Here is a 55,859-nt window from a genome sequence, read left to right as displayed (position 1 = left end):
CGGCACCAGGGCACCCGGGCGATGATCCGGCTGATGATGGAGGAGACGCTGGCAATCGCGGCCGCGGTCGGTTCGACGCCGGACATCTCGGTGGACAAGCGGATCGACGGCGCCGAGCGGGTCGGCGACCACAAGACCTCGATGCTGCAGGACCTGGAGAAGGACAAGCCGCTGGAACTGGACGTGATCCTGGCCGCGGTGGTGGAGCTGGCCGACCTGACCGGCACGCAGGCGCCGACCCTGCGCGCGGTACACGCGGTGGCGGACCTGTTGTCGACGAAGATCGGCGCGGTCCCGGCCGGCACGAGATAGTCGCTCTGGAGCCTCAGAGAGCCAGAGTGAGGAAACGCATCTCCCGTCGGCCGGGACGCCGACCTACAGCTCCACCGGGCCGAGCGAAGGGCCGGCCGTAAAGTGCGCGGTCCGGTCGGCCATGGTGTCGAGTTCCAGCACCACCAGTTCGTTGTGCCCCGGCCGGACGACGGGCCCTGGAACGTACAGCGTGTGTTGCGGACCCCGATGCCAGTAGCGACCCAGGCAGAAGCCGTTCACCCAGGCGAAACCCTTGCCCCAGGCGTCCGTCCGGAGGAAGTGGTCGACCGGCCCGTCGGCCTCGAAGGTGGCTCGCCAGGCCGTCGGTCCCGGAGTGGGCCCAGCCTGCCCGGCACCGGACTCCCACAGGCCAGGAACGGTATCGAGCTCGACCACGCAGGTCGACCAGTCGGTGAGTGGGTGCGAGTCGAGCGTGACCTCGCCCACCAGCCCCTTGGCCTCGCCGATGCGCGGTCCGTAGTTGACCCGGCCCTGGTCCTCGACGACCAGTTCAAGCCGGCCACGTCCGGACGGCAACAGGATGGCCCGATCGTGGTTCTCACGTTCGAGTACGCCGACCGGATGCCCGTCGAGATAGACCTGGGCCCGGTCCCTGATCTCGCCGACGTCGAGCAGAGCAGGTCCGTCGACCGCGATCTCGGTCCGGTAGATCGCGAGCTGGGCGCCCAACTGGTCAAGGGTCGGAAGTGACGTGTGCCGGGTCCACTCGCCCTCGACGGGAACAGGATCGGTCAGTGGCACCGAGAACGCCGGAGCCGGGGTGACCGGCTCGACCGTCAGCGGTGGCACCGGCGCATAGCGCGAGATGACCTCCCGGAAGGCGTGGTACTTCGCGGTGAAGTTCCCCGCCTCGTCCAGCGGAGCGTCGTAGTCGTACGACGTGACCGTCGGCCGGTAGACCCCCTTGTCGTTGGCCCCGTTGGTCAGGCCGAAGTTCGTGCCACCGTGGAACATGTAGACGTTCACCGAAGCGCCCGCCGCCAGCAACGCGTCCAGCTCCGCCGCCGCGTCGTCGACCGACGTGGTGTGGTGCGGACCGCCCCAGTGGTCGAACCAGCCGTCCCAGAACTCCATGCACATCAGCGGTCCCGACGGCTGATGAGCGCGCAGGGTCTGCAGTCGCTCCGCACTCCGCGACCCGAACGACGCGGTCCGCAGTACGCCGTCCAGCCCGCCGGCCGCGAGCATGTCGTCCACCGGCTGGTCCACGGTCACCAGGGGCACCGTGATCCCCGCCCTGCCGATCAGGTCGGCCAGCGCCTTCAGATACACCTGGTCGTCGCCGAAGGCGCCGTACTCGTTCTCCACCTGAACGAGCAGCACTGGTCCGCCCTGGTGGATCTGCAGCGGCGCCACGATTCGCAGTACCTGCTGGAGGTACTCCTCGATCGCCGCCATGAACCGCTTCTCGTGCCGGCGGACCCCCGCGCCCGGCTCCCGGAAGAGCCAGGCGGGGAGGCCGCCGTTGTCCCACTCCGCGCAGATGTAGGGCCCCGGCCGGACGATCGCGTGCAGGCCGGCGTCGGCCACCAGCCGCAGGAACCGCTCGAGATCGAGGATCCCCTCGGTGTCGAAGACGCCGGGCCGGGGACTGTGGGCGTTCCACGGCACGTACGTCTCGATGGTGTTGAGCCCCATCAGGCGAGCCTTCTCGATCCGGTCCGCCCAGCTGTCCGGGTGGACCCGGAAGTAGTGCAGGGCACCGGACAGGATCCGGTACGGCGCGCCGTCGAGGAGGAAATCGGCCTCACCGAGCGTGAAGTCGGACATGTATCCCTTTCTGGATCACACAGTCGCGGCGAACCGGTCAGCCGTTGGTCTGGAAGCCCTGCTGGTTGCCGTAGCCGACCAGCGCGTCCTGCCAGGCCTTCAGACCCGGTTCGAGCTCGGACTTCGCCTGGTACTGCTTGCCCACCGTGTCGCCGAAGATGCTGTTGGCGTACAGCTGGAACGGCAGGTAGCTCCAGTCCTTGACGACGTTGCCGGCCGCGCCGGTGAGCACCTGGTTGATCTGCTGACCACCGAAGTACGCGCTCGGCTTGTCGACGAAGGTGGGGTCCTTGAGGTCGGCCGTGGTCGACGGGAACCCGCCGCTGGCCAGGAACGGCTTGACGCCGTTGCCGTGGTTGAGCCACTGGACGAAACCGGCCGCCAGCGCGGGATTCGCGCTCTGCTTGAGGACCGACTGGGTGCCGCCGCCGTTCTCCGCGGTAGCGGGCTGTCCGTCGTACGTCGGCAGCGGGGCGACCCGCCACTTGCCCGCGCCGGGCTTGACCGACGACTCGAGCACACCGGGCATCCACGCACCGACCGCGAGCGTCGCGATGGTGCCGTCGCCGAGTGCCTTGAACCACTCGTCCGACCAGCCCGGGATGCCGGCCACCAGGCCACCGGTGACGAGCTGGTCCCAGACCCCGGTCCACTTCTTCGCCCCGGCGTCGTCGGCCAGGTTGATGGTGACGTTCTTGCCGTCGGTCCTGAACGGCTTGCCACCGGCCTGCCAGATCATGCTGGTGGCGAACCCGGCGTCACCGGTGTCGTTGGTGATGAACTTCTTCGGGTCGGCGGCGTGCAGCTTCTTGCCGGCCGCGACGTACTCGTCCCAGGTCTTCGGTACGGTCAGCGCGTACTTGTCGAAGACCTCCTTGTTGTAGAACAACGCCATCGGGCCGGAGTCCTGGGGAAGACCGTAGAGGCCCTCGCCGGCGTGCACGGCAGTCCAGGTCGACGGGGTGTAGGCGGACTCGAAGCTGTCGAAGCCGTACTGCCGCAGGTCCACCAGCGAACCCGGCAGTGCGAACTGCGGCAGCGCCTGGTACTCGATCTGCGCGACGTCCGGTGCGCCCGAGCCGGCCTTGATGGCGTTCTGCAGCTTGGTGTAGTGGTCGTTGCCGGTCCCGGCGTTGACGTAGTTCACCTTGACGTTCGGGTACTCCTTCTCGAACGCCTTCACCTGGGCCTCGGCCGACGGCGTCCAGCTCCAGTAGGTGAGGGTGCCGCCCTTCTCGAGCGCCGCCTTGACGGCGTCCGGCGAGGCGGCCGGCTGGGTGCCGCCGTCCGAGGTGTCCGATCCGCCGCAGGCGGCGAGCAGGGCCGAGGCGGTCGCGATGGCCGCGGTGGTGACGACGACGCGACGCAGGCCGCGCCGATGACTGGTCTTCATGGTGTTTCCCTTCACTGTTCCCACTGCTGGTTGCTTTGGCCGTTGCAGGCCGAGACGGTGACCGCACTGCCGTTTGCGGTACCGGCCGCTGCGAGACAGAAGCCGGGCCGGGCGACGCTGGTGATGGAGCGATCCGGCTGGAGCTCCCAGGCCTGGCCGGTGGACCCGGTACAGGTCTCGATGGTCGCCGGGCTGCCATCGGTCAGACACTTGTTGCCGTAGACCCGTAGTTCCTTCGCCGCCGTGTGGTTCCACGACTGGTTGCCACCGCCGTTGCAGTCCCACAGGTCGAGGGCGGTGCCGTCGGTGGTCGAGAAGCCCGGTACGTCGACGCAGCGGCCGCTCTCGACTCCTCGCAGTACGTCGCCCGGAGGTGCGGGCGGCAGGTCGTTGACCGGCTCCTTCTCGAGCAGGCCCCAGCCCCACTGCAGTTGGGCCAGACCGCTGGCGCTGTTGACCTCCAGATCACCTTCGCCGACCCGGGTGGTCAGCGAGTAGGCGTCGCCGTCGCGCAGACCCGGCCAGTAGACGATGCCCATCTTCTGCTCACGGGCGACCTGGGTCAGCGCACCGAAGTACGACGTGTAGACGTTGCCCTCGTGGTTGCCGTAGTTCAGGCCGGTCGTCATCGGCGAGCCGGCCTCGTCGATGATCGTGCGCCGGCCGTACTGGCCGATCCGCGGTCGCAGGTTGGCGAGCCACTCCGCCTCGGTGGTGGCGTCGTCCCAGAAGCCGTAGAAGTGCAACGACAGCAGCGTTCCCCTGAGTGCTGGTACGGCGCCGACGCCGGTCACGTTGTCGTTGTAGCCGGTGCCGGAGATGACCACCCGGCCACGCGGAACCCGATGGTGCCTGGCCAGCCAGGAGGTCGTGACGCCGACCCACTCGTCGAGCGAGTAGCCGAACGGCTCGTTCATCGGCTCGAAGTACACCTTGGGGTTCTTGCCGTACTTCTGCACCACCGTGTCCCACATGGCGGCGTAGGCAGCAGGGTCGTCGACGCGGCCGTCCTTGGCGTCGTCGGCCTCCCAGTAGCTGAGGATCACCTTGAAACCGTTGGCGGTGGAGGCGTCGATCGCGGCTTGGTACGAGCGCCACCAGGTGGTGCCGACGCTCGACGGGTTGATCGGCAGCCGAATGGTGTTGGCCTTCAGTTCCTTGCGGAACTCCCGCACGATGCCGGTCGACTTGCGGTAGGTGACGGCGTAGCTGTCCGCGGTACTGAGGCCGGACGGGACCACCTCGTCGGATGCGTAGTTGTCCCGGGGATCGGCCCAGTTCACCCCGCGGTACTCGCTCGTGTTCGAAGACGACGACTGCGGCGGCGACGGCGGCGAACTTGGCGGTGGTACTGCGGTGGCGGGGAGGGCGGCCACCAGGCCGGTCACCAGGACCAGCGTGGCAGCGGCGTTGCGCCGCGCCGCAGGTTTCGTCCACGTCTTCTTCATCGACTCTGCCCTTTCACTGTTTGACGCCACCCGCGGTCAGGCCGGACTGCCAGAACCGCTGGAGCAGGAGGAAGGCGACGACCAGCGGCACGATGGTCAGCAGTGAGCCGGTGATCACCAGGTTGTAGATCGGCCGCGCGCCCACTCCGGTCGCCTGGTTGCTCCACTGGGTGAGGCCGACGGTGAGCGGATAGAGATCCGGCTTGCTGAGCATGATCAGCGGCAGGAAGTAGTTGTTCCAGGTCGAGACCACCGCGAACAGCAACGTGGTCACGATGCCCGGAGCGAGCAGCCGCAGGGCGACGGTGAAGAAGATCCGGATCTCCCCGGCGCCGTCGATCCGGGCCGCTTCGAGCAGGTCGTAGGGCACCGCGTCGGAGGCGTAGACCCACATCAGGTAGAGGCCGAACGGGCTGACCAGCGACGGGATGATGATCGCCCAGACGGTGTTGGTCAGGCCGAGGTTGGAGAACATCAGGAACGTCGGTACGGCGAGCGCGGTACCGGGCACCGCGACGGCGCCCAGCAGGACGGCGAAGACCGCGCGCCGGCCGGCGAACTTGTACTTCGCCAGGCCGTAGCCGGCCGCCGTCGCGAGCAGTGTCGCGCCACCCGCGCCGACCACGACGTACAGCATCGTGTTGCCGAGCCAGCGCAGGAAGATGCCGCCGTCGTAGGTCAGCGTGTCCCGGATGTTGGCGAACAGCGCGAACCGGTCACCGAACCACAGACCGGGGCTGGCCAGCAGGTCCTCCTGGGTTTTGGTTGCGCTGAGCAACAACCAGACCAGCGGCACCAGCGTGTAGACCAGGTAGAGCACCATCAGGACGGTCAGCAGCGGTGACCGCCGCGGCCGCAGTGGCGACGTCGCCGTACTCACAGTGCCTCCCGGGAGCCGCGCAGCTGGACGACGTACGCGATGATCGCGGTGAGCACGCCCATCACGATCGCCACCGTCGCGGCGTAGTTGAACTGCTGACCCGCGAAGGACAGGTTGTAGGCGTACATGTTGGGTGTGTAGTAGGTGGTGATCACGTTGGGGGCGAGCGTGCGCAGGATGTTCGGCTCGTTGAAGAGCTGGAAGCTGCCGATGATCGAGAAGATGGTCGCGATCACGATCGCGCCGCGTAGGGCCGGCAGCTTCACCGCGCGGATCGTCCGCAGCGGTCCGGCGCCGTCGATCGCGGCCGCCTCGTAGAGCTCCTCGGGCACCGTGCGCAGGGCCGAGTAGAAGATCAGCATGTTGTAGCCGACGAACTCCCAGGTGACGATGTTCGCGATCGACGGGAGCATCCAGCGGCCGCTCAGCGGCTGGATCGCGGTGGTCCCGAGCAGCTCGTTGAGATCGGCGGCCAGACCGAAGTTGTTGCCGTAGATGAAGCCCCACATCAGCACGGCGACCACGCCCGGTACGGCGTACGGCAGGAAGATGACGATCCGGAAGAACCCCGCGGCGTGCAGCCGGGCGCTGTCGATCGCGAGCGCGGCCAGCAGGGCCAGGATCAGCATCACCGGCACCTGGACGGCGAGGAACAGCAGGACCCGCAGGAACGACTCCCACAGCTTCGAGTCCTGGATCGCCGCGGCGTAGTTGTCCAACCCGACGAAGACCGTGCCGCCGAAGAACGCCTGGTCGCGGAACAGGCTCAGGTAGATCGCGTAGCCGATCGGCGCCAGGAAGGTGAGCGCGAACACGACGAGGAACGGCCCGACGAAAAGCCATCCCTTGGTATCTCGGTGCATCGTCTCGAAGCCTCCGATGTTTACGTCAACATTTCTGGCGAGGAAGCTAACGTGTTTACGTCAACATGTCTATAGTTCAGCGGAGAGAGCCGAGGGGGGCACCGATGAGAGCGGACGAAACGCCGGTCCAGGCGCCGGTACGCCGACGCCGTGGGCCGTCGATGGCCGACGTCGCGCAACTGGCCGGCGTCTCCGGTCAGACGGTGTCGCGGGTCGCGAACGGCCGGGTCAACGTCGACGCGGACACCCGGGAGCGGGTGCTGGCCGCGATGCGCCAGGTCGGCTACCGGCCGAACAGCGCGGCCCGCGCGCTGCGCAACGGCCGGTTCCGCGGGATCGGCGTGATCGTCTTCGGCCTGTCGAGCTTCGGCAACACCCGTACCCTCGACGCGGTCGCGACCGCCGCGACGGCCAGCGGGTACGCCGTGAACCTGATCCCGGTGCCGGACGCCACCCAGAGCGCGTTGTCGGGCGCCTTCGACCGGCTCGGCGAGCAGGCGGTGGACGGGGTCATCATCCTGATCGAGGCGCACCGGCTCGACGAGGCTGACGTCCGGATGCCCGAGGGGATGCCGGTCGTGGTGATCGACTCGAACGCCGACCTGGACTACCCGGTGGTCGACACCGACCAGGCGCAGGGTGCCCGGCTGGCCGTCGAGCACCTGCTCGACCTCGGGCACCGGACGGTCTGGCACCTCGGCGGCCCCGAGGACTCGTACGCCGCCTCCCGCCGGCTGCGCTCGTGGCGCCAGACCCTGACCGACCGCGGCTGCACGGTGCCGCCGGTGTTGACCGGTGACTGGTCGGCCGGCTCCGGCTACGAGGCCGGCCGTGAGCTTGCCGCCAACCCGGACGTCACCGCGGTCTTCGCGGCCAACGACCAGATGGCACTCGGTCTGCTGCGCGCTCTGCACGAACGCGGCCGGGCGGTCCCCGGCGACGTCAGCGTGGTGGGCTTCGACGACATGGAGGAAGCCGCCCAGTTCTGGCCGCCGCTGACCACGATCCGGCAGTCCTTCGCCGAGGTCGCCCGTCGCAGTGTCGACGCCCTGATCGACGAGATCCAGGCGGGTGAGCACCACCACCAGCCCGTTGCCGTCGGCACCGAGCTGGTGGTGCGCGCCAGTACGGCGCCGCCGCGCGGGACGACGGCGGCGCGGCCGGGCTCCTAGGGCAGGTCTCCCGAGTGGACGAGAAGCTGGTCGAGCGCGTCCCGCATCAGCCGGGCCGCCTCGCTCGGCGTCCGGCCGACCTTCACGCCGACGGCCTCGAGCGCCTGCTGCTTGGCGACCGCCGTCCCGGATGAGCCGGAGACGATGGCGCCGGCATGACCCATCGTCTTGCCCTCGGGAGCGGTGAAGCCGGCGACGTACCCGATCACGGGCTTGGTGACGTACTGCGCGATGAAGGCCGCCGCGCGTTCCTCGGCGTCGCCGCCGATCTCGCCGATCAGCACGATCGCCTCGGTGTCCGGGTCGTCCTGGAACTCCCGCAACGCGTCGATGTGCGTCGTCCCGATGATCGGGTCGCCACCGATCCCGATCGCGGTGGTGAAGCCGTAGTCACGCAGCTCGTGCATCATCTGGTAGGTCAGCGTGCCGGACTTCGACACCAGCCCGATCCGGCCCGGACCGGCGATGTCGGCCGGAATGATGCCCGCGTTCGCCTGGCCGGGACTGATCAGGCCGGGGGAGTTGGGTCCGATGATCCGGGTGGTGCCGGACGCCCGCGCGTGCGCGAAGAACGCGGCGGTGTCGTGCACCGGCACGCCTTCGGTGATCACCACCACCAGCGCGATGCCGGCGTCGATCGCCTCGATCACCGCGGCCCTGGTGAACCGCGGCGGCACGAAGACGATCGACACGTCGGCTCCGGTCGCCCGCACCGCGTCCGCGCACGAGCCGTGGACCGGGATCGACCGCTTGGCGAAGTCGACCGACTGCCCGCCCTTGCCCGGCGTCACGCCGCCGACGATATTGGTGCCTGCGGCAAGCATCCGGGACGTGTGCTTCAGCCCTTCCGCCCCGGTCATGCCCTGCACGACGACCCTGCTGTTCCGGGTCAGGAAAATAGCCATCTTCGTGAACCTCCTCAGGCCTGCGCGGCCAGTTCGGCGGCGCGGTCCGCGGCGCCGTCCATGGTGTCGACCACCGTCACCAGTGGGTGGGCGGCCCGGGCGAGAATGCGCCGGCCCTCCGCCACGTTGTTGCCGTCCAGCCGGACCACGAGCGGCTTGCCGGCCTCGCTGCCGAGCAGTTCGAGCGCCTGCACGATGCCGTTCGCGACCGCGTCACAGGCGGTGATGCCGCCGAACACGTTCACGAACACGCTGCGCACCTGTGGGTCACCGAGGACGATGCTCAACCCGTTGCGCATCACCTCGGCGGAGGCGCCGCCGCCGAGGTCGAGGAAGTTGGCCGGCCGCACCCCGCCGTGCGCCTCACCGGCGTACGCGACGACGTCGAGGGTCGACATCACCAGTCCGGCACCGTTGCCGATGATGCCGACCGAGCCGTCGAGCTTGACGTAGTTCAGGCCCTTGGCCTGGGCCGCGGCCTCCAGTGGATCGGCGGCCGCGTGATCGGCGAAGGCCGCGTGGTCGGGGTGCCGGTACGCCGCGTTCTCGTCGAGCGTCACCTTGCCGTCCAGCGCCTCCAGCGAACCGTCACCGAGCTTCACCAGCGGATTGACCTCCACCAGGGATGCGTCCTCCTGGACGAACACCTCCCACAACGCCCGTACGACGGACGCCGCCTCGGCGGGGAAGCCCGCGGCGGCGACGATCTCGGCCGCCTTCGCCTCGTCGACGCCGACCGCCGGATCGATCGGCACCTTCGCGATCGCATCCGGGTCGCTGTGCGCGACCTCCTCGATCTCGACCCCGCCTTCGGTGCTCGCGATGCACAGGTAGTTGCGCTCGGCCCGGTCCACCACGAAGGACAGGTAGTACTCCTCGGCGATGTCCGCGGCCGGCGCGAGCAGCACCCGGCGGACGGTGTGGCCCTTGATGTCCATGCCGAGGATGTCGCCGGCCCGCGCGGTCGCCTCGGCGGCATCCGCGGCCAGCTTGACCCCACCGGCCTTGCCGCGGCCGCCGGCCTTGACCTGCGCCTTGACCACCACCCGGCCGCCCAGTTCCTCGGCCGCCGCGGCGGCGTCGGCCGCGTCCTCGACCACCCGGCCGAGGGTGACCGGCACCCCGTGCCGGGCGAAGAGTTCTTTGGCTTGGTACTCCATCAGATCCACGGAAGTCCTCCTCGGCATGAGCGGATGTGGCGACTGTATTCTGTATGCACTTCCATCACAAGGGTGGCCGAGCTCTGGACAGCGGCGACGGAGACAGGTACCAAAGGCTCATACGGTATGCAGTAGCCAAGGAGGCTCCGATGAAGCCACGGGATGTGCGTGACGTGTACGGCCGCCAGTACCGGGTCGGCGAGGACGCCCAGGAACTCACCGGCCACCCGAGGCGATGGCAGCTCTGGGCTGCCTGGGCCTGCATGGTGGCGATCAGCCCACTGCAGTACTCGTTCGGGTCGGCCGCGCTGGATCTTCAGGCCGGCCGGGGCTGGGGCGCGGTCCCGACGATGTGGTTGCTCGCTCTCTTCGTCGCTGCTCAGGCGCTGGTCGCGATTCCGGCCGCCTGGCTCCAGCGCGTACGCCGGGCCTCGCCGACCCAACTCGTCGTACTGGGTGGGGTGTTCGCCGCCGCTGGTCTGGCGACGTTGGCGCACTCGGCCAGCTATCTGGCGGTGGTGCTCGGCTACGCGTTGATCGGCGGCACCGGAGCCGGTCTCGTGTACGCCGCCTGCATCACGACCGCGGCCCGCTGGTTCCCCGACAAGCGGGTCGCCACGATCGGGTTCGTCACCGGCGGCTTCGCTGTCGGCGCCGTTCCGAGTATCGGCCTGCTGGCCTTCACCGACCACCGCCTCGTCTTCGATCTCGCGGCCGCGCTGGTGCTCCTGGTCGTGATGACGGCCGGCAGTGTGCTGAAGGATCCTCCCCGGCACTGGTGGCCGGCCGACCTCGACGCGCAGGCCTGGGCCGTGGACCGCAAGCTCAACCGCAGCATCCCGAACAACCTGCCCGCCGCCCGGCACTACCGCCCGGGCGAGGCGATGCGTACCGGTGCGCTGCCGATGATGTGGCTGACCCTCGCACTCTGCACAGCGCTGTCGTTGTTCGGTATCGCGTTCGTGGTCAGCTATGCGATCCAGGCGGGGCTGAGTCTCGCGGTGGCCGGCTTCGCGGCGGGAATGCTTGCTGCGGTCAACGGTCTCGGCCGGTCCTTCGCCGGTCACCTGTCGGACCGGTTCGGCCGCCGCCGGGTGCTGGCCGCCGTACTGATGATCGAAGGGCTCGCCCACGTCGGACTGGTACTGGCGGGCGAGTCCGGCGCCGGGTGGGCGTTCGTGCTCTGCGCGATGTTCGCGGGCCTCGGCGGCGGCGCGTTCTACGCGATCATGGCCAATCTGGTGCTCGAGTTCTTCGGCGAGAACAGTCTGCTGCAGAACCAGGCGATCCTGTACTCCGCCAAGGCGGCCGGTGGTCTGGTCGGGATCGGCGTCACCGCCAGTGTGGTGGAGGCGTTCGGCTACCGCCCGGTCTTTCTCGGTGCGGGCGTGCTCGGTCTCGTCACCGCTCTGACCGTCCGCTTCCTGAAACAGCCGGGCCGGCCGTCGCTGACGGAAAGACGGCAACTGGGTACCCCGGTCGCCGGTACCGTCTCGTTGCAGGGCCGGCCGGGCGAGTGACCTACGGCCGGGTGGCGCGGCCCGAACCGTGTGTCCTGGAACTGGTCTCCAAGCTGGCGCGAGAGCCCTGGACGGATCGCCCGGCCTGCGTTCATCCGGTCCTCGGCTCGATCGCCCGGATGGTCCACGACCACAGCACGAAGGCCGGCCGGCGGAAGCTCCTGCCACTGGCGCCGGCCTTCCTCGGCACGGCCGAACCGGGGATCGACCGTTCGGCCCGGCTGGTGGCGCTTTGTGTGGCGACCGCGCGAACGGCGGCCACCGACCTCGGCCAAGGCGAGCGCGGGCGGTTGGCCAGAGCGCATCAGACCGCGCTCTTCCTGCTGAAATCCGCGCCCGCACCTGATGGTCCGGCGCGGTGGTGGTTGCCGGTGCTCGACCGGATCGCTCTGAGCGAGCCGTTGTACCGCAACTTCATCGCGCCAGAACACGCCGCCGAGGCCGTGGTCGTGGCTGCGCGTACTGCCGACGACATTCGGCTTCGTCACCTACTGAAGCAGTGTCTGCGGTTGCTCGATGCCAAGGACATGGACGTGCTGGACCCTCAGCCTCGCCTCGCCGCACCGAGGGTTCGCTAGAAGGTACTCCGGCCGGGCGCGCCGACGCCTTCGTGGTCGGCGTCGCCGGTGGCCCACAGGTGATGGTCGTACTCGTCGTCGGGGATGACGACGAGCTCTTGGCGTTGTGGAGCATGCAGCTGCTCCTCCAGTCGCCGCAGGTCCGTCGAGCACCGGGCGACGTCATCGACCAGGCGGAGTACGTCGAGGTGCGGGCCGAGCTGGTTCCGTAACCCCGCAAGGGCTTTCTCGAGGTTCCGGACCGCACGGCGGGTCTGGCGCAGTTCGTCCTGGATCGTCACGTCCACTCCCTGCCGAGCTCTGGACAACGGGTTCCGCGGTGCGATAAGACTACGACTACCACATACGGTATGCAATCTACAGGCTGACCTTCCCGAGCGGCCTTCCTCCGAGGAGATGACTGCACAGATGGCGCAAACAGTTTCCGAAAGCAATGCGGTGATCACCGAGCCGGCGCCGAGCACGGCGACGATCTCCGGCGGCCATCTGGTGGCCAAGGCCCTCAAGGCCGAAGGGATCGACGTGATCTTCACCCTCTGCGGAGGGCACATCATCGACATCTACGACGGCTGCGTCGACGAGGGCATCGCCGTCGTCGACGTCCGGCACGAGCAGGTCGCAGCGCACGCCGCCGACGGCTACGCCCGGATGACCGGCAAGCCGGGGTGTGCGGTCGTCACCGCCGGCCCCGGGACGACGGACGCCGTCACCGGAGTCGCCAACGCCTTCCGGGCGGAGAGCCCGATGCTGCTGATCGGCGGCCAGGGCGCCCTCAACCAGCACAAGATGGGCTCACTGCAGGACCTCCCGCACGTCGACATGATGACGCCGATCACCAAGTTCGCCGCCACCGTGCCGCACACCGCCCGGGTGGCCGACATGGTCTCGATGGCGTTCCGCGAGTGCTACAACGGCGCTCCCGGTCCGTCCTTCCTGGAGATCCCGCGCGACATCCTGGACAACTCCGTCCCGGTCGAGTCCGCGATCGTCCCCGAGACCGGCCGGTACCGCGGCTCGACCAAGAGCATCGGCGACCCGGCGAACGTCGAGGCGCTCGCCGATCTGCTGGCCCGCGCGGAGAAGCCCGTCGTCCTGCTCGGCACCCAGGTCTGGACCGCTCGCGGCAGTGACGCGGCGATCGACTTCGTCCGCAAGCTGAACATCCCGGCGTTCATGAACGGCTCGGCCCGCGGCACCCTGCCGCCCGGCGACCCGCACCACTTCCACCTGTCCCGGCGGTACGGCTTCGACAACGCCGACCTGATCCTGATCGTCGGTACGCCGTTCGACTTCCGGATGGGCTACGGCCGCCGGCTGCCGAAGGGCGCGACCGTGGTCCAGATCGACCTGGACTACCGCACCGTCGGCAAGAACCGCGACATCGATCTCGGCCTGGTCGGCGACCCGGGCGCGATCCTCGCGGCGGTCACGCAGGCTTCCTCCGGCCGGATCGCGAAGGCCGGTGACCGCAAGGCCTGGTTCAGCGAACTGCGGGCCGAAGAGGACGCGGCGTACCAGAAGCGGCTGCCGCGGCAGTTGTCGGACGCCAACCCGATCCACCCGCTGCGGCTGGCGCACGAGATCAACGAGTTCCTCACCGAGGACTCCATCTACATCGGTGACGGCGGCGACATCGTCACCTTCTCCGGTGGCGTGGTGCAGCCCAAGTCGCCCGGCCACTGGATGGACCCGGGACCGCTCGGCACCATCGGGGTCGGCATCCCGTTCGTGATGGCGGCGAAGTACGCCCGGCCGGACAAGGAGGTGGTCGCGCTGTTCGGTGACGGCGCCTTCTCGCTGACCGGCTGGGACTTCGAGACGCTGGTCCGGTTCAAGCTCCCGTTCGTCGGGGTGGTCGGCAACAACTCGTCGATGAACCAGATCCGCTACGGCCAGGAAGCGAAGTACGGGCAGGACCGGGGCCGGATCGGCAACACGCTCGGCGACGTCAAGTACGACCAGTTCGCCAAGATGCTCGGCGGCTACGGCGAAGAGGTCCGTGATCCCAAGGACATCGGGCCGGCCATGCAGCGGGCCCGCGAGTCCGGCCTGCCGTCGCTGATCAACGTGTGGGTCGATCCGGACGCCTACGCGCCCGGAACGATGAACCAGACCATGTACAAGTAGCGGAGGACCGTCATGCCCAAGGCCCTTGAAGGTGTTCGTGTACTCGACATGACGCACGTGCAGTCCGGACCGTCCTGCACCCAGATCCTGGCCTGGCTCGGCGCCGACGTGATCAAGCTGGAGGCGCCGACCGGAGACATCACCCGGCAGCAGTTGCGCGACCTGCCCGACGTCGACAGCCTCTACTTCACCATGCTGAACTGCAACAAGCGCAGCATCACGCTGAACATGAAGTCCGAGCGGGGCAAGGAGATCTTCACCGACCTGGTGAAGAACTCCGACATCCTGGTGGAGAACTTCGCCCCCGGCGCGATCGACCGGATGGGTTTCACCTGGGACCGGCTGCAGCTGATCAACCCGGAGCTGATCTACGCCTCGATCAAGGGCTTCGGCCCGGGCCGCTACGAGGACTTCAAGGCCTACGAGGTGGTCGCCCAGGCGATGGGCGGCGCGATGAGCACGACCGGTTTCGAGGACGGGCCGCCGACCGCCACCGGGGCTCAGATCGGTGACTCCGGGACCGGCATCCACCTGGTCGCCGGCATCCTCGCGGCCCTGTACCAGCGGACCGTCACCGGGAAGGGACAGCGGGTCAGCGTGGCGATGCAGGAGGCCGTGCTGAACCTGACCCGGGTCAAGCTGCGCGACCAGCAGCGGCTCGCGCACGGTCCGCTCAAGGAGTACCCGAACGACAACTTCGGTGACGAGGTACCGCGCTCCGGCAACGCCTCGGGCGGTGGACAGCCCGGCTGGGCCGTCCGGACCGCGCCCGGCGGGCCGAACGACTACATCTACGTGATCGTCCAGCCGCCCGGCTGGGCCCCGATCGCGCACCTGATCGGCAAACCCGAGTTGGCCGACGACCCGGACTGGAACAGCCCGGCGGCCCGGCTCGACAAGCTCGACAAGATGTTCGCGCTGATCGAGACCTGGACCGAGCAGCACACCAAGTTCGAGGTGATGGAGAAGCTGAACGCGCTGAACGTGCCGTGCGGCCCGATCCTGTCCACCCGGGAACTGATCGAGGACGAGACGCTGGCCGAACTCGGCGCGGTCGTCGAGGTGAAGCACCCGCAGCGCGGCACCTTCAAGACCGTCGGCTGCCCGATCAAGCTGTCCGACTCGCCGGTCCAGGTGGAGACCTCACCCGGTCTGGGCGAGCACAACTCCGCGATCTACGGCGGTCTCGGCATCGACACCGCGGAACTGGCGGAGCTCAAGGCCGCCGGCGTCGTCTGAACGCTGTCCACCCATCTGCTTCTGAGGAGCTTCAGGCATGACTTATGACAAGGCAGCTGTCCAGACCGTCCTCGATCAGGCGCTGGCGGAAGGCCGGACCTCGCTGAGCGCCCCCGAGGCCAAACTGGTCGCGGACGCCTACGGCATCCCGACCCCGGGAGAAGGGCTCGCCGCGACCGCCGAGGAGGCCGCCGGGCTGGCGGCCGAGATCGGCTTCCCGGTCGTGCTGAAGATCGTCTCGCCGGACATCCTGCACAAGACCGAGGCGGGTGGCGTGGTGGTCGGCGTCGACAGCGCGGAGGCGGCGGTGACGGCGTACGAGCGGATCGTCGCCAACGCCCGTGCCTACGACGCCTCCGCGCGGATCACCGGCGTACAGGTGCAGAAGATGCTGGTCACCGGTGGCGACGTCCAGGAGGTCATCGTCGGGTCGGTCACCGACGAGACCTTCGGCAAGATCGTCGCCTTCGGGCTCGGTGGGGTGCTGGTCGAGGTGCTGAAGGACGTCACCTTCCGGCTGGCGCCGACCTCGCCGGCCGAGGCCCGCTCGATGGTCGACGGGATCGGCGCGCACGAGATGCTCAACGGCGTGCGCGGCTCGAAGCCGGTGGACAAGGACGCGATCGCCGCGATCATCAGCAGACTGTCCGACCTGGTGGAGGACTTCCCGCAGTTCGCGGAGGTCGATCTCAACCCGGTGCTGGCCGGCCCGGACGGTGCCACCGCGGTGGACTTCCGGATCATCGTCGACGCCGAGGCCGGCAAACCGGTCGAGCGGTACAGCCAGGACGAGATCCTGACCGCGATGACCCGGATCATGAGGCCGCGGGCGGTGGCCGTGATCGGCGCCTCCAACGAGGACGGCAAGATCGGCAACTCGGTGATGAAGAACCTGGTCAACGGTGGGTACGCCGGCGACATCTACCCGATCAACCCCAAGGGTGGCGAGGTTCTCGGGCTGAAGGCGTTCCCGTCGATCACCGACGTGCCGGGCGACGTGGACGTGGCGGTGTTCGCCGTACCGGCCAAGTTCGTCGGCGGCGCGCTCGAGCAGTGCGGTGAGAAGGGCGTGGCCGGGGCCATCCTGATCCCGTCGGGCTTCGCCGAGACCGGTGAGCAGGAACTGCAGGACGAGGTCGTGGCGATCGCGCGCAAGCACGGCGTACGGATCCTGGGGCCGAACATCTACGGCTACTACTACCTGCCGGAGCAGCTCTGCGCCACCTTCTGTACGCCGTACGACGTGCAGGGCAGTGTCGCGCTGTCCTCGCAGAGCGGCGGGATCGGGATGGCGATCCTCGGCTTCAGCCGATCGAGCCGGATGGGTGTCTCCGCGATCGTTGGAGTAGGCAACAAGGCCGACATCGACGAGGATGACCTCCTCACGTTCTTCGAGACCGACGACAACACCAAGCTGATCGCCATGCATCTGGAAGATCTCAAGGACGGCCGCGCCTTCGCGGAGACGGCCGCGCGGGTGTCGAAGAAGAAGCCCGTGGTGGTGCTCAAGGCCGGCCGGACCAGTGCGGGCGCCAAGGCCGCTAGCTCGCATACGGGAGCGCTGGCCGGCAACGACAAGGTCTACGACGACATCCTGCGGCAGAGCGGGGTGGTTCGCGCGCCGGGCCTGAACGAGATGCTCCAGTACGCCCGGGGCATTCCGCTGCTGCCGACGCCGAAGGGCGAGAACGTCGTCATCATCACCGGCGCGGGCGGCTCGGGAGTCCTGCTCTCGGACGCCTGCGTCGACAACGGGCTGCAGCTGATGACGATCCCGCCGGACCTGGACGCGGCGTTCAGGAAGTTCATTCCGCCGTTCGGCGCGGCCGGCAACCCCGTCGACATCACCGGTGGCGAGCCGCCGGCGACATACCGCAACACGGTCGCGCTCGGACTCGAGGACGACCGGATCCATGCACTGATCCTGGGCTACTGGCACACGATCGTGACACCGCCGATGGTGTTCGCCGAGCTGGTCGCCGAGGTGGTCGAGGAGTACCGGGCCAAGGGTATCGACAAGCCCGTGGTCGCCTCGCTGTCGGGGGACGTCGAGGTGGAGGAAGCCAGTCAGTACCTGTTCGAGCACGGCATCGTCGCCTATCCGTACACCACCGAGACACCCGTCCAGGTGCTCGGTGCCAAGTACCGCTGGGCCCGGAACGCGGGTCCGCTCGGTTCGTGAAAGGTCCCTCTCGTCAGCTGGCGTCGATCTAAGGAGTCCGCCTTGGACGTCACAAGCAAGACCTCAGAAGTACCCGAAGATCCCGCGGTCCCGGCCGGCACCGAGCGGGTCTGGAAGGCCGGCCGGCTCGAACCGATGCCGATCCGGCCGCTGCCGCCGGCCCCACCCTCGCTGCACATCCTCGGTCCGACCGTCTTCCTGGTCGCGCTGGGCGTCGGTATGGGCGAGTCCTACATGTGGCCCCGGCTCGTCCTGGTGTTCGGGCCGGACATCCGCTGGCTGTTCATGGTCGGTGTCACCCTGCAGGCGTTCGTGCTGCTGGAGATGGCGCGGTACGCGATGGCGACCGGGGAGAGCATCTTCTTCGGCGCCGCGCGGGTGTTCAAACCGCTGATGTGGTTCTTCTACGTCGCGGCGATCCTGATCTACATCTGGCCGGGGCATCTCTCGGCCGGCGCGGCCGCCTTCGAGGAGATCTCCGGGATCCCCTGGCAGCTGTCGGCCTGTGTGGCGCTGATCTTCGTCGGGGTGCTGTTCAGCCTGCTGTCGGTGATCTACAACTTCCTGGAGAAGCTGCTCGGTTTCCTGATCGGCTTCCTGGTCGTCGGCACCTCGGTGATCGCGGCGATCGTCGGCAGCTGGGACGACCTGGCCCAGACGTTGTCGGGCATGTTCGCGGTCGGCTTCCTGCCGGACAAGGCGCTGTCGGACGTGTGGTTCCCGATCCTGGTCGGGTCGATCGCCTTCGCCGGCCCGTCCGGGATGCAGCAGATGTGGTACACCCTGCAGTTGCGCGACAGCGGCGCCGGCATGGGCGCGCACATCCCGAAGATCCGTGGCCTGCGGTCCGCGGACGAGGCGGAGTCGATGCCGTCGCGCGGGTACATGTTCGACACCGAGGACCCCGAGGAGATGAAGAAGTGGAAGGGCTGGCGCAAGTGGGTCACCTTCGACGCGCTGCTGCTCTTCTGGGGAATCACCATGCTGGTGACGATCTCGTTCACCGTGCTGGCGATGTCGGCGGCCCGGGAGAACCCGGACGTGGCCGGGCTGATCGAGGGAGGTGACCGGGAGGCCGCTCTGAAGGCGATGTCGGACGCGTTCGCCTCGGCCGGCAGCCCGATCCTGGGCACGCTGTTCTTCGCCTTCATCGCGCTGATCGGGTTGAACGCCACGCTGGGGCTGTTCGACTCGTTCTCCCGCGGCCAGGCGGACATGACCTACTACTTCGTCCCGGGCGCCAAGCGGTTCTCGATGTCCAAGCTGTACGCCGGATTCCTCTGGGGCGTGATCACCTTCGGGATCCTGATCCTGCTGTTCGGGCCGGCCGACGGTCCGGCGGGCATCCTGGACATCCTGGCGTTCCTGTCCACCTTCGCGATGGGTGCCTACTGCGTGGTGTTGCTCCTGGTGAACAACAAGCTGCTGCCCAAACCGATCCGGCCCGGGCCGGTGCGCAACGCCATCATCGGGTTCGGCGCGGTGTTCTACCTGGGCATGCTGTTCTACAGCCTGGTGCGCTTCGGCGTGGTCGTGGGCTGAGATGATCGACGCAAAGGTCCGGCAGCTGGCGGAGTTCTCCGTGCCCGCCGCCTCGGTGGGAGCAGCAGCCGGTCTCGTCGCCGGCGGGTTGGCCGCGTTCGTCGGCCGGCCCGCCGGCTGGGCGATCGTGACCGGCCTGGGACTGGCCGTCCCGCTGGCCGCCTTCGGCATCGGGTACGCCGTACTGCTTGCCCTCGGCAAGCTTCCTCCCGGGGTGTTCGCCCCGGCTGCGGTCTACTGGGTGATCGGCTTCCCGCTGGCCCTGATGGTGCACGCGATCGTCACCGAATGGACCGTCACCGGCACGTCGGGCCTCCCGGCGGACCCCTGGCGGTTCCTGGCCTTCCGCGCGCTGCTCAGCATGGGCTTCGCGATCGGCTTCCTGTGGATGCACGAACAGCTGGGCCGCCACTGGTGGCCCCGGATCCTCGACCACAACCCGTACGCCCGCCGGGTCGTCACGCAGTACGTAGAACTGGCCACCTCCCTGGCCGAACGCAAAGCAGCCACCACCCGGTCCCGCACCAACCGCCGCCGCACCCCCGCCTGACCCAGCCCGCCGTTCGAGAGTTACCCCCTCCAACGGCGGGTTACCCCATGGCCTGACGCGGGGTAACTCGCCGGAACTCGGGGTAGGTCGAAGGATGGGGGGCAGCTGGTGGGGGTCAGTTGGTGGTACGGCGGCGGCGAGGGGTCGGCTTTTTCTCCGGGGCGGGGGGTTCTGCGGGCTCCGCGCCGGCCTGCAGGTCGCGGTACGCCTTACGGGTGTGCTCGGTGTGCTCGCGCATGATCTGAGCGGCCTTGTCCTCGTCGCCGTCGGCGATCGCCTTGACCAGCCGGGTGTGCTCGCGCCACGAAGCGGCGCCGCGGACCGGGGCGACCGGCGTGTAGTACCAGCGGACCCGCCGGTCGACCTGGCCGGCGAAGTCGACCAGGAAGCGGTTGCCGGACATCTCGGTGATCAGGCCGTGCAGCTCGGCGTTCGTCCGGACGGCGCCGTCGATGTCGCCGGTCTCCTGCAGGTTCGCGCCGATCTTGCAGAGCTCTCTGAGCTTGGCCACCGCTTCCTTGTCCGGATTGCGAGCGGCCAGTCGCGCGGACTCGGACTCGAGCGCCGCCCGAGCGGCCAGCAGTTGATCGACCTCGTCCTCGGCCGGCACGTGCACCATCGCGCCGAACCCCGGCCGCAGATCGACCCAGCCCTCGTTGTTGAGTCGCTGGAGAGCCTCGCGCACCGGCTGCCGGGAGACGCCGAGGATGCCGGCCAGTTCCACCTCGACCAGGTGCCGGCCGCGCTCCAGGGTGCCGTCGATGATCATCTCGGTCAGTGCCTCGTAGACCGACTCACGCAGGGGCGTCGGCCGCTTGACGTGCCGGACGCCGGGGGAGTCGGAGTTGGCATCCGGGCCCGCGCTGATTGTCGTCATGAGGTCCTTCCCCGCTGGTGATCGAGAAACGTGTGGCACTTGGTAGACAGTCTACCAAGTGCCACTGGTTGTCGTCCTGCTCCCGGCGCCCCGGATCCCTGCATTCTGCCCGCGCGGAGTCCGCCGCCGCGGGAGGTCAGGCCGGTCCGGGACACCGATCGGGCGTTCGGCTCAGGCGGCGGTCGTGATCCGCTCCGACTCTTCGCCGTTCTCGGAGCGGCCGGCGTCGTGCTGCTGGAGCTCCGCGTCGACGGTCAGTTCCTGCTGCAGTTCCGGTGCGTCCGGAAACTGCGGGCGGGCCGCCAGAGCGCCGAACCTACGGGTGAAGATCATCATGCCCTCTCATTCGAGTCGAAATACTGGCTTCTGTATACATTCAACCAGGCTGAACGACTCGAAATGCCCCTGTCTCACGTGATCCCGGTTACGTCCTACGTGATCCCGCTTACAGGCGGGAGCGATACGCCGCGCGCCCGGTGAGAGGTGCCCGCTATCGGATCAGTTGCGTGCTCATGAGGTGAACGTCGAGCAGTTCGTCCAGGGCGGTGTGGACGCCGGCCAGCCGGGCGACGTCCAGCAGCGCGCGGGCGAGAACCGGCTCGGGGCTCCGGGCGGCGATCACCAGGCCGACGCGCGGGCCGTGCGCGGGACTCTTCAGCGGAACGACCTTCATCCCGGCCGGTACGCCGAACATGTGCAGCCAGGCGTGCGAGATGACGGTCGACCAATGGTTGCCGCGCAGGTGGCTGTAGAGGCCCGAGACGGTGTCGCTCTCGATCGCAGGGCGGGCCGTTACGCCGTCGTCGGTGAAGTAGTCGTTCATGATCCGCCGGTTGCGCATCTGCGGCGAAAGCAGGCACAACGGTTGCTTCGATACCTCTGCCCAGGTCGCGACCGGAAGTTCCGCGAGTACGCCGTCCTCCGGGGTCAGCAACAGGTAACGCTCTTCGTACAGGGGTGTCTTGCGGACCTGGCCGAGCGTGTCGTCGTCGAGATAGGTCATCGCGACGTCCAGTTCGAACTCGGCCAGCTTCTGGGTGATGTCGCGCGACGACAGCGATTTCAGTGTGACTCGCGCCTGCTGGTGGCGTTCGCAGAAGGGGGTGGTCAGCAACGAGACGACGGGCATCGCGGTCGGGATCGCCCCGAGCCGGAGCGTGCCGGTCAATCCGCCGCGCATCACCGACAGCTCGTGCCGCAGTGCGTCACGCTCGGCCAGGATGCGTTGCGCCCAGAGCAGGACCCGATCGCCTTCAGGGGTGAGTCCTTCGTAGCGGCGGCTGCGCCGGACGATCGGTACGTCGAGCTCTTGCTCCAGCTTGCGGATCCCCGCGGACAGCGAGGGCTGCGACACGTAGCAGGCGTCGGCCGCGCGGGCGAAGTGCCGTTCCCGGGCGAGGGAGACGAGGTACTCGAGCTGGCGCAGCAGCATCGCGGATCAGCCTCGACCCGGCGGGCAGCCGACAGAATACCGTTCGTCTGTATACATAATCCAACCTTACGTGGCTGGAGCGGTACCCGGAAGAGCCGGAGCCGCTGAACTCATCCAGGGCAGCGTGTCAGCGATCGTCGTACGCGTCGCGGGCCGCGAGTACCTCGGGGATGTGCTGCTCGGCCCAGCGGCACAGTGCCGTCAACGGGCCTTGCAGGGTGCGGCCGAGCGGAGTCAGTTCGTACTCGACGCGGGGCGGGACCTCAGGGAACGAGCGGCGGACGACCATGCCGTCCCGCTCCAGATCGCGCAGGGTGTCGGTGAGGACCTTGCCGCTGATCCCCTCCAGTGCCGTCCGGATGTCACCGAACCGCAGCGGGCCGTCGTCGAGGACGACCACGATCATCGCGGTCCACTTGTTGGCGATCCGGGCCAGTGAGGTCCTTGACGGGCACTGGCTGGAGAGCACGTTCCAGGCCTGTCCCGACGGCGGCGCGTAGGTTTTCTGTCGCGACATCGTCACACCGCCCATTAGTTACGTTGAGGTTAATGGTCACCAATAGTAAGTATTGGCCTCCAGAAGGACAAACGACCTGAGCTGGAGGAAATGATGAGCGACCCGGTGGCAGTGGTGCAGCAGTACTTCGACGCGCTCGCGGCGAAGGATTTCGCCGGGGTGGCGGGCTTTCTGGCCGACGACATCGTCTGGCACCAGCCCGGTGCCAACCGGTTCTCCGGCCACCAGCGCGGCGCCGGCGCGGTGAACGCGATGATCGGCGGGATGATGGAGGTCAGCGAGGGCACCTTCGAGCTGGCGCTGACCGGCCCGCCGATGCTGAACGGCGAGGACCTGGTCGCCGCGCCGATCCACTTCACCGCGCAGCGCGCCGGCGCCGACCTCGGTCAGGACGGCATCGACCTGCTCAAGGTTGCCGACGGCAAGATCGTCGAGGTCTGGCTGTTCTCTGCCGACCAGCCCGGCGAGGACGCCTTCTGGGGGCGCTGACCGCTCCGTTTCCGCCGCAGACTGTCACGGGGGCAGCCTGCGGCGGACCTGTTCACGGAGTCAGTCGGAGGGGATGGCGTCGAGGGTGGCGAGCTGGCCGGGGGAGAGGGTGATCGAGCCGGCCGCGAGGTTCTCGGCCAGGTGGCCGGGGTTGCTGGTGCCGGGGATGGCCAGGACGTGCGGGCCCTTCGCCAGGGTCCAGGCGATCCGGATCTGAGCCGGTGTGGCGCCGTGGTCGCGCGAGATCGCGACGACGGGATCGGTGTCGGCGACGCCGCCCTCCTCCCGTCCGGTGGCGGTGACCGCGAAGAACGGCACGAACGCGATTCCCTGCTCGCCGCAGGCGGCGAGCAGGCCGTCGTTGATCCGGCCGAAGCCGACGCCGTACCGGTTCTGGACCGCGATCACGGGCGCGATCTCCTGAGCTTGCGGGAGGTGCCCGGGACGGATGTTGGAGAGGCCGAGGTGCCGGATCAGGCCGGCCTGGCGCAGTTCCGCCAGTACGCCGAAGTGCTCGGCGACCGAGGTGAGACCGTGCTGGCGCAGGTACACCAGATCGAGCGTCTCGAGCCCGAGTTGCCGCAGGTTGTCCTCGACGAGTTGACGGAGTTGGTCGGGCCGGGCCAGCCCGTGCTCCGTCGGTCCGACCTTGGTCGCGATGAAGAGATCGTCGGCGTACGGGGTGAGAGCCCGGCGGATGGCGTCGTTGGCCCAGTCGAGGCTGTGGAACCCGTGTTGCTCGCCGGGGCGGCCGTACGACGGGTAGAAGGCGGCGGTGTCGAGATGGTTGACGCCGAGCTCAACCGCGCGTCGAAGGAGAGTCGTCACGCGCTCGCTGTCGGGGCGGGCGTCGGGCACGGCGGTCGGCGTATCGGGTGTTCTGTGGGCGATCGGACCGCTTCCGCCGAGGCGCTTGGCTCCGAAGCCGATCCGGTTCACCAGTTGCTCACCCAGTTTCCAGGTCTCCACCGGATTCGCGGTCTTGCGGTTCGCGCTGCCAGATGCTAGATTTGAGCTGAGATCTGCGTCCACATCTGTTCTGTGCATCCGCACAGGATACGGCCACCAGCCCTTTCGGGTCCAGTGGCCGCGGCCAGGTCTCTTCTTGTTTCCGGCGTCACCAGTACTTGAAGTAGTACTGACCGTCCTGTTCGTAGCAGCCGCCCGACATGAACCCGCTGTCGATCACGACGGCCAACTTGTTCTCGCACCCCTCGATCGTGCTGAACGGCCCCACTCTCCGGCTGAAGGCATCGGCCGGCAGTGCGGTACCGAGCGCCAGCGCAATGGTCACGCCTACCCCGGCCACAGTCCCCATCAGACGTCTCACAAGCTTCCCCCTGCACAGTCGGTGATCGAATCACTACTGTGCATCGCCGGCAGGCTCGGTGGAAGAGCGAACCGCCCGTGGGTTCGGTCCGGCGAAGGCGGGGTTCTTGGAGGCGCGCCCGGCAGGATTCGAACCTGCGACCAACGGATTAGAAGTCCGACGCTCTATCCAGCTGAGCTACGGGCGCACGGCCGGGTTGAGGTCCGGCATGGATCAGAGTCTCTCAGATGGCCGGGCGATCACGCTCGTGGGTTCCTCCGGCGAGGCGCGGGCGGCGTACGGGGTGGCTCGGGCTACTGCGAAGTACAGGGTTGTCGTTCCATCCCGGTAACGCCGAGTGGGCGGTCCTGCCTTGTGGAGTGCTCTACAACTAGGCTGCCTGCATGAGTTACCCCTCTCCAGGCACGCCCGAGTCGCCGCAACCGGCGACGGGGGCCGTCGGCGCGCCCGGCGGACCGCCGCAGCCCAACGTGCTCGGCAAGCATCCGGTACCCGGCCAGCGGCGCAACCAGGGCATCCTGATCGGGGTCGTCGTCGCGGTCGCCTTCGCGATCGCCGGGCTGGGAATCTTCGCGATCGTGGCGAAGTCGACCGGTGCCGGCGGGTTCATGTGGGGCCTCGCGTTCGCGTTCATCCCGGTGATCCCGGTGATCGCTCTCTATCTGTGGCTGGACCGCTACGAACCGGAGCCGGCCAAGTACATCCTGACGGCGTTGTGCTGGGGTGCGTTCATCGCGACCCTGGCCGCGATCTTCATCAACACCCAGGTGTCGGAGTGGATGCACGAGACCGGGAGCGGCGGCAACCGGTCGGCGGTGTTCGTGGCGCCACCGGTGGAGGAGTTCGCGAAGGGCTCGATCATCCTGTTGCTGGCGCTGCTGCGCCGCAAGGAGTTCGACGGCATCCTGGACGCGCTGGTCTACGCCGGCATGGTCGGTGTCGGCTTCGCCTTCACCGAGAACATCCTGTACTACGGCCGCATCTTCAACCAGCTCTCCGAGGAGGCCGGCAGCGACGCGGGTCTGCGCGGCGCGTTCGTGCTGTTCGTGATCCGCGGACTGATCTCCCCGTTCGCACACCCGCTCTTCACCTCGTTCACCGCCATCGGGATCGGGATCGCGATCCGGCACCGCAGTACGGCGGTGCGCTACCTCGCGCCGATCGTCGGCTACCTCGCCGCGGTGCTCGCCCACGGTCTGTGGAACGGCGGCGCGAGCTGGGCCGGTGGCGGCGGCTTCATCACCGTCTACCTGTTCCTGATGGTGCCGATCTTCATCGCGATGGTCGTCTTCGCCCTGGTGATGCGCTCCCGCGAGGGACAGATGATCGCGTCCCGGCTCTACGACTACGTGCGGTTCGGCTGGCTGGTGCCGCAGGACGTGCCGTTGATCGCGACCCTGCGAGGCCGCAAGGCGCTCCGGCAGAACGCCAAGCGGTACGGCGGACAGGCGGAGGCCGCGGCCAAGGCCTTCCAGCAGAACGCGACCGAGCTGGCCTACCTGCGGGACAAGATCGTTCGCCAGGTGATCGGCCCGGAAGCGCTGGAGACCGAGAAGCGGCTCCTGGACGAGCTCCGGGCGCGGCGCCCCAGCGTGCCGTTCCCACCGATGCCGGCCTTCGCGCAGGCAGTGCCGCAGTACCAGGGAGTGGCGAATGGCCAGCAGTACCCGGGCGCCCCGCAGTACCAGGGGCCGCAGTACCAAGGGCAGCCGCAGCAGGGGCCGCAGAGCCAGGGCGCGCCGCAAGGGACGCAGTACGGAGGGGTGCAGGACGGGGCTCCGCCGCAGTACCAGGGAGGTCCGGGAGCGGGCGGCTATCCGCCCGGCCAAGGGGGTTATCCACCGGCTCAGCCCGGGTATCCCTCGGGGCAACCCGGCTACCCTGCGGGCCAGCCCGGTTACCCGCCGGGACCCCCTGGACCGCCCGGAACGCCGGGAGGATACGGTCCGTATCCACCGTCGCAGTGACTGCCGCCCGTCCACGCCGCCAAACGGGGATGAAGATGACTTTGCTTCTGCGCTGTCCGAACGGGCACTCTGTGCTCGTGGGCGGTAGCCGTGGCTGACACCAGGCCAGCTGGTGAGGGTTCGGAGCGTTCGGGAGAGCCGAAGGTTCCGGCCCAGGATCAGCCTGTCTCCGAACTGGCCCGGCTGATCGCCGACTCCGGGTCCGATGCCAAGAGCAAGGGCTTCTGGCGTCGCCGGAAGCGCAAGGCCGCCGGTACTGCGCCGGAGGCTGCCGGTACGCCGGTTGCTGCGCCTGAACCTGCGACTGAAGCTGTGGCGGAGTCTGGTGCTCCTGAGGCCGCGCCGGCGCCGGAGGTCTCGGGGACCGCTGACGCGGGTGCGAGCACGAATGACGATCAGGCGACGGCTGAATCTGACGACGCGTCAGTTGCTGGTGACACTGAGCAGACGACTGCGGAAGACAGCTCTGTCGAGCAGCAGACGCCTGCCGAAGCGGCAGCCGATCAGTCCACCGATGGAAGCTCCACGGCCGATTCTGTGACCGGCGGAGATTCCGAGACCGAGCAGCAGAGTGGTGGAGAACTGTCAGCCAAGGCGACCGGCGAGGCGTCCCAGGACCAGCAGGCGACCGGCGAGCAGGACTCCGGCGAGCAGGCTGTCGGTGAGAAGTCCTTGGGTGAGCAGGCGGGTGGCGGGAAGCCTTCGGGCGACCAGGTGACGGCCGAAACTTCTGCAGCCGAGCAGTCGACCGGCAAGCAGGCGACGGGGCAGAAGTCGTCCGGCGAGACGGCAACGGGTCAGGAGTCATCTGGCGAGGCGGCAGCGGCTCAGCAGCCGACGGGCGGCGAGTCTTCAGACCAGTCCGTGGCTGATGGAGAGTCTGCGGGTGCGCGGGCGACGACGGGTGAGGTCCTGGGCCAGGGGTCGGCTGAGACCTCGTCTGCAGGAGAGTCCGGCGCCGATCAAGGGCCGGTCACCGAGCGGGAATCTGGCGCTCTACAGGAGTCGAGCGCCGGTCAGGAGCCGAGCGCTGGGCAGGAGTCGGGCGCTGGGCAGGAGTCGGGGACGCCGGCTGTTGAGTTGTCGGCTGAGATGGTCACGGACGAATCGGCGATCGGCGGGGTGGTAGGCGAGGAGAGCGGCGATGCCGCGGAAGCCGCACGCCCGCAGGTCGGCGTGACCTATGAGCCGGACGAGTCGGCTGACGGGTTCCCGCTCGAGTACGGGCAGATCATCATCGGTCTGCCCAAGGGTCTCGAGGACGGCGACGAACTCGAGACGGACACCGAAGCTGCCGCTCGGGAAGCGGAACTGTTCGCCGCGCACGAGGCAGACGCAGGGGACATCTCGGAGCGCCTGCCGATGTCTTCGTCCGACGACATCGTGATCGGTTCCGGCTCGGCGCCTGCCGCTGAGCCCGTCGTCGAGCCAGAGTCGAGCGAAGACAGCAGCCCTGCCGCTGACGCGAAGCCGGAGGACACTGCCGGCGACTCCTCGTCCGGGACAGCGCCGAGTGACGACAACACCTCTGCGGCTGAGCCCGAGACGAAGACAACGGCAGTCGGTGACTCCTCGTCCGAGACAGCGCCGAGTGACGACAACATCTCTGCGGCTGAGCCCGAGACGAAGACAACGGCAGTCGGCGACTCGTCGGCTGAGGCAAAGTCCAGCGGTGACGCCGAGCGCTCAGGCGATGCAGCGCCGAGCGGCGAGGTCGAGTCTTCCGGCGATACTGCGCCTTCGGTTGATGGGGAGCCCACGGAAGTCACTGGGTCTGCCGTCGACGCGGACTCGGCGGCGGTCGATGAGTCTTCGGCTGACGCGGAGCCTTCCGAGGTAGCTGAGTCCGGTGCCGATGCTGACGTGGCGGCTGCCGGGGCGGAGGCGATCCCTGAGCCCGCAGCGAGCCCTGAGGCTCGAGCTGAGGCGAGTCCGGAGGCTGACGCGAGCTCTGACGCTGAGGCGAGCTCTAAGACTGAGGCGCAGGTCGGCGGTGACGCTGTTGCGGTGTCAGGTGCTGAGAGTGCTGAGGCGCAGGCCGAGCCGGTGGCGCCTGCTGAGGTCGCTCCTGAGGCAGACGCTGAGAGCGCGAGCGAGGGTACGGCGGCGGTCGCGAAGGTGGATGGAGCTGAGCCGAAGCCTCCTGCTAAGCGTCGCGGCGCCAGGAAGAAGCCTGCAGCGGTTACACCTGTGGAGTCCAAGGCGGTTGCTGATGGCGACTCAGAGGCGGCTGAGGCCGAGTCGGAGCCTGTTGCCGAGGTAGCAGTCGAAGGTGACGAGCCCACTTCGGAGTTTGCGGAAGCAGAGGCTGCGCCGGCTGACGAAGCGGACGCGGAGAAGGCGTCTGTTGATGAGACGCCTGCTATCGCCAGCTTTGCCGCTGTTGGTGGTGGCCAAGGTGCCGACAGTGCCGAGTCCGCCGGCGACCAGTCCGAGGACACCGAGGCCAAGTCGGACGAGGCTGACGACACCAGCGACACGGACTCAGCCGAAGACAGCGACGACGCCGAGGCTGAAGTAGCCGTGGCGCCGGAGAAGTCGGTGGAGGAGGTCGCCACCGAGCAGGCAGCGATGGCGTTGATCACCGCGCTGATGAAGCTGCGGGGCGCGTTGGCTGCCAGTCAGTTGCCGATCGATGTGGTGGGAGCCGATGAGGCCCGCCAGCAGCAGAAGTCGATGCTGGACCAGCTGGACGACTACATCCTGCCGCGGCTGGTGCAGCTCGAAGCACCTGTGCTCGCGGTGGTTGGTGGAAGCACCGGCGCCGGCAAGTCGACGCTGGTCAACAGCCTGATCGGGCAGGTCGTCAGCGAGCCCGGCGTACTGCGGCCGACCACTCGCTCACCTGTGCTGATTCACCACCCGGACGACGCCGAGTGGTTCACCGGTGATCGGGTGCTGCCGCAGATGGCGCGTTCCAGCGGTGACAGCCCGGGCGGGATGGAGGACCCCGGGCAGATCCGGCTGGTTGCCGCCGACACCATTCCGCAGGGCCTGGCCATCCTGGACGCGCCTGACATCGACTCGGTCGTCGAGGCCAACCGTGACCTCGCTACTCAGTTGCTCGCGGCGGCCGACCTCTGGTTGTTCGTCACCACCGCCGCCCGGTACGCCGATGCGGTGCCGTGGGAGTTCCTGCAGAGCGCGTCCGACCGCAGTACGGCGGTCGCCGTGGTGCTGGATCGCGCGCCGGCCGACACCATCGACGACATCACCGGGCACCTCGCCCAGATGCTGCTCGAGCGCGGTCTCGGTGACTCGCCGTTGTTCAGCATCAAGGAGACCGTTGTCGACGGCAACGGCATGCTGGCGAGCGAGGTCGTTGCCTCGATCAAGGACTGGCTGATCGATCTGGCCGCCGACCAGGAGGCTCGCGCGGCCGTCGTACGCCGTACCCTGCAAGGCGCCGTCACCGCGATGACGAAGAAGACGCCTGCCTTCGCCAAGGCGGTCCGGGCACAAGCAGACACACTGGTGGATCTGCGGTCGACCGCCGAAACGGCGTACGACCGGGCCGTCAAGGACATCGCGAAGGCGACCCAGGACGGCACCATGCTGCGCGGCGAGGTGCTGGCTCGTTGGCAGGAGTTCGTCGGCACCGGCGAGCTGCTCAAGGGCTTGCAGACCAATGTCGGCCGCTTGCGCGACAAGGTCCGTACTGCGGTGGTCGGCAAGCCGCCGCCCACCCGGGACCTCAAGGACGCGGTCGAGTCCGGCCTGGAGTCGTTGCTGCGTGAGCACGCCGAGGCCGCGGCTGAGCGTGCTGAAGAGTCGTGGCAGTCGACGGCGCCTGGGCGGCAGTTGCTTGCTGCCGGCGACCGTGACCTGGGCAGGATGTCCAAGGAGTTCCCGGCCGAGGCGAGTCGGGCAGTGCGCGAGTGGCAGGGCTATGTGCTCGACCTGGTTCGCGAGGAGGGCGCCGACAAGCGCAGTACGGCGCGCATCCTCTCGTACGGCGTCAACGGCCTCGGCCTGTCCCTGATGGTCGTCATCTTCGCCAGTACCGCGGGCATCCCGACCGGCGCCGAGGTCGGCGTCGGAGCGGGGACCGCCGTGGTGGGGCAGAAGCTGCTGGAAGCGGTGTTCGGCGACCAGGCCGTGCGCACGCTGGCGGCGAAGGCCCGGGACGATCTTGACGCTAGAGTTCATGCTTTGATGGATGCCGAATTCGCCCGCTACCTGGCTGTGCTCGACCAGCATCCGGTCGATCCCGATGCACCCAGGCAACTGACGGAGGCCGCGCGCGCGGTGGAGGACTGCACGTGACGGGAATTGTGGATACGGTCAAGGGCCTGGTGAGGGGCTCTACCGATGTCCTGACGAAGATCGAGGCGCTCGAGGACGCTGCCGAGGCCGGCCGGGGACGGCTGGACCAGGTGGTGCTGAGCGAGGCGTCGCAGATCGTGGACCGGGCCAGTCAACGGCTCCGGATGTCCGGAGACCTGACCGTCGTGGCCCTGGCCGGTGCGACCGGTTCGGGCAAGTCGTCGCTGTTCAACGCGCTGACCGGTCTCGACCTGGCCGCGATCGGCACCCGCCGGCCGACCAGCTCGATGCCGCTGGCCTGTGTCTGGGGCGAGGAGCCTGCCGGTGAACTCCTGAACTGGCTGGGCATTCCGCGCCGGCACCAGGTGCAGCACCGCAGCTCCCTGGAGGGCGCGCACTCGGAGGACCTGGACGGCCTGGTCCTGCTGGACCTGCCCGACCACGACTCGACCGAGGTCGAGCACCGGCTGATCGTGGACCGGCTGGTCGAGCTGGTCGACGTGCTGGTGTGGGTCGTCGATCCGCAGAAGTACGCCGACGCCGCGCTGCACAACCGGTACATCAAGCCGTTCGCGTCGCACTCGTCGGTGATGGTGTTCGCGCTGAACCACGCCGACAAGCTCACCGACGAGCAGCGCAAGAGCTGTCTCGCCGACCTGACCCGGCTGCTCAAGTCGGACGGTCTCAAGAGCCCTCAACTGGTGGCGACCTCGGCGATGAGCGGTGACGGCCTGGACGACCTGCGCGCGCTGCTGGTGAAGCGGGTCAACGCCAAGCGGGCGGCGCGCGAGCGGCTCGCGGCCGATGTGGATCGTGTCGCCGACCGGATGGCCAGCCAGTGCGGCAACGCCAAGACGCCGGAGATTGCCAAGTCGGACATCACCGAGCTGGTCGATGCGCTGTCGGACGCGAGCGGCGTACCGGTTGTGGTCGAGGCTGTTCGCCGCTCCTACCTGCAGCGGGCGACCGCGGCGACCGGCTGGCCGGTCACCAAGTGGCTCTCCCGGTTCCGCCCGGATCCGTTGCGGCGGCTGCACCTGGACCAGACGTCCCGCCAGCAGAGCAAGGCATCGCGCAAGTCCGCCTCCAACGAGGTGTCGATCGCTCGCTCTTCGTTGCCGGCGGCAACTCCCGTGCAACGCGCGCGGATGGACACCGCCGTACGGACGATCACGAACAAGGCAGCGACCGGGTTGTCGCGGCCGTGGGCCGACTCGGTCCGTACTGCGATTCGTCGCCGCGAGGAGTCCCTCGGTGACGAGCTGGATCAGGCAGTCGCGCGCACTGACCTCGGTGCCAACCAGACTCCGGGCTGGTGGGCAGCAGCGCGTTTCCTGCAGTGGCTGCTGTTCCTGGTGGCGCTGGGTGGTGCGGTCTGGCTCGTCCTGGTCGGTTTCCTGCAGTTGCAGGACCTGACGTTGCCGAAGTGGCAGGGCATCCCGTACGCCACGATGATGCTGATCGGCGGTGCGCTGCTAGGTGTTGCGGTGTCAGTGGCCTGTCGCCTCTTCGCCGCCAGCGGTGCCAGCCGCCGGGCCCGCCTTGTTGCCAAGGCGCTCCGCGTCGAACTGGAGAAGGTTGCCAACAGCCACGTCGTCGCTCCGGCTCGCGAAGAGCTGGACGCCTACACGGTCTGCCGGGACAAGCTGGCCATCGCCCGCGGCTGATTGCCCGGATGCCCTCTGGGCAAGACGGAAGGCCGCGCCGGATGGCGCGGCCTGACCGGGGGGGGGGAGTGCTGATCAGAGGAAGTCGTCGACCGACGCGCCTGGTGCGAACTGGCTGACGGCGGCTTCGACGGCTGGGCGGAGCTGGTCTTCGGGGACCAGGCCTGAGTCGCGGACGGCCTTGGTCCAGGCGCGGATCGACTCGGCCGAGAACTCCAGAGACTCCGGCGAGTTGGCCATCTCCCGGGGGTCGTGGCCTTCTTCGATCTTGCCTTCGAGGTAGAGAGCAAGGCCGAGCAGGGCGCCGTCCCAGCCGGGACCGACGTAGAGCGCGCCGCTCGGGCCGCCGAAAGCTGCTGGTACCGAGTGGTCCATCTGGAGCTCCACTGCCTCGCCGGCGGCATCGGCGGTGAGGCGGATCTCCACCATGCTCTCCGGGCCGCCGAAGGTCACCTTGAACCGCTTGGGCGGATCGCATTCGAGGATCTCGCCGCCGGCGTTGCCCTCCAGCTGGAAGCTGCCACCGACCTTCAGTTCACCGGTGATCGGCAGCATCCAGCGGGCGATCCGGTCGGGGTCGGTGATCGCGTCCCAGACTTCTTCGAGCTGTGCTTGATAGGTACGCCGGAGCGTCACCCGGACCTCTTCGCCGGTCTGGCTCACGTGCCGCTGGATCGCGGTGATGTGTTCGAGGATGTCGATCACTGGTCTGCCTCCTGATGGTGGATCTGCGGCCATCAGAGTGCCGGGTTTCGCTTATATAAGTCAAGCCTGAGATAGAGGTTTTCCCCAGGTCGTGAAGTCGTGGCCGGGATCGGGCGAAAGCGCGGCATCTTCTCTGGTGTAGGCAGTTCACGACGCGAAGGAGGGTGATGGCGATGAGCGAGACTTATCTGGCCGTGCAGGGGTGGGTCGGCAGCGATGTCCGGTTCAAGGAGGTCTCCGACGGGGTGTCGGTCGCCTCCTTCCGGCTGGCGGCCACCCCACGGCAGTACAGCGCGGACCAGGCGGGCTGGACGGACCGCCCGACGAACTGGTTCACCGTCGAGTGCTGGCGAGCCCTGGCCACCAACGTGCAGCGGTCCATGGTGCGTGGTCAACCGGTCCTGGTCACCGGGCGTTTTCGCACCACCGAGTGGAAGGACGACGCCGGCAACCTCAGATCCCGGATGGTGATCGAGGCGACCTCGGTCGGCCACGACCTTTCGCTCGGGGTTGCCACGTTCACGAGATCGCCGGGGCGTGGTCAGTTCGATGCTCCTGGCGGAGTGGTGGAGGACGATCTCGCGGGTGCGGGTGCGGGTGCGGGTGCGGGCGAGGAGGCATCGCTGCGTCGAGTCGCCTGAGGTGGTTGCTGCATCTCGCCGTGCCGGCACTTCGGAGCAACGCGGGTGTGCCGTTGGCGCGGACCACCAACTGTGTGGCCATGCCTGGGCCAGTTGTGTGTCCGCGTCTCGGTAGCTGCGCGCCCGTGCCTCGGTCAACCGTGCGGCTGTGCGTCGGCTAACCGTGCGGCTGTGCCTTGGCCGGCTGTGTGGTCTGTGCCTCGGTTGGCTTGTGCTCGTGTCTCGGCGTGCTGCGGTCCGTGTCGGTGGAGTACTCGGTTGGGTGGTGGTGGGGGGTAGCGCATAGGCTCGGGGGTATGGCGGAATTCATCTACACGCTGCGCAATGTGCGGAAGGCCCATGGTGACAAGGTCGTTCTCGACGACGTCACGCTGAACTTTCTGACCGGCGCGAAGATCGGCGTCGTCGGGCCGAACGGTACCGGCAAGTCCTCGTTGTTCAAGATCATGGCGGGGCTGGACCAGCCCAACAACGGTGAGGGGCGGCTGGCCGAGGGCGCGACGGTGGGGATCCTGTTGCAGGAGCCGCCGTTGACCGAGGGCAAGACCGTGCTGGAGAACGTCGAGGAAGGGGTCGGCGACACCAAGAAGAAGCTGAACCGCTTCAACGAGATCTCCGCCGAGCTGGCCGATCCCGACGCCGACTACGACACGCTGCTGGCCGAGATGGGTGACCTGCAGACCGAGCTCGACCACAGCAACGCGTGGGACGTCGACGCGCAGCTGGAGCAGGCGATGGACGCGCTGCGCTGCCCGCCGCCGGAGGTCCTGGTGGACAACCTATCCGGTGGTGAGCGCCGCCGGGTCGCGTTGTGCAAGCTGCTGCTGCAGCAGCCCGACCTGCTGCTGCTTGACGAGCCGACCAACCACCTGGACGCCGAGTCGGTGCTCTGGCTGGAGCAGCACCTGCAGAAGTACCCGGGTGCCGTGCTGGCGATCACCCACGACCGGTACTTCCTGGACAACGTGGCCGAGTGGATCCTGGAAATGGACCGCGGCAAGACCTACGGGTACGAGGGCAACTACTCGAAGTACCTGGAGACCAAGCAGCAGCGGCTGGTGGTCGAAGGCCAGAAGGACGCGAAGCGGGCCAAGATCCTGGAGCGCGAGCTCGCCTGGGTCCGGTCGAACGCGAAGGGCCGGCAGTCCAAGAGCAAGTCCCGGCTGGCCCGGTACGAGGAGCTCGCGGCCGAGGCCGAGCGGTCCAAGAAGCTGGACATCGACGAGATCAACATCCCGGCCGGTCCGCGACTGGGCAGCACGGTGCTCGAGGTCAGCAAGCTGGAGAAGGGCTTCGGCGATCGCAAGCTGATCGACGGGCTGAGCTTCTCCCTGCCACGTGCGGGCATCGTCGGCATCGTGGGTCCGAACGGTGTCGGCAAGTCGACGCTGTTCCGGATGCTGGTCGGCGAGGAGACGCCGGACGCGGGCTCCGTGCGGCTCGGCGAGACGGTGCGGATCTCGTACGTCGACCAGTCGCGCGGTGGGCTGGACCCGAAGAAGACGGTCTGGCAGCAGGTCTCGGACGAGCTCGACTACATCAAGGTCGCGAACTTCGAGATGCCGAGCCGCGCGTACGTCGCGTCCTTCGGCTTCAAGGGACCGGACCAGCAGAAGCCGACCGGCGTCCTGTCCGGTGGAGAGCGCAACCGGCTGAACCTGGCCCTGACGCTGAAGATGGGCGGCAACCTGCTGCTGCTCGACGAGCCCACCAACGACCTGGACGTCGAGACCCTGCAGTCGCTCGAGGACGCGCTGCTCGAGTTCCCCGGCTGCGCCGTGGTGATCTCCCACGACCGGTGGTTCCTCGACCGCGTCGCCACCCACATCCTGGCCTGGGAGGGGACCGACGAGAACCCGTCCGACTGGTTCTGGTTCGAGGGCAACTTCGCGGCCTACGAAGCGAACAAGGTCGAGCGTCTCGGCGCGGAGGCGGCCCGCCCGCACCGCGTCACCTACCGCAAGCTCACGCGCGACTGACAGCCCGCAAGTTCGCAACTCCCACAAGCCCTGCATCGGTCACCCCGGTGCAGGGCTTGTCTGGCGAGGGCAGCGAGCAGTTGCACGAATGCGGGTCGGCGACAGGCGACCGAGCCGCCGGCTCAGGTGACCAGACAGGCCGCCGGCTCAGGTGAAAAGACAGAAGGGGTGACCCGAGGGGTCGTGGAGGACTCGAACATCGTCTTGCGGCTGGAAGTCCGCGAGAGTCGCGCCGGCGGTGAGGGCGTGCTCGACGGCTGCCGCTAGGTCGTTGACGTGAATGTCCAGGTGCTGAGTGGCGTGCTGCGCCCCGGCGCGACTCGGCCACTCGGGGGCAGCCCACTCGGCTTCGTACTCGAAGTTGAGCGTGGGGCCCGTCGCGTTCCGGATCTGCGCCCAGCCGTCGGTCGGTGGGTTGCCTGGTCGTGGGCCGTCCTCGGTGGTGACCGGGAGGCGGAGCAGGCGCGAATAGAACGCCGCCAGCCCGCGGGGATCGGGCGTGGTGATGGTGATCGAAGTCACTGCGATCGTCAGTTCGTCCATCGCTGGACAGGTACTGCGCCCTACCGACAAATGGCGGTGAGCCAGGCGTCGGCGAGGATCCGCTGACCGGCATAGGTGGGATGGATGCCATCCCAGATCCAGTGCTCGGCCGGCGCACGCAGTACGGCGGCGTCGAAGGCGGCCTGGTTGGCAACGAACCCGGTGCCGAACTCGCCAGCCAGTTCACGCACGAGTTGGGCGCGCAGCATGACAGCAGCGGCCCAGGCTGCGCGAAGATCAGGGTCAGGGCTGGTCGGCAGATAGAACGGCTCGCTCAGCACCAGGCGAGCCGCCGGCAGCGCAGTACGGGTGCGCTCCAGCAACAACCGGTACGCCGCTGCGAAGGCCGACCCGTCGGCGTCGATCGGGTTGGCGGCGAGCGCCGCGTCCGCGTCGTTGGTGCCGATCAGGATGCTCAGCACATCGGGACGCAGGACGAGCGCGTCCTCGTCCCAGCGGTCGAGTAGGTCGTGGACGCTGTCACCGCTGACTCCGCGGTTGACGAATCGCCAGGCCTGCTCGGGATGGTCGGCGGCGGCCGCCGAGGCGATCAGGAACGGGTAGGAGTGGCCGAGGATGTGGTTCGGGTCCTCGGTACTGCCGCGGCCCCCATGGGTGATCGAGTCGCCTTGGAAGACGACCAGGGCACCCGCGGGGAAACCAGGGTCGGTCCTCAGCGCTGGCCGATGTGCTCGGAGACGGCGTCGAAGACCCGGCCGACAGCGGCGAAGTCCTCGGGGGAGGCCAGCTCCACCAGGTTCTCGCGGACGCCCTCGACGTGGAACGGTGCGGCCTGCTCGAGCAGGGACAGGCCGGCGTCGGTGAGCTCGGCCCAGACGCCGCGCTTGTCGCTCTTGCACGACGTCCGCCGGACCAGTTCGGCTGCCTCGAGCCGGCCCACGGTGTGGGTCAGCCGGGAGCGGCTCTGGTGCAGACGATCGGCCAGCTCTGCCATCCGGAGGCGGCGCTCGGGCGCCTCGGAGAGCCGGACCAGAATCTCGTAGTCGTTGATGCCCAGGCCGAACTGTCGAAGGTCGTCGTCGAGTTTGGCCATCAGGCGCGCAGTGCCCAGCAGGTACGCGCGCCACGCCACCTGCTGCTCGGAGTCGAGCCACCGGGTTCCAGTCGTCATCGTCACGGGAACAGTGTACCGGGAATGTAGTTGACATTTAAATAGTTACTGTCTACTGTCGTCCTCGTTGGTTGAAGTTTTAACGAACTCAGCGACAGCGACGCCCCCGACTGGCTTACCGTTTCGAGAGGACCCTCAATGAGCACCGCAACGACCACGATCCCCGGCCTGGTGTCCGGCACCTACGCGCTCGACGTCGCGCACTCCGAGATCGGCTTCACCGTCCGGCACCTGATGACCAAGGTGCGCGGCACCTTCCAGGAGTTCGCCGGCGAGATCGTCGTCAAGGACTCGCTCGAGGAGTCGACCGCCGCCGTGTCCGTCGAACTCGCCTCCGTGCACACCCGGAGCGAGCAGCGCGACGGTCACCTGCGCTCGGGTGACTTCTTCGACGCCGAGAACAGCCCGAAGATGACCTTCGCGAGCACCGGGCTGAAGCCCGCGGGCGACGACTACGTCCTGGCCGGCGAGCTGACCATCAAGGGCGTCACCAAGCCGATCGAGTTCGCCGTCGAGTTCCTCGGCGTGGAGCAGAACGCGTACGGCCAGACGGTCATCGGGTTCGAGGCCTCGACCTCGATCAGCCGCAAGGAGTGGGGGATCGACTTCAACGTGCCGCTGGAGGGTGGCAAGTTGCTGATCGGTGACAAGGTGGACATCCACCTCGACGTGCAGGCCGCACTGCAGGTCTGAGCTGGAACCTGAGTTACTTGTACTGCCGAAGGCCCGGCTTTCCCACGGGGAAGCCGGGCCTTCGGCGTGTGTCAGGCCTTGACCATGCGGTGGGCGAGGTCGGCGTAGGTGGCGCCGAGGGACTCGGGGGAGGGGCGGCGGCTGGGGTCGTACCAGCGGGCCACGTCGATCGACAGGGACAGCAGAGCGAGGGTGGTACCGGGGACGTCCGGTACGGCGAAGGTGCCGTCGCTGACGCCGTCGGTGAGGACCTTCTCGATCAGGGCGGAGATCGCGCGGCGGATGGTGGCGACCTCGGCGAAGTGCTCGGGGCTCAGGGCCGCCAGTTCGTACTGGACGACGCGGGCGATGGTGTGGTGCTCGGCGTGCCAAGCGGTGAACGCGGCGACCATCGCGCGCAGACGGTCGGTGGGGGTGCCGGCGGTGTCGGCCGCGCTCAGGATCTCCAGTGCGGCGCGGTGGCCGTACAGGCTGATCTCGAAGAGCAGTCGTTCCTTCGACGGATAGTGCACGTAGAGCGCCGCCGGCGACATGTCGGCCCGGGAGGCGATGTCGCGGGTGGTGGTGGCCTGGAAGCCGCGCTCGGCGAAGGCTTCGATCGCACCGGTGAGCAGCCGGCGGGCGGCGGCGGGCTGGACGTGCTCCCACGCGAGGGGGCTGGTGACTGCGGACACGTTGACACAATGCCCTAGATTCGCGAAGCTAAGCAAGCGCTTAGCCATGCGATCGCGGCACGCCGGCGTGATCGGTCTTACTTCTCGGGAGGACCAAGCGATGGAACGGATCATCTTCAACGAGGACCACCACGCCTTCCGGGCCAGTGCCAAGGAGTACTGCGACCGCTCGCTGGTGCCGAGGATGGAGCAGTTCCTCGAGGAGAAGACGATCGAGCGGGCCGCCTGGCTCGAGGCCGGCAAGCAGGGCTTCCTCGGTCTCGACGTGCCGGAGGAGTACGGCGGTTCGTCGGTCGGCGACTACCGGTTCAACGCGGTCTTCGCCGAGGAGGTCTCCAAGGTCTCCGCCTCGCTGTCGAGCTGCTTCGGCATCCACTACGACTGCTCCGCGCCGTACCTGGTCGACCTGGGCACCGAGGAGCAGAAGCAGCGCTGGCTGCCGAAGTTCTGCTCCGGTGAGCTGATCGCCGCGATCGGGATGACCGAGCCGTCCGGCGGCTCCGACCTGGCCGCGCTGAAGACCACCGCGAAGAAGGCCGACGGCGGCTGGGTGGTGAACGGCTCCAAGACCTTCATCACCAACGGCGACATGGCCGATCTGGTGATCACCGCCGCCCGCACCGATCCGAGCAAGGGCGCCAAGGGCATCACCTTGTTCGCGGTCGAGGAGGGGATGGAGGGCTTCGCCCGCGGCCGCAAGCTGGACAAGGTCGGCCAGACCGAGTCCGGCACCTCGGAGCTGTTCTTCGAGGACGTCTTCGTGCCGGACGAGAACGTGCTCGGCGAGCTCGACCGCGGCTTCATCCACATGATGGAGCGGCTGGCGCAGGAGCGGATCGGCGCGGCGGTCTCGAACATCGCGCACGCGACCCAGATCCTGGCCGAGACGATCGAGTACGTGAAGCAGCGCAAGGCGTTCGGCCAGGCGGTCGGCTCCTTCCAGTACAACAAGTTCCTGGTCGCCGAGCTGGTCACCAAGGCCGAGGTGACCCAGGCGTACGTCGACAACGCGGTGGTCGCGCACGACGAGGACCGGCTGTCGGCGGTGGACGCGGCCAAGGCGAAGTGGTGGAGTGCGCAGGTGCAGAACGAGATCCTGGACGCCTGCGTCCAGCTGCACGGCGGCTACGGCTACATGAACGAGTACCGCGTGGCCAGGGCCTGGCGCGACGCCCGGGTGACCAAGATCTGGGCCGGCTCGAACGAGATCATGAAGGAACTCATCGGCCGCGATCTGGGCCTCTGAAAGGCTCCAGCCTCTGAAAGGATGGGCAGCAATGCCTGAAGCAGTCATCGTCTCCACCGCGCGGTCGCCGATCGGCCGGGCGCACAAGGGTTCGCTGAAGGACATCCGGCCGGACGACCTGGCCGTCCAGGTGATCAAGGCCGCGATCGACCAGGCCGGCCTGACCGGGGACCAGATCGAGGACCTGATGCTCGGCTGCGCCGAGCCGCACGACGAGCACGGCGGCAACATGGCCCGCCGGGTCGCCGTCCAGCTGGGCTGGGACGGCACCCCGGCGACGACGGTCAACCGGTTCTGCGCGTCGTCCACCCAGACCGCCCGGATGGCCTACCACGCGATCAAGTCCGGCGAGGGTGACATCTTCGTCAGCGCCGGCGTCGAGTGCGTCTCGCGGTACAAGAACTTCGGCTCCGCCGGCGTCGGCGACCCGAGCTCGTTCAACCCCGCCTTCGCCGACGCGGTGCAGCGGACCGAGAAGTACGCCGAGACCAACGACGTCTGGCACGACCCGCGTGCCGACGGACTGATCCCCGACGTCTACATCTCGATGGGCCAGACCGCCGAGAACGTCGCCACCCTCAGGGGCATCTCCCGCGCCGACCAGGACGCGTTCGGCGTCCGGTCGCAGAACCTGGCCGAGAAGGCGATCGACAACGGCTTCTTCGAGCGGGAGATCACCCCGGTGACGTTGCCGGACGGCACGGTCGTCAGCACCGACGACGGCCCGCGAGCCGGTACGACGCTCGACAAGGTCAGCCAGCTGAAGCCCGTCTTCCGTCCCGACGGCACCGTCACGGCCGGCAACTGCTGCCCGCTGAACGACGGCGCCGCGGCCGTGGTGATCATGAGCGACACCAAGGCGCGCGAGCTCGGCCTGACCCCGCTGGCCCGGATCGTCTCCACCGGCGTGAGCGGTCTGTCGCCCGAGATCATGGGCCTCGGTCCGGTCGAGGCGACCAAGCAGGCACTGGCCCGGGCCGGGATGAGCATCGGTGACATCGACCTGGTCGAGATCAACGAGGCGTTCGCGGTCCAGGTGATCGGGTCGGCCCGCGAGCTCGGGATCGAGGAGGACCGGCTGAACGTGCACGGTGGCGCGATCGCGCTCGGCCACCCGTTCGGCTCGACCGGCGCGCGGATCATGACCACGCTGGTCAACGGTCTGCAGTTCGAGGACAAGCAGTTCGGTCTCGAGACGATGTGCGTCGGCGGTGGCCAGGGCATGGCCGTGATCCTGGAGCGCCTGAGCTGATGAGCCTCAAGGACAAGACGGCGATCGTCACGGGTGCCTCACGGGGCATCGGTCTGGCGATCGCCAAGCGGCTGGTGGCCGACGGCGCGCACGTGATCATCACCGGCCGCAAGCAGGACGCGCTGGACGAGGCGATCGCCGGACTGGGCGGCCGGGACAACGCCATGGCTGTCGCGGGCAACGCCGCCGACCCGGCGCACCGCGCGAGCGTGGTGGCGGCGGCAGTGGCGACGTACGGGTCGGTGGACCTGCTGGTGAACAACACCGGCATCAACCCGATCTACGGTTCGCTGCTGGACGTCGACAGTGCGGTGGCGGCCAAGATGGTCGACACCAACGTGCTGGCGACCATCGCCTGGGTCAAGGCCTGCAGCGACGCCTGGATGCGCACCCACGGCGGTGCCGTGGTCAACCTGTCGTCGGTGGCCGGCCTGTCGCCGTCCCCTGGCATCGGCTGGTACGGCGCCACCAAGGCGATGCTGTCCCGCGTGACGGCCGAGCTGGCAGTGGAGCTGGCTCCGGCGATCCGGGTCAACGCGGTCGCACCCGCGGTGGTGAAGACCAAGTTCGCCGGGGCGCTGTACGAGGGCCGCGAGGACAAGGTCGCGGCGGCGTACCCGATGAAGCGTCTGGGCACTCCCGAGGACGTCGCCTCGCTGGTCTGGTTCCTTTTGTCCGACGAAGCCTCCTGGATCACCGGCCAGACCATCACCATCGACGGTGGCCTCACCCTCAACGGCGGCATCGTCGGCTGAGCCGACGGCGCTCGCCGGGTGAGGGCTACTCGGCGGTGGAGAGGATCAGCGAGCGGAGGCGGGCGACGGCGAGGCCGAGGCCCGCCACCATGACGGCGGCCAGCAGGATCGTGGCGATCGGGAACTTGACCGCGGACTCGACGGTGCCCGGGTCGGTCAGCTTCTGGATGACGGCGAGCGACCACTGCTGCACGCTGAGGGTCTTCGCGCCGTCGACGTACTGGCCCATCACGCCCTCCCACAGCAGCGCGTAGATCAGGCCGATGGTGACGGCGTTGCCCGAGATCACCGACAGGGCGATGAAGATGCCGGTGTAGGCGATCCCGGCCACCAGCGAACCGATGCCGAAGGCAACGGCCGTGCCCGGCTCGCGCACGTCCAGGATCAGGCCGGCCACCACCATCGGCAGCGCGCCGAGCACGAGGATCACCCCGATCGCGACCAGGGCCTTGGTCAGGATGATGGTGGAGCGTTTGATCGGCTTGCTCAGCAGGTAGACGATCGAGCCGTCGTCGATCTCCGACGACAGCGCGCCGGTCGCCGCGATCAGCGAGACGAGCGGCACGATCACCGCGAGGCCGAACATCTGCAGCAGCGCCGTACTGAAGTCGGCGGTGTCGTCGACCGTCAGCGCCAGCAGCACGCACAGGGCCAGCAGGACGCCGGGCAGGATGAAGAGCAGCAGGCCGCGCCGGTGGCCGAACAGGGTGGCCATCGTCAGCCGGGCAATCGTGGCGTTCATCGTCAGCGCCTTCCGACGAGGTAGGAGAAGACGCTCTCGAGCGACTCGTCGGTCGGGGCGACCTCGAGCAGCCGGATGCCGAGGTCCCGCGCCAGTGACGGCACGATCCGGCTGAACCGCTCGAAGTCGACCACCTGCACCTGCAGCGAACCGCCGTCCAGATCGGCGCCCGACGTACAGGGATCGCCGATCAGGGCGGACGCCAGCCGGCGGTCGTCGGAGGAGCGCAGCCGGTAGAGCACCGGCCGGTCGGTCATCAGCGTGCGGATCGCGCGGTAGTCACCCGAGGCCGCGTGCCGCCCGGAGACGACCACCTCGATGTGGGTCGCGACCTGCTGCACCTCCTCCAGGATGTGCGAGCTGAACAGCACGGTCCGGCCGGCCGCGCCCATCTGGCGCAGCAGTTCCATCAAGTGCAGCCGCTGGCGCGGATCCATTCCGTTGAAGGGCTCGTCGAGCAGCAGCACCGACGGCTCGTGCACGAGCGCCGCCGCCATCTTGATCCGCTGCTTCATCCCCTTCGAGTACGTCGAGATGCGGCGCCCCGCCGCGTCCTCCATCGCCACCGTGGCGATCGCCCGGCCCGTCGCGGCACCAGGATCGGCCAGACCCTGCAACTCGGCGTTCGCCAGCACGAAGGCCGAACCGGTCAACGTGTCGTAGACGGCCTCGGTCTCGGGCACCAGCCCGATGTGCCGGTAGGAGCCCTCGTTGCGCCAGACCGGTACGCCGTCCAGCGTCACGGCGCCCGTCGACGGGGGGAGGAAGCCGGCCATCATCGTGATCAGCGTCGACTTGCCGGCGCCGTTCGGGCCGAGCAGTCCGGTGACGCCGGGGCCGATCGTCATCGTCACGTCGTTGACCGCGACCACGTTGCCGTACCAGCGGGAGACCTTCTCGATCCGGATCACGCTCATCCGCGGGCCACCTTCGCATAGCGCGTGTTGACGCCCCAGACGCAGGCCGCGACCAGCGCGACGTACACGGCGGCGAAGACCAGGCCCTGCGCGGTGGTCGGCTGGAAGCCGGTGCCACCGCGCAGGATGAAGGTCTGCAGCACGTCGACCAGGGTGAACGGCGAGCCCAGGTTGGCGTAGCGGGCCGCGGTGGTGACCGGCTGCTCGGGGTCGGGGCTGAGGATGGCGGTCGTGGTGACGACGGCGGTGAAGGAGACGATCAGGACGGCGATGATCGCGGCGACGGCGAAACCGCGCCGCGGGGTCGCGGCGGAGATCAGGCCGCCGATCGCGGCCAGCAGGATCGAGAGCAGCAGGGCCGCGACGATGCCGCCGAGGAACTCCTTCGTCATGTCGGTGAAGTCGAACTTGGCCAGCAGGGCCCCGGCGTACAGGATCACCAGCGGCAGGCCGATCAGGATCATCAGCGCCAGCACGAGCGCGGTGAGCTTGGCCAGCGCGTAGTCCGTGCGCCGCAGCGGCCGGGCCAGGTAGAGCACGATCGAGCGGTAGCGCAGGTCCCGCGAGAACAGTTGCGGTGACTGGGACGCCAGGTAGAGCGCGATGACGGCCTGCAGGAAGGAGATGTACTGCACCGGGGTCAGCGGCGGCTCCTCGAGCTTCATCGCGGTCTCGATGCCGACGATGATCGCCACCGGCACCACCATCACCGCGAGCAGCAGGATCGGCATCACCTTGGACTTGCCGGACCGGCCGAGCCCGTAGGCGTGCCGCAGGCTCGACACCACCAGCGCCTGCCAGATCGCGAACCGGCCGAGGCGCGGTCCGTCGTAGTGCCGGTAGCCGATGTCGTGGATGACGCCGGCCCGCTGCGGTGCTCCCGGCGGCGGCTGCGGGGGCTCGAGCTGGTCAGACACTGAAGACCTCTTCCAGACGGTGCCGGTGCTGTTCGACCCGGACCAGCCCCAGGCCGAGGTCGGCGACCGCGTCGCGGACCAGGTCGTACGTCTCCTCGCCGGTGATCTCCACCAGCACCAACGGGCCCTCGGCCCGCGCTCGCGCACCGGCCCGCTCCAGCGCGGCACCCAGCCGGTCACGCCCGCTGAGATCGCGTACCTCGACCGCCAGTACGCCGGTCTCGCCGGTCAGCGCGGCCTTGGACTCCGACCGCAGCAGCCGGCCACCGTCCAGCACGATGATGTGGTCGCAGACGTGCTCGAGCTCGCCGAGCAGGTGCGAAGTGATCAGCACGGGGATGCCGAACTCGGTCCCGATCCGGCGGACCAGTGTCAGCATCTCGTCCCGCCCGGCCGGGTCGAGGCCGTTGGTCGGCTCGTCCAGCAGCACGAGCTGAGGATCGTGCACCAGCGCCTGCGCGAGCTTCACGCGCTGCTTCATACCGGTCGAGTAGCCGCCCATCGGGCGGTAGCGCGCCTCGTCCAGGCCGACATGCCGCAGTACGTCGGCCGCTCGCTCCCTGGCGGCCGTCGCGGGCAGCCCCGACATCTGCGCGAGATGCACGGCGAACTCCGTCGCCGAGACGTCGGGCGGCAGGCAGTCGTGCTCGGGCATGTAGCCGACGAGAGCACGGACCGCCTCGCCGCCGGTGACCACGTCGTGTCCCAGCACGATGGCGCTTCCGGCGGTCGGGGCGATCAGTCCGAGCAGAATCTTCAGCAGGGTCGACTTGCCGGCACCGTTGGCTCCGACCAGTCCGGTCACGCCGGACCCCACCTCGACAGTCAGCTCGTCCAGGGCCGTCACACGCGGGTATCGCTTGGTCAACGACGTGGTCGCGATAACGGGCACCGGGCAACCCTAATGCCCACCTCGCTCCGGACAGAATCACAGCCGTCGCACAGCTGTTGCGATCGCGTTCCAACTGCTAATTGCGTGGCCGCCGAGAGGTGTCGTCGCTAGGGTCGCGGGCATGCGGATCAGGAGGGCGACGCCGGACGACGCCGAGGCGGTTTCGCGGTTGCGGCGGGAGATCTACTCGTACTCCGTGGTGTCGCCGGCCGCCGCGCGGCACCTGATCACGGTGCACGCACCGGGCGAGCGGTTCCTGGCCCTGGTCGCGGAGGACGGTGATCAGCTCGTCGGCTGGGGATCGGCCGGGCTGAACGTCTGGACCAGTGCGGCCGGTCAGAGCGGGCTCTCGATCTCTGTGCGGCCCAGCCATCGGCGGCAGGGGATCGCCAGTGCCCTGGCCGAGCAGTTGCACGAACATCTACGGGCGATCGGAGCCAGCCGGGTGCGGAGCTTCGCGACACCGGACGGCCTGCTGTTCGGCACCGAGCTCGGCTATGTGCCTTCGCGTGAGCTGCATTATTCAGGGGTCGATCCGCGAGTGCTGCCCGAGCAGCCGGTCACACCGGAGGGAATCCGGATCGTCACTCTCGACAGGCTGGAACCGCGGCAGGTTTACCTCGCTGACACGACCGCGTCGCTCGACGAGCCGGGGGACTCACCGCTGGACGCGGTGAGCTACGACGACTGGCTCGCCGAGGTCTGGGAGTCGCCCGGATCGGACCGGTCGCTGAGCATCGCGGCGATGGCCGGTGACGTGGTGGCGAGCTTCGCGGCGATCGAGCGGGATGGTGACCGGGCCTGGTCGGGAATGACCGGAACAGTTCCGCAGTACCGAGGGCAGGGCCTGGCGAAGCTGGTCAAGTCGGTCGCCCTGCGCCGGTGCGCGGAGGCCGGCATCACCGGCGCGTTCACCTCCAACGACGACGCGAACCGGCCGATGCTGGCGATCAACGACTGGCTCGGCTACCGCCGGATCGAGACCCAGACGAGCCTGCTGTTGAACCTTTGATCTCTGTAACGTTTACAGGTGTCCAGACCAGTTCGGTGCTGACCGTGGGTATGTTCCGGAGAACTTCGCGGAAGGAACCTCGAGATGGAGATCAGACCTGCCCGAGCCGACGACGCCGACGGCGTGGTGGCACTCTTCGAACTGGTCGAACCGTGGTCGGTGACCACCACGGAGATCCTGCGGGCCGGCCTCGCCCGGCACGCCGGCTCCACCACCCGCACCTCGATCGCCGCGATCGAGGACGGCCGGCTGGCCGGCTGGAGCTCGTCCCAGCTCACCGCCGGCTCCGATCCGCCCAGCGGCGAACTCCGGGTGATCGTGCATCCGCAGTACCGCAGCCGTGGTGTCGGGACCGAACTGGTGGAGCGGTCCCATGCGCGGCTGAAGGCGGCCGGCGCCCTGAGCGTCCGCGTCTTCGCGGAGCCCGCGTCGCGGGAGTGGGCTTCTCGCTGGGGCTACCGGCAGACCAGACAGGTGCACTACGCGGGGATCGAACCGCGGCTGGCGCCGGAGCTTCCCGCCGTACCGGACGGGGTGCGGCTGGCGCCGCTGACCGAGGTCGATCCGCAGCTCGCCTACCTGGCCGATGAAGTTGCCCAGCGCATCAAACCTGGGGACGCGAGGATCAGCGGCCGCCCGTACGACGACTGGCTCGCCAACGTCTGGCACGCACCCGGCATGATGCTCGACCTGGGTGTCGCGGCGCTGCAGGACGGCCAGGTCGTCGCCTTCACCCGTGGGGTCGGCAGCTCCCTGAAGATCTGGTCGACCATGACCGCGACGATGCCGGGCCACCAAGGCCGCGGCCTGGCCAAACTCGTCAAGTGCGCCGCGCTGCACCGGGCCGCGGCGGCCGGGGTGGTCCGTGCGTTCACGGCGAACTACGACGGCAACGAACCGATGCTGGCGGTCAACACCTGGCTGGGCTACCGCCGGACGGCGACCCACTCGGTGCTGGTCTGCCCGCTCTAGCGAACCAGCAGGACGACCGTCTCGGCGACGCAGGCAGGCTTGGTGGAGCCTTCCAGCTCGATCACCCACTGCAGGGAGATCTGGACGCCGGCCGGGGTTTCCTGGGCGCCCGCGATCGACGCACTGGCACGGATCCGGCTGCCGACCGGGACCGGACTGGGGAAGCGGACCTTGTTGACGCCGTAGTTCAGCTTCGCCGTGACGCCCTCGATCGACAGCAGTTGCTCGCCGAAGTGGGCGATCAGGCTCAGCGTCAGGTAACCGTGCGCGATGGTGCCGCCGTACGGGCCCTTGGCGGCGCGGTCCACGTCGACGTGGATCCACTGGTGGTCACCGGTCGCCTCGGCGAACTGGTTCACCTGCTCCTGGGTGATCTCCAGCCAGGCGGTCTCACCCAGCTGGGTGCCGACCGCGTCGACGACCTCGTCCACACCGGTGAAGGTCTGCATGTCCAGCTCCTAGTTACGGGGTCCGCCGGCGACGTACAGGACCTGACCGGAGACGAAGCCGGACTCCTCGCTGCAGAAGAACGACGCGGCGGCGGCGATGTCCTCGGGCTTGCCGGTGCGGTTCACCGGGATGGTGGCGGCGGTGGCCTTCTTGAACTCCTCGAAGTCGACACCGACCCGGGCCGCGGTGGCCGCGGTCATGTCGGTCTCGATGAAGCCCGGGGCGATCGCGTTCGCGGTGACACCGAACTTGCCCAGCTCGAAGGCGAGGGTCTTGGCCAGGCCCTGCAGGCCGGCCTTCGCGGCGGCGTAGTTGGCCTGACCGCGGTTGCCCAGGGCCGAAGTGGAGGACAGGAAGACCATTCGCCCGTAGCCGGCCTCGACCATGTGGGCCTGGCAGGCCTTCGACATCAGGAAGCTGCCGCGCAGGTGCACCGACATCACGGTGTCCCAGTCGTCCTCGGACATCTTGAAGAGCAGGTTGTCGCGCAGTACGCCGGCGTTGTTCACCAGGATCGTCGGCGCGCCCAGCTCGGCCACCACCCGCTCGACCGCAGCGGCCACCTGGTCGGACCTGCTCACGTCACAGCCGACCGCGATCGCCTTGCCACCGGCCGCGGTGATCGCGTCGACGGTGCCCGCACAGGCTGCCTCGTCCAGGTCCAGGACGGCGACGGCGTTGCCGTCGGCGGCGAGCCGCTGCGCCACCGCGGCGCCGATTCCCCGGGCCGACCCGGTCACGATCGCCACGCGCTGCTGCTCGCTCATCCGCCTGCTCCCTGTGTGTGTCTCTTCGTGTCCGTGGTGTCTCGGGATGACATTACCCACGTTCGGTCACGGCCGCTGCGGTCCGGATGCGATGATCGCCGTGTGGCTCATCACAACCGGCACGACTACCTGTGCCCGCTCCGCTGGGGCGACATGGACGCCCTGGGCCACGTCAACAACGGACGCTATGTCGACTACCTGCAGGACGCGCGCGTCGACTTCCTGTTCCGGACCGCCAAGGAGCTCGGCGCCGGCAACCTGGAGACCGGTCTGCTGGTCGCCCGGCACGAGGTGCAGTACCGGCGGCCGCTGGTCTTCCGGCCCGAGCCGGTGCACATCGAGCTGTGGATCAGCGAGATCAAGGCGGCCTCCTTCCTGGTCGACTACGAGATCCTCGACCTGGCCGCGGACGGCACGCGGACGACGTACGTCGAAGCGCGCACCCGGCTGGTCCCGTTCGATTTCGCCGCCAACCGCCTGCGCCGGATCACCCCGGTCGAGCGGACGGCGCTGGAGAAACTGGTGGGCTGCTGATGTTCACCCATCCCGTCCTGGTCCGGTGGTCGGACATCGACTCCTACGACCACGTCAACAACGTCCGGTACTTCGACTACTTCCAGGAGGCCAGGATCCTGTTCCTGGCCCAGCTGGTCGGGGTCAGCGGCGACTACTTCGCGCAGTACCCGGTGGTGCTGGCCAGCCAGACGGTCGACTACAAGCGACCGGTGCTGCTGCGGCAGCCGCCGTACGACGTGGACGTGTGGGTCGAGGCGGTCGGGACGACGTCGTACACGCTGGGATCGCGGATCGTCGATCGCACCGCGGCCGGCGAGGAGGTCTACGCCACGGCGGTGTCGGTGCTGGTCGCCGTCGACGGCTCGACGCACGCCAAACGCGAGCTCCTTCCGGCGGAAAGGGAAGCCCTCGTCCGGCACGTTTCGGCGGCTTGAGACACTGGCAGGGATGAGCGAGCCGAAGAGTTTCTACGAGGCCGTGGGCGGGGCCGACACCTTCCATCGGCTGGTGGCTGCCTTCTACCGCGGCGTCGCCACCGACCCGGAGCTGCGCCCGATGTATCCGGAGGAGGATCTGGGCCCGGCCGAGGTGCGGTTCCGGATGTTCCTGGAGCAGTACTGGGGAGGTCCGCGGACCTATTCCGAGCAGCGCGGGCATCCCCGGCTGCGGATGCGGCACAATCCGTTCGCCGTCACCCCCAGAGCCCGGGACCGCTGGCTGCATCACATGCGGACCGCGCTGGACGAGCTCGAGCTGGACCCGGACCGCGACCAGGAGATCTGGACGTACATGGTGATGGCAGCGCAAAGCATGGTGAACACCGACGAACCGACCTACCCCGGCGCGATCGACGTGTCCGGCAACTGAGTTCCAAGGAGAGATGACGAGCATGGCAACAGTTCGTACTGCCAAGGCCCACTGGGAAGGCTCGCTGCTGGAGGGCGCCGGCCAGGTCGCCCTGGAGTCGTCCGGGATCGGCACCTACGACGTGTCCTGGGCCTCCCGCGCGAACGAGTCGGACGGCAAGACCAGCCCGGAAGAGCTGATCGCCGCCGCCCACTCGACCTGCTTCTCGATGGCGCTCTCGCACGCGCTGGCCGGCGCCGGCAACGCGCCGGAGTCGATCGACACCACCGCCGACGTCACCTTCCAGCCGGGTGAGGGCATCACCGGCATCAAGCTGTCGGTGAACGGCAAGGTCCCCGGCCTGACCGCCGACGAGTTCGCCCAGTTCGCCGAGGACGCGAAGAAGAACTGCCCGGTCTCCCAGGCCCTGACCGGTACGACGATCACGCTGGACGTCACCTTCACCGCCTGATCTTCCGCACCGTTCCGGCGCCGGCTCCGCGAAGGCCGGCGCCGGAGGTGTGTTCAGACCCGGCAGCGGTTCGACTCGTGCCGGACGACCGTGTAGTACATGTTGGGCTCGTGGACCCAGCCCTGGGTGGCCTGGCCGCTGATGTTGACGAACCACCAGATGTTGTTGGCCTCGTTCTTCGCCCAGCAGTGCAGCGCGACCCCGGCGGGGCCGGTGCCGCGGACGCTGCAGGAAGCATTCGGGCCGGAGCGGATCGGGGCGCCGGAGTTCAGCGAGTTGAACCCGGACGACAGGTTCTGGTGGTTGGTGCTGCCGGTGCAGTCCGCCAGCGTTGCCGCGGTGGCCGTGGTCGGGCCGACCAGCGCGGTGGCCGCGACACCGCCGGCGATGACGAGCGCAGGCAAGATCTTCGAGGTGTTCAAGAGGGGTTCCCTTCACGTGCAGGTCAAGACTGACGCCGCGGACGCTAGCCAGCCCGCACGGCGGACGGGACGACTTCCGATCGAATTCGATCGCTCGCCGGTGCAGTCCGGGCGCCGGAGCTCGCCGGGGCATAGAGTTCGGGCAACGTGAGCATCGATCGTTCCCGGCCGACCGTCGCCGGACAGGCTGCTGTGCCCACCGGTGTCCGGACGCTGAGCGATCTCAGCGTCGGACTCGAGCGGCTGCGGTCGGCGGCGGGGATCTCGTACCGCGAACTGCAGCGCCAGGTGGCGCAGCTACGCCAGGACCGCGGCGCGCAGCCGGTCGCGTACGAGACGGTCTACCGGTGTCTGCAAGCCGGCCGGCGGCGTCTCGACGTCGACCTGGTGGCCGACATCGCCACGGCGCTCACCGGAGATCCTGCCGGGGGTACGGCGTGGCGCCGGGCGTACGAGTCCGTCGTCGACCAGCTCAGCGACGAGCGGATCGTCGAGGTCGTCCCGCAACTGCCCGCGGTCCGGACGACGTTCGTCGGCCGGCAGGACGAGCGGAGCCGGTTGAGGCGCAGCGCCGACAACGGACCGGCCGTGCACCTGATCGACGGTATGCCTGGCGCGGGCAAGAGCTGGCTGGCCGGCCAGGCCGCTCAGGACGCGGCGCAGGAACTGCAGCCCGACTTCGTCGCGTTCGTCGATCTGCGCGGGTACGACGCCGTCCGGCCGCCGGCGGACCCGGGCGCGGTGCTTGGTGAGCTCCTCCGGCTGCTGTCCGTCCCGGTGGCCCAGCTCGCCGGTCTGGACACGCAAGCGCGCTCGACCTTGTTCCGCGAGAAGCTGGCAGACCGCCGGGCTGTGCTGGTGCTCGACGACGCGGCCGGCGACGATCAGGTGCTCCCGCTGCTGCCTGGCACCCCCGAGTCGATCGTCTTCGTGACCAGCCGGGTCCGGATGGAACGGATCGTCGGGACCCGGCAGACGATCGGGGTGCTGCCCGCGAAGGACTCGGTGGAGGTTCTCCGCCGGCTGATCGGCCGCGAGAACGACAACACCGACGACAGCGACGATCTCGGCGTACTGGACCGGCTGGCCGAAGCGGCCGCGCATCTGCCCCTGGCGCTGGCGCTGGTCGGCTCGCGGGCCCGCGACCGGCCGGACTGGACGCTGGCCGACCAGGTGGATCGCCTGGTCGAGAGCGCCCGGGTGCTGCGGATCGAGAAGGGCGTCGAGTTCGCGCTCGACCTCTCGTACCAGGCTCTGGATCAGCCCGCGAGGGCGATGCTGCGGGCTCTGAGCCTGCATCCCAACCGGCGGATCGACACCGGAGCGGCCGCCGCGCTGGCGGAGCTGCCGATCGACCGGGCCGCGGCGTGCCTGGACGCCTTGCTGGCGGCCAATCTGGTCAGCAGCGGCACCGAGGACCGGGTCGAGGTGCACGACCTGGTGCGGATCTTCGCCACCGGCCGCGCGCTCGACGAGGACCCGCCGCTGCAACGGGCCGAGGCCGCGTTCCGGCTGGCGACGTACTACACCGCCACCGCGGCGCACGCCATGGACGTGTGGAAGCCGGGCGCGATGGAGCTGTGGAAGCCGGGGGGTCAGGTCTCGGTCGCCTCCGACGGAGTCGCGGTGGCATCCTTCACCACGCCGGCGCAGGCGCTGGCCTGGCTGGACGCCGAGCGGAGCGCGATGGTCGCGTTGGCCCTCGGCGATCAGCCGTGCGCGAGTGGTCCGACCGCGCTGACGCTGGCGGAGGTGCTGAACCAGTACTTCAGGATCCGGGGCCACTACCGCGAGGCCGAGATCATGTACGCCCGCGGCGCCCGCCAGGCCACCGGGGCCAGGCGCGGCCGGCTGCTGATGCGGCTGGCGGGCATCCGGGGCTCTCTCGGTCTCTACGAGCAGGCGATCGCCGACGCCCGGGAGGCCGAACAGATCGGCCGGTCCGCGAACGACGTCAGCCTGGAGGCCGGCGCGCTCACGAACCTCGGCATGATCGCGCGCTCCCGGAGCCGGTGGGCGGAGGCGAACAGGAGGTACCTGCGGGCGTTGAGCATCGTCGACGGTACGGACGACCTCTACCTCCGGGTGCTGGTCCGCACCAACCTCGGCGGGCTGCGGCGCCGGCAGGGCCGGCCGGACGAAGCGATCACCTGGTTCCAGCAGGCGCAGGCGCTGGCCGACTCGATCGAGCACAACGAGCATCAGGCGCTCGGCGCGCGCGCCGGGATCGCGGATGCGCTGGAGGATCTTGGCCGGACCGACGAAGCGCTCGAGCACGCGTCGCAGGTGCTGGTCGAGTCCCGCGCGAACGGCCTGGTGTTCATCGAGGTGGAGGCGCTGGCCCAGATCGCCCGGATCACCAGCCGGTCCGGCTCGCCCCGCGAGGCGCTCGAGCTGCATCTGACCGCGCTACGGCTGGCCCGGGACAACCAGCACCAGCGGGACATCATCACCGATCTCGAGCGGGACCTGGCCGAGACCCGTGAAAGGCTCGGACGCGACGACACGGCACGCTAGGAGCATTCTTTGAGTGGGACACCGGATCTGGGACCCGTACCGAACCGCGTCACCGTCGAGGTGGAGCAGGTACGCCGCCTGGTCGCGGCGCAGTTCCCGCACTGGGCCGGTCTGCCGATCGAGCCGGTGGCCAAGGGCGGTTGGGACAACTGGACCTTCCACCTCGGGCCGGACAAGCTGCTGCGCCTGCCCAGCGCCTCGGAGTACGCGCAGGCGGTCGAGAAGGAGCATCGGTGGCTGCCAGAGCTGGCTGGTCGGCTGCCCCTGCCGATCCCTGTTCCGCTGGCGATGGGGACGCCGAGTCCGGCGTACCCGCACCCGTGGTCGGTCTATCGGTGGATCGATGGCGTGACCGCGTCCGCCGACCGGATCGCCGACCCGGTGGGCTTCGCGGTCGAGCTGGCCGGGTTCCTGGCCGCCTTGCAGGCCGTCGATGCGGCCGATGGTCCGCAGCCGGGGGTCCACAACTGGTTCCGGGGCGGCACGTTGCGCACGTACGACGCGAACGCCCGGCGCCAGCTCGGCGTACTGGCCGGCCGGCTCGACGCTGAGCTGGCTCGGGAGATCTGGGCGGCCGCGCTCGACGCGCGCTGGGACGGTGTGGACCGCTGGTTCCACGGGGACATCGCGCCGGGGAACCTGCTGCTCCAGGACGGGAAGCTGGCCGCCGTCATCGACTTCGGCACCTGCGGCGTCGGCGATCCGGCCTGCGATCTCGCCATCGCCTGGACGTTGCTGACCACCGACGGCCGTAGGGCGTTCCGGGACCGCTTGCAGGTCGACGACGAGTCCTGGGCGCGGGGGCGTGGCTGGGCGCTCTGGAAGGCGGTCGCGATCTGTTCCGCCACCTACGACGATCCGGCGGACGCCGCGGAGTACGCGGGTGCCCGGCGAGTACTCGACGAGATCTTCGCCGAGTACTCGGCCGGGTAGCAGTGCGGTCGCTGTCAGCCGATCCGGTTGACCGTCGAGGCCGAGGCCGGACAGATGATCAGCAGGCAGCTCTCGACCTTCACGTCGTCGATGACGGCCCCCCACGCGGACCCCGAGGTGCCGGCGAACGCGAGCACCGCCGACGACGACAGCAGGTTGGTGAAGTAGAAGCTGCGGTAGGTCCAGCCCATGGCGGAGTTGTTCTTCCCGGCGATGCTGAAGGTGAAGCTGTCCACCTGCTGGCCGTTGACGGCGACGTTGCCGCTCTTCACCACCGGCGCGCCCTCGGGATTGCCGGCGACCGCGAAGCTGACCTTGTACGTCGTCAGCAGTTGCGTGGGCAGGGTCCGGGCGACAGTGCCGTCGTTCGATCCGTTGAGGTCGAGCGACTGCCGCCCTTCGGCATCCGTCCAGTCGGTGGTCAGGTCGACGCCACCCGACGTCACCTGCCAACCGTCGAACTGCTGCCCGGCGACGTAGCTGGCGAACTCGACCGAGAGCACCGGCTTCTCGAATCCGTTGGCGAACACCGGAGCAGCTGCGGCTGGTGTCGCGGTGAGGGCGACGAGCAGCGTGGAAAGCGCGACCAGCAAGGTCGTACGGCGGTACTTGGGCATGACGAAGCCTCCAGGCAGGTGGACGGACGGGTCCTGCTCTCCAGGCTACGGTCACGCTCCGCAGTCGGTCTGCTACAACGGCGTGGGTCGGGCGATTGAGTTCACTCGCGGGGTTCGTGGCCGCCCGCCGGGTGAACTGCCGCGGAGGTGGCAGCGGGAGTCGTGGTGCGGGCGGGTGGCTCTTCGGCCGGGTGCTCGAGGTGGGTGACGCCGTCGGCCGCTTCGGCGGCGCTGCCGACGCCGGTGGTGGAGGTGGTGGGAGCGTCGGGGTCGCGGGTGGTCAGGTTGCCGACGCGGAGGACCTCGCCGTTGCGGACGTACCAGGTGGTGCCGTCCTCGCCGCGGAGGCGGGTGACGCGCAGGCCGACGGCCTCGACGACGCCGGTCGCCTTCTCCATGTCGACGAGGTCGCCGACGCCGTACTGGTCCTCGAAGATCATGAAGACGCCGGCCAGGAAGTCCTTGACCAGGGTCTGGGCGCCGAAGCCGAGGGCGACGCCGATGATGCTGGCCGAGGCGACCACCGGGAGGATGTTGAAGCCGAGTTCGGCCAGCACCATCACCACCAGGACGGCGGTCAGCACGATCGTCACCGAACTGCACAGCAGGGAGGCGATGGTCTCGGCGCGCTGGCTGCGGCGTTCGCTCATCAGGGTCTGTTCGACGAACTCCTGACCGCGCTTCGACCGGGCCAGGACGACGGCCACGGCGCCGTTGCCGGTCCGCCGGGCGAACCGGCGGATCGCCTTGTGCAGCAGCCAGCGGACGACGAAGAAGGCGACGATCAGACCGAGGACCCGGGCCGGGACCATGATGATCTGATCGGTCATTTCCAGCTTCCCGTCGTTGCCTCTACGGAAGAACGTCGGGAAGGTGTCCGGCACGGAAAACAGGGGGTGACTGAGCAGGGACACGGGGTAACTGAGCAGAATAGGCATCTCGCCGCCCTACTGTAGTGGCTGCGTTGCGAGGATCCGGACGCCAGGATCTCCGCACTTTCCGAACCGGAGATGCGCGAGGAGGAACGAACGGATATGCCG

56 protein-coding genes and 1 tRNA gene (2 of these 57 only partly in view) are annotated in these 55,859 nt (G+C 68.6%); 28 read left to right on the top strand and 29 right to left on the bottom strand.

The genetic code is table 11. The annotated features are described in order from the left end of the window. Positions 1 to 312 carry the end of a 2-dehydropantoate 2-reductase gene (locus OX958_RS25695; protein WP_270132019.1) on the top strand. The gene continues 678 nt to the left of window position 1, outside the view, so 312 of the gene's 990 nt are visible here — the last part of the coding sequence; its start codon lies beyond the left edge, outside the window; the stop codon is at positions 310 to 312. Positions 313 to 375: 63 nt separating this feature from the next. On the opposite strand, the gene OX958_RS25690 is transcribed toward OX958_RS25695, so the two are convergent. From OX958_RS25690 to OX958_RS25670, 5 genes are read right to left on the bottom strand one after another with little or no spacing between them, the layout of a single operon-like run. Next, on the bottom strand, positions 376 to 2,103 hold the full coding sequence (locus OX958_RS25690; protein WP_270132016.1) for a glycoside hydrolase family 35 protein: 1,728 nt from the start codon (positions 2,101 to 2,103) through the stop codon (positions 376 to 378). A 37-nt stretch (positions 2,104 to 2,140) separates the two neighbouring features. After that, a complete protein-coding gene (locus tag OX958_RS25685; RefSeq protein WP_270132015.1) occupies positions 2,141 to 3,496 on the bottom strand; it encodes an ABC transporter substrate-binding protein in 1,356 nt (451 codons plus the stop codon). A gap of 11 nt (positions 3,497 to 3,507) precedes the next feature. Beyond that, positions 3,508 to 4,944 (bottom strand): ricin-type beta-trefoil lectin domain protein, encoded by a 1,437-nt coding sequence (locus tag OX958_RS25680; protein WP_270132013.1) that lies wholly within the window; start codon positions 4,942 to 4,944, stop codon positions 3,508 to 3,510. A gap of 13 nt (positions 4,945 to 4,957) precedes the next feature. Further along, the gene (locus OX958_RS25675) at positions 4,958 to 5,824 is read right to left on the bottom strand and encodes a carbohydrate ABC transporter permease (protein ID WP_270132011.1); all 867 of its coding nucleotides are present in this window, start codon (positions 5,822 to 5,824) and stop codon (positions 4,958 to 4,960) included. After that, positions 5,821 to 6,687, bottom strand: coding sequence for a carbohydrate ABC transporter permease (locus OX958_RS25670; protein ID WP_270132009.1), 867 nt, complete (start codon positions 6,685 to 6,687; stop codon positions 5,821 to 5,823). Before OX958_RS25670 ends, OX958_RS25675 begins: the two co-directional genes overlap by 4 nt. A gap of 104 nt (positions 6,688 to 6,791) precedes the next feature. On the opposite strand from OX958_RS25670, the gene OX958_RS25665 reads away from it, so the two are divergent. Beyond that, positions 6,792 to 7,859, top strand: coding sequence for a LacI family DNA-binding transcriptional regulator (locus OX958_RS25665; RefSeq protein ID WP_270132007.1), 1,068 nt, complete (start codon positions 6,792 to 6,794; stop codon positions 7,857 to 7,859). Here the strand turns inward: OX958_RS25665 and sucD are convergent. Further along, positions 7,856 to 8,764, bottom strand: coding sequence for a succinate--CoA ligase subunit alpha (gene sucD, locus OX958_RS25660; protein WP_270132005.1), 909 nt, complete (start codon positions 8,762 to 8,764; stop codon positions 7,856 to 7,858). The two genes, OX958_RS25665 and sucD, sit on opposite strands and share 4 nt — an antisense overlap. A gap of 14 nt (positions 8,765 to 8,778) precedes the next feature. Further along, positions 8,779 to 9,933 (bottom strand): ADP-forming succinate--CoA ligase subunit beta, encoded by a 1,155-nt coding sequence (gene sucC, locus OX958_RS25655; RefSeq protein WP_270132003.1) that lies wholly within the window; start codon positions 9,931 to 9,933, stop codon positions 8,779 to 8,781. 140 nt (positions 9,934 to 10,073) lie between these two features. Here sucC and OX958_RS25650 point away from each other — a divergent pair, with 140 nt between their 5' ends. Next, on the top strand, positions 10,074 to 11,444 hold the full coding sequence (locus tag OX958_RS25650) for an OFA family MFS transporter (RefSeq protein ID WP_270132002.1): 1,371 nt from the start codon (positions 10,074 to 10,076) through the stop codon (positions 11,442 to 11,444). Between the two features lie 11 nt (positions 11,445 to 11,455). After that, entirely contained in the window at positions 11,456 to 12,022 is a 567-nt protein-coding gene (locus OX958_RS25645) for a hypothetical protein (RefSeq protein ID WP_270132001.1), read from the top strand. Here OX958_RS25645 and OX958_RS25640 read toward each other — a convergent pair. After that, complete coding sequence (locus tag OX958_RS25640) at positions 12,019 to 12,303, bottom strand: hypothetical protein (RefSeq protein ID WP_270131999.1); 285 nt, start codon at positions 12,301 to 12,303, stop codon at positions 12,019 to 12,021. The genes OX958_RS25645 and OX958_RS25640 overlap by 4 nt on opposite strands. 127 nt (positions 12,304 to 12,430) lie before the next feature. Here OX958_RS25640 and OX958_RS25635 point away from each other — a divergent pair, with 127 nt between their 5' ends. From OX958_RS25635 to OX958_RS25615, 5 genes are read left to right on the top strand one after another with little or no spacing between them, the layout of a single operon-like run. Next, positions 12,431 to 14,149 (top strand): thiamine pyrophosphate-binding protein, encoded by a 1,719-nt coding sequence (locus OX958_RS25635; RefSeq protein ID WP_270131996.1) that lies wholly within the window; start codon positions 12,431 to 12,433, stop codon positions 14,147 to 14,149. 12 nt (positions 14,150 to 14,161) lie between these two features. Further along, complete coding sequence (frc, locus tag OX958_RS25630) at positions 14,162 to 15,388, top strand: formyl-CoA transferase (RefSeq protein WP_270131995.1); 1,227 nt, start codon at positions 14,162 to 14,164, stop codon at positions 15,386 to 15,388. Between the two features lie 37 nt (positions 15,389 to 15,425). Further along, the gene (locus OX958_RS25625; RefSeq protein ID WP_270131993.1) at positions 15,426 to 17,570 is read left to right on the top strand and encodes an acetate--CoA ligase family protein; all 2,145 of its coding nucleotides are present in this window, start codon (positions 15,426 to 15,428) and stop codon (positions 17,568 to 17,570) included. A 42-nt stretch (positions 17,571 to 17,612) separates the two neighbouring features. After that, positions 17,613 to 19,112 (top strand): Nramp family divalent metal transporter, encoded by a 1,500-nt coding sequence (locus OX958_RS25620; RefSeq protein WP_270131992.1) that lies wholly within the window; start codon positions 17,613 to 17,615, stop codon positions 19,110 to 19,112. 1 nt (position 19,113) lies between these two features. Further along, on the top strand, positions 19,114 to 19,662 hold the full coding sequence (locus tag OX958_RS25615; protein WP_270131991.1) for a hypothetical protein: 549 nt from the start codon (positions 19,114 to 19,116) through the stop codon (positions 19,660 to 19,662). Between the two features lie 115 nt (positions 19,663 to 19,777). Here the strand turns inward: OX958_RS25615 and OX958_RS25610 are convergent, their stop codons facing one another. From OX958_RS25610 to OX958_RS25595, 4 genes are all read right to left on the bottom strand, one after another. Then, entirely contained in the window at positions 19,778 to 20,539 is a 762-nt protein-coding gene (locus tag OX958_RS25610) for a GntR family transcriptional regulator (RefSeq protein ID WP_270131989.1), read from the bottom strand. Positions 20,540 to 20,710: 171 nt separating this feature from the next. Beyond that, positions 20,711 to 20,875 (bottom strand): hypothetical protein, encoded by a 165-nt coding sequence (locus OX958_RS25605; protein ID WP_270131988.1) that lies wholly within the window; start codon positions 20,873 to 20,875, stop codon positions 20,711 to 20,713. 154 nt (positions 20,876 to 21,029) lie between these two features. Continuing rightward, complete coding sequence (locus OX958_RS25600) at positions 21,030 to 21,971, bottom strand: LysR family transcriptional regulator (RefSeq protein WP_270131986.1); 942 nt, start codon at positions 21,969 to 21,971, stop codon at positions 21,030 to 21,032. A 127-nt stretch (positions 21,972 to 22,098) separates the two neighbouring features. Further along, positions 22,099 to 22,488: a winged helix-turn-helix transcriptional regulator gene (locus OX958_RS25595; protein ID WP_270131984.1), complete on the bottom strand. Its 390-nt coding sequence runs from the start codon at positions 22,486 to 22,488 to the stop codon at positions 22,099 to 22,101. Positions 22,489 to 22,581: 93 nt separating this feature from the next. Between OX958_RS25595 and OX958_RS25590 the strand changes: the two genes are divergently transcribed. Beyond that, complete coding sequence (locus OX958_RS25590; RefSeq protein ID WP_270131982.1) at positions 22,582 to 22,977, top strand: nuclear transport factor 2 family protein; 396 nt, start codon at positions 22,582 to 22,584, stop codon at positions 22,975 to 22,977. 60 nt (positions 22,978 to 23,037) lie between these two features. On the opposite strand, the gene OX958_RS25585 is transcribed toward OX958_RS25590, so the two are convergent. The 3 genes from OX958_RS25585 to OX958_RS25575 form a co-directional block, all read right to left on the bottom strand. Then, positions 23,038 to 24,024, bottom strand: coding sequence for an aldo/keto reductase (locus OX958_RS25585; RefSeq protein WP_270131981.1), 987 nt, complete (start codon positions 24,022 to 24,024; stop codon positions 23,038 to 23,040). Between the two features lie 70 nt (positions 24,025 to 24,094). After that, positions 24,095 to 24,295: a hypothetical protein gene (locus OX958_RS25580; RefSeq protein ID WP_270131980.1), complete on the bottom strand. Its 201-nt coding sequence runs from the start codon at positions 24,293 to 24,295 to the stop codon at positions 24,095 to 24,097. Between the two features lie 125 nt (positions 24,296 to 24,420). Then, positions 24,421 to 24,494: transfer RNA gene (locus tag OX958_RS25575), tRNA-Arg, on the bottom strand. A 196-nt stretch (positions 24,495 to 24,690) separates the two neighbouring features. Here OX958_RS25575 and OX958_RS25570 point away from each other — a divergent pair. The 3 genes from OX958_RS25570 (at position 24,691) to OX958_RS25560 (ending at position 32,207) form a co-directional block, all read left to right on the top strand. Then, positions 24,691 to 26,274: a PrsW family intramembrane metalloprotease gene (locus OX958_RS25570; RefSeq protein WP_270131978.1), complete on the top strand. Its 1,584-nt coding sequence runs from the start codon at positions 24,691 to 24,693 to the stop codon at positions 26,272 to 26,274. A 537-nt stretch (positions 26,275 to 26,811) separates the two neighbouring features. Beyond that, complete coding sequence (locus OX958_RS25565) at positions 26,812 to 30,540, top strand: dynamin family protein (RefSeq protein WP_270131977.1); 3,729 nt, start codon at positions 26,812 to 26,814, stop codon at positions 30,538 to 30,540. Positions 30,541 to 30,569: 29 nt separating this feature from the next. Next, positions 30,570 to 32,207 carry a GTPase gene (locus OX958_RS25560; protein ID WP_270131975.1) on the top strand — a complete coding sequence of 546 codons (1,638 nt, stop codon included), beginning with the start codon at positions 30,570 to 30,572 and terminating at the stop codon, positions 32,205 to 32,207. Between the two features lie 75 nt (positions 32,208 to 32,282). On the opposite strand, the gene OX958_RS25555 is transcribed toward OX958_RS25560, so the two are convergent. Beyond that, on the bottom strand, positions 32,283 to 32,912 hold the full coding sequence (locus OX958_RS25555; RefSeq protein ID WP_270131973.1) for an SRPBCC domain-containing protein: 630 nt from the start codon (positions 32,910 to 32,912) through the stop codon (positions 32,283 to 32,285). A 173-nt stretch (positions 32,913 to 33,085) separates the two neighbouring features. Here OX958_RS25555 and OX958_RS25550 point away from each other — a divergent pair, with 173 nt between their 5' ends. Both OX958_RS25550 and ettA read left to right on the top strand, forming a co-directional pair. Further along, positions 33,086 to 33,553: a single-stranded DNA-binding protein gene (locus OX958_RS25550; protein WP_270131971.1), complete on the top strand. Its 468-nt coding sequence runs from the start codon at positions 33,086 to 33,088 to the stop codon at positions 33,551 to 33,553. Positions 33,554 to 33,849: 296 nt separating this feature from the next. Continuing rightward, positions 33,850 to 35,532: an energy-dependent translational throttle protein EttA gene (gene ettA, locus OX958_RS25545; RefSeq protein ID WP_270131969.1), complete on the top strand. Its 1,683-nt coding sequence runs from the start codon at positions 33,850 to 33,852 to the stop codon at positions 35,530 to 35,532. A gap of 147 nt (positions 35,533 to 35,679) precedes the next feature. Here the strand turns inward: ettA and OX958_RS25540 are convergent, their stop codons facing one another. Genes OX958_RS25540 through OX958_RS25530 form a run of 3 tightly spaced genes read right to left on the bottom strand, consistent with a single transcriptional unit; the run spans position 35,680 to position 37,207 of the window. Further along, complete coding sequence (locus OX958_RS25540; RefSeq protein WP_270131968.1) at positions 35,680 to 36,075, bottom strand: VOC family protein; 396 nt, start codon at positions 36,073 to 36,075, stop codon at positions 35,680 to 35,682. 20 nt (positions 36,076 to 36,095) lie between these two features. Continuing rightward, positions 36,096 to 36,695 carry an SGNH/GDSL hydrolase family protein gene (locus OX958_RS25535; RefSeq protein WP_270139148.1) on the bottom strand — a complete coding sequence of 200 codons (600 nt, stop codon included), beginning with the start codon at positions 36,693 to 36,695 and terminating at the stop codon, positions 36,096 to 36,098. 53 nt (positions 36,696 to 36,748) lie between these two features. Next, on the bottom strand, positions 36,749 to 37,207 hold the full coding sequence (locus tag OX958_RS25530; protein ID WP_270139146.1) for a MarR family winged helix-turn-helix transcriptional regulator: 459 nt from the start codon (positions 37,205 to 37,207) through the stop codon (positions 36,749 to 36,751). Positions 37,208 to 37,345: 138 nt separating this feature from the next. Between OX958_RS25530 and OX958_RS25525 the strand changes: the two genes are divergently transcribed. Beyond that, on the top strand, positions 37,346 to 37,900 hold the full coding sequence (locus OX958_RS25525; RefSeq protein WP_270131967.1) for a YceI family protein: 555 nt from the start codon (positions 37,346 to 37,348) through the stop codon (positions 37,898 to 37,900). Between the two features lie 71 nt (positions 37,901 to 37,971). On the opposite strand, the gene OX958_RS25520 is transcribed toward OX958_RS25525, so the two are convergent. Beyond that, positions 37,972 to 38,574: a TetR/AcrR family transcriptional regulator gene (locus OX958_RS25520; protein ID WP_270131965.1), complete on the bottom strand. Its 603-nt coding sequence runs from the start codon at positions 38,572 to 38,574 to the stop codon at positions 37,972 to 37,974. 100 nt (positions 38,575 to 38,674) lie between these two features. On the opposite strand from OX958_RS25520, the gene OX958_RS25515 reads away from it, so the two are divergent. Genes OX958_RS25515 through OX958_RS25505 form a run of 3 tightly spaced genes read left to right on the top strand, consistent with a single transcriptional unit; the run spans position 38,675 to position 41,827 of the window. Then, entirely contained in the window at positions 38,675 to 39,820 is a 1,146-nt protein-coding gene (locus OX958_RS25515) for an acyl-CoA dehydrogenase family protein (RefSeq protein ID WP_270131963.1), read from the top strand. Between the two features lie 31 nt (positions 39,821 to 39,851). After that, positions 39,852 to 41,072: an acetyl-CoA C-acetyltransferase gene (locus tag OX958_RS25510; protein ID WP_270131961.1), complete on the top strand. Its 1,221-nt coding sequence runs from the start codon at positions 39,852 to 39,854 to the stop codon at positions 41,070 to 41,072. Further along, positions 41,072 to 41,827 carry an SDR family oxidoreductase gene (locus tag OX958_RS25505; protein ID WP_270131960.1) on the top strand — a complete coding sequence of 252 codons (756 nt, stop codon included), beginning with the start codon at positions 41,072 to 41,074 and terminating at the stop codon, positions 41,825 to 41,827. Before OX958_RS25510 ends, OX958_RS25505 begins: the two co-directional genes overlap by 1 nt. A 25-nt stretch (positions 41,828 to 41,852) precedes the next feature. On the opposite strand, the gene OX958_RS25500 is transcribed toward OX958_RS25505, so the two are convergent. The 4 genes from OX958_RS25500 to OX958_RS25485 are packed head-to-tail and all read right to left on the bottom strand — an operon-like array spanning position 41,853 to position 45,295. Next, positions 41,853 to 42,569 carry an ABC transporter permease gene (locus OX958_RS25500; RefSeq protein ID WP_270131958.1) on the bottom strand — a complete coding sequence of 239 codons (717 nt, stop codon included), beginning with the start codon at positions 42,567 to 42,569 and terminating at the stop codon, positions 41,853 to 41,855. A 2-nt stretch (positions 42,570 to 42,571) separates the two neighbouring features. Then, complete coding sequence (locus tag OX958_RS25495) at positions 42,572 to 43,486, bottom strand: ABC transporter ATP-binding protein (RefSeq protein ID WP_270131957.1); 915 nt, start codon at positions 43,484 to 43,486, stop codon at positions 42,572 to 42,574. Further along, positions 43,483 to 44,403, bottom strand: a complete 921-nt coding sequence (locus OX958_RS25490) for an ABC transporter permease subunit (protein ID WP_270131956.1) — start codon at positions 44,401 to 44,403, stop codon at positions 43,483 to 43,485. Before OX958_RS25490 ends, OX958_RS25495 begins: the two co-directional genes overlap by 4 nt. Further along, entirely contained in the window at positions 44,396 to 45,295 is a 900-nt protein-coding gene (locus OX958_RS25485; protein WP_270131955.1) for an ABC transporter ATP-binding protein, read from the bottom strand. The genes OX958_RS25490 and OX958_RS25485 overlap by 8 nt, the downstream gene beginning before the upstream one ends. A 121-nt stretch (positions 45,296 to 45,416) precedes the next feature. On the opposite strand from OX958_RS25485, the gene OX958_RS25480 reads away from it, so the two are divergent. After that, entirely contained in the window at positions 45,417 to 46,307 is an 891-nt protein-coding gene (locus OX958_RS25480; RefSeq protein WP_270131954.1) for a GNAT family N-acetyltransferase, read from the top strand. 84 nt (positions 46,308 to 46,391) lie between these two features. Further along, positions 46,392 to 47,279, top strand: coding sequence for a GNAT family N-acetyltransferase (locus tag OX958_RS25475; protein ID WP_270131952.1), 888 nt, complete (start codon positions 46,392 to 46,394; stop codon positions 47,277 to 47,279). On the opposite strand, the gene OX958_RS25470 is transcribed toward OX958_RS25475, so the two are convergent. Together OX958_RS25470 and fabG are read right to left on the bottom strand one after the other, a co-directional pair. Beyond that, the gene (locus OX958_RS25470) at positions 47,276 to 47,728 is read right to left on the bottom strand and encodes a MaoC family dehydratase (protein WP_270131951.1); all 453 of its coding nucleotides are present in this window, start codon (positions 47,726 to 47,728) and stop codon (positions 47,276 to 47,278) included. The two genes, OX958_RS25475 and OX958_RS25470, sit on opposite strands and share 4 nt — an antisense overlap. A gap of 9 nt (positions 47,729 to 47,737) precedes the next feature. Further along, positions 47,738 to 48,496, bottom strand: coding sequence for a 3-oxoacyl-ACP reductase FabG (gene fabG, locus OX958_RS25465; protein WP_270131949.1), 759 nt, complete (start codon positions 48,494 to 48,496; stop codon positions 47,738 to 47,740). Between the two features lie 102 nt (positions 48,497 to 48,598). Between fabG and OX958_RS25460 the strand changes: the two genes are divergently transcribed. Genes OX958_RS25460 through OX958_RS25445 form a run of 4 tightly spaced genes read left to right on the top strand, consistent with a single transcriptional unit; the run spans position 48,599 to position 50,330 of the window. Then, positions 48,599 to 49,030 carry an acyl-CoA thioesterase gene (locus tag OX958_RS25460; protein WP_270131947.1) on the top strand — a complete coding sequence of 144 codons (432 nt, stop codon included), beginning with the start codon at positions 48,599 to 48,601 and terminating at the stop codon, positions 49,028 to 49,030. Continuing rightward, positions 49,030 to 49,446, top strand: a complete 417-nt coding sequence (locus tag OX958_RS25455) for an acyl-CoA thioesterase (protein WP_270131945.1) — start codon at positions 49,030 to 49,032, stop codon at positions 49,444 to 49,446. The genes OX958_RS25460 and OX958_RS25455 overlap by 1 nt, the downstream gene beginning before the upstream one ends. A gap of 13 nt (positions 49,447 to 49,459) precedes the next feature. After that, positions 49,460 to 49,879, top strand: coding sequence for a globin (locus tag OX958_RS25450; protein WP_270131944.1), 420 nt, complete (start codon positions 49,460 to 49,462; stop codon positions 49,877 to 49,879). 22 nt (positions 49,880 to 49,901) lie between these two features. Beyond that, entirely contained in the window at positions 49,902 to 50,330 is a 429-nt protein-coding gene (locus tag OX958_RS25445) for an OsmC family protein (RefSeq protein WP_270139144.1), read from the top strand. Positions 50,331 to 50,383: 53 nt separating this feature from the next. On the opposite strand, the gene OX958_RS25440 is transcribed toward OX958_RS25445, so the two are convergent. Beyond that, a complete protein-coding gene (locus OX958_RS25440; protein WP_270131942.1) occupies positions 50,384 to 50,752 on the bottom strand; it encodes a hypothetical protein in 369 nt (122 codons plus the stop codon). Between the two features lie 147 nt (positions 50,753 to 50,899). On the opposite strand from OX958_RS25440, the gene OX958_RS25435 reads away from it, so the two are divergent. Continuing rightward, entirely contained in the window at positions 50,900 to 53,269 is a 2,370-nt protein-coding gene (locus OX958_RS25435) for a tetratricopeptide repeat protein (protein ID WP_270131941.1), read from the top strand. Between the two features lie 9 nt (positions 53,270 to 53,278). Then, the gene (locus tag OX958_RS25430) at positions 53,279 to 54,202 is read left to right on the top strand and encodes an aminoglycoside phosphotransferase family protein (RefSeq protein ID WP_270131939.1); all 924 of its coding nucleotides are present in this window, start codon (positions 53,279 to 53,281) and stop codon (positions 54,200 to 54,202) included. 14 nt (positions 54,203 to 54,216) lie between these two features. Here the strand turns inward: OX958_RS25430 and OX958_RS25425 are convergent, their stop codons facing one another. Together OX958_RS25425 and OX958_RS25420 are read right to left on the bottom strand one after the other, a co-directional pair. Beyond that, entirely contained in the window at positions 54,217 to 54,819 is a 603-nt protein-coding gene (locus OX958_RS25425; RefSeq protein WP_270131938.1) for a DUF642 domain-containing protein, read from the bottom strand. Positions 54,820 to 54,920: 101 nt separating this feature from the next. Continuing rightward, positions 54,921 to 55,649 (bottom strand): mechanosensitive ion channel family protein, encoded by a 729-nt coding sequence (locus OX958_RS25420; RefSeq protein ID WP_270131936.1) that lies wholly within the window; start codon positions 55,647 to 55,649, stop codon positions 54,921 to 54,923. Between the two features lie 204 nt (positions 55,650 to 55,853). Between OX958_RS25420 and OX958_RS25415 the strand changes: the two genes are divergently transcribed. Beyond that, positions 55,854 to 55,859, top strand: the start of a protein-coding gene (locus tag OX958_RS25415) for a hypothetical protein (protein ID WP_270131935.1). 1,035 nt of this gene lie beyond the right edge of the window; the window shows 6 of its 1,041 coding nt (coding positions 1–6); the start codon lies at positions 55,854 to 55,856; the stop codon falls past the right edge of the window.

Source organism: Kribbella sp. CA-293567, from assembly GCF_027627575.1.
Classification (GTDB): Bacteria; Actinomycetota; Actinomycetes; order Propionibacteriales; family Kribbellaceae; genus Kribbella.
The sequence above is the reverse complement of the archived record's forward strand: the minus strand, read 5'-3'. Positions and strand labels throughout refer to the sequence as shown.

Bases quoted from the DNA above. Each gene is read 5' to 3' on its own strand.
- OX958_RS25690 (WP_270132016.1), bottom strand. From the start codon at position 2,103: ATGTCCGACTTCACGCTCGGTGAGGCCGATTTCCTCCTCGACGGCGCG.
- OX958_RS25685 (WP_270132015.1), bottom strand. From the start codon at position 3,496: ATGAAGACCAGTCATCGGCGCGGCCTGCGTCGCGTCGTCGTCACCACC.
- OX958_RS25680 (WP_270132013.1), bottom strand. From the start codon at position 4,944: ATGAAGAAGACGTGGACGAAACCTGCGGCGCGGCGCAACGCCGCTGCC.
- OX958_RS25670 (WP_270132009.1), bottom strand. From the start codon at position 6,687: ATGCACCGAGATACCAAGGGATGGCTTTTCGTCGGGCCGTTCCTCGTC.
- OX958_RS25665 (WP_270132007.1), top strand. From the start codon at position 6,792: ATGAGAGCGGACGAAACGCCGGTCCAGGCGCCGGTACGCCGACGCCGT.
- sucD (WP_270132005.1), bottom strand. From the start codon at position 8,764: ATGGCTATTTTCCTGACCCGGAACAGCAGGGTCGTCGTGCAGGGCATG.
- OX958_RS25650 (WP_270132002.1), top strand. From the start codon at position 10,074: ATGAAGCCACGGGATGTGCGTGACGTGTACGGCCGCCAGTACCGGGTC.
- OX958_RS25635 (WP_270131996.1), top strand. From the start codon at position 12,431: ATGGCGCAAACAGTTTCCGAAAGCAATGCGGTGATCACCGAGCCGGCG.
- frc (WP_270131995.1), top strand. From the start codon at position 14,162: ATGCCCAAGGCCCTTGAAGGTGTTCGTGTACTCGACATGACGCACGTG.
- OX958_RS25625 (WP_270131993.1), top strand. From the start codon at position 15,426: ATGACTTATGACAAGGCAGCTGTCCAGACCGTCCTCGATCAGGCGCTG.
- OX958_RS25615 (WP_270131991.1), top strand. From the start codon at position 19,114: ATGATCGACGCAAAGGTCCGGCAGCTGGCGGAGTTCTCCGTGCCCGCC.
- OX958_RS25610 (WP_270131989.1), bottom strand. From the start codon at position 20,539: ATGACGACAATCAGCGCGGGCCCGGATGCCAACTCCGACTCCCCCGGC.
- OX958_RS25605 (WP_270131988.1), bottom strand. From the start codon at position 20,875: ATGATGATCTTCACCCGTAGGTTCGGCGCTCTGGCGGCCCGCCCGCAG.
- OX958_RS25600 (WP_270131986.1), bottom strand. From the start codon at position 21,971: ATGCTGCTGCGCCAGCTCGAGTACCTCGTCTCCCTCGCCCGGGAACGG.
- OX958_RS25595 (WP_270131984.1), bottom strand. From the start codon at position 22,488: ATGTCGCGACAGAAAACCTACGCGCCGCCGTCGGGACAGGCCTGGAAC.
- OX958_RS25590 (WP_270131982.1), top strand. From the start codon at position 22,582: ATGAGCGACCCGGTGGCAGTGGTGCAGCAGTACTTCGACGCGCTCGCG.
- OX958_RS25585 (WP_270131981.1), bottom strand. From the start codon at position 24,024: ATGCACAGAACAGATGTGGACGCAGATCTCAGCTCAAATCTAGCATCT.
- OX958_RS25580 (WP_270131980.1), bottom strand. From the start codon at position 24,295: ATGGGGACTGTGGCCGGGGTAGGCGTGACCATTGCGCTGGCGCTCGGT.
- OX958_RS25570 (WP_270131978.1), top strand. From the start codon at position 24,691: ATGAGTTACCCCTCTCCAGGCACGCCCGAGTCGCCGCAACCGGCGACG.
- OX958_RS25550 (WP_270131971.1), top strand. From the start codon at position 33,086: ATGAGCGAGACTTATCTGGCCGTGCAGGGGTGGGTCGGCAGCGATGTC.
- ettA (WP_270131969.1), top strand. From the start codon at position 33,850: ATGGCGGAATTCATCTACACGCTGCGCAATGTGCGGAAGGCCCATGGT.
- OX958_RS25540 (WP_270131968.1), bottom strand. From the start codon at position 36,075: ATGGACGAACTGACGATCGCAGTGACTTCGATCACCATCACCACGCCC.
- OX958_RS25530 (WP_270139146.1), bottom strand. From the start codon at position 37,207: ATGACGACTGGAACCCGGTGGCTCGACTCCGAGCAGCAGGTGGCGTGG.
- OX958_RS25525 (WP_270131967.1), top strand. From the start codon at position 37,346: ATGAGCACCGCAACGACCACGATCCCCGGCCTGGTGTCCGGCACCTAC.
- OX958_RS25515 (WP_270131963.1), top strand. From the start codon at position 38,675: ATGGAACGGATCATCTTCAACGAGGACCACCACGCCTTCCGGGCCAGT.
- OX958_RS25510 (WP_270131961.1), top strand. From the start codon at position 39,852: ATGCCTGAAGCAGTCATCGTCTCCACCGCGCGGTCGCCGATCGGCCGG.
- OX958_RS25505 (WP_270131960.1), top strand. From the start codon at position 41,072: ATGAGCCTCAAGGACAAGACGGCGATCGTCACGGGTGCCTCACGGGGC.
- OX958_RS25500 (WP_270131958.1), bottom strand. From the start codon at position 42,569: ATGAACGCCACGATTGCCCGGCTGACGATGGCCACCCTGTTCGGCCAC.
- OX958_RS25495 (WP_270131957.1), bottom strand. From the start codon at position 43,486: ATGAGCGTGATCCGGATCGAGAAGGTCTCCCGCTGGTACGGCAACGTG.
- OX958_RS25480 (WP_270131954.1), top strand. From the start codon at position 45,417: ATGCGGATCAGGAGGGCGACGCCGGACGACGCCGAGGCGGTTTCGCGG.
- OX958_RS25475 (WP_270131952.1), top strand. From the start codon at position 46,392: ATGGAGATCAGACCTGCCCGAGCCGACGACGCCGACGGCGTGGTGGCA.
- OX958_RS25470 (WP_270131951.1), bottom strand. From the start codon at position 47,728: ATGCAGACCTTCACCGGTGTGGACGAGGTCGTCGACGCGGTCGGCACC.
- fabG (WP_270131949.1), bottom strand. From the start codon at position 48,496: ATGAGCGAGCAGCAGCGCGTGGCGATCGTGACCGGGTCGGCCCGGGGA.
- OX958_RS25455 (WP_270131945.1), top strand. From the start codon at position 49,030: ATGTTCACCCATCCCGTCCTGGTCCGGTGGTCGGACATCGACTCCTAC.
- OX958_RS25450 (WP_270131944.1), top strand. From the start codon at position 49,460: ATGAGCGAGCCGAAGAGTTTCTACGAGGCCGTGGGCGGGGCCGACACC.
- OX958_RS25445 (WP_270139144.1), top strand. From the start codon at position 49,902: ATGGCAACAGTTCGTACTGCCAAGGCCCACTGGGAAGGCTCGCTGCTG.
- OX958_RS25425 (WP_270131938.1), bottom strand. From the start codon at position 54,819: ATGCCCAAGTACCGCCGTACGACCTTGCTGGTCGCGCTTTCCACGCTG.
- OX958_RS25420 (WP_270131936.1), bottom strand. From the start codon at position 55,649: ATGACCGATCAGATCATCATGGTCCCGGCCCGGGTCCTCGGTCTGATC.